This is a genomic window from Saprospiraceae bacterium, assembly GCA_016715965.1.
Lineage (GTDB): Bacteria > Bacteroidota > Bacteroidia > Chitinophagales > Saprospiraceae > Vicinibacter.
Map to the genome: position 1 here is coordinate 403,701 of JADJXG010000001.1, position 57,671 is coordinate 461,371.

The following is a 57,671-nucleotide window of genomic DNA, read 5'->3' on the forward strand; positions in this document are numbered from 1 at the left end:
TCCTGGGATGTAAGCGATCCTTTTGACATTCGGAAGCTGGATCAATACAGGGTATTTAATCCAAACGATCCTTACCACATACCCCACAATGTTTTTCACAAAGACAGTTTACTCTATGTAAGCTGGTACACTGAAGGAATGAGGGTGTTGGATACCCGGAAAGCAGACAATCTGGTCGAAGTAGCTTATTTTGATACCCATCCGGACAAGCGCACTGGTTTCAATGGATGCTGGAGTATATATCCTTATTATCGCAGTGGCGTTGTCGTAGCTTCCGATATTCAATATGGAATGTATGTATTACAATTTGAAGGCAATGGTGCTGCCTGGTTAGAAGGTCAGATCAAGGATTCTATCACCGGACAAAACTTGTCAAAGGTCCAAATCCAGTTGACCAATTTGTCAAGTGGAAAAACAAGTGTGTTAGAATCCAATCCATTGGGACAGTACAAAGCGGGAAGTGGTGAAAATGGCAAATTTGAAATAAAGCTAAGTATCGAAGCATACTTGACCAAAACTATTGCAATCGACTTGTATCAGGACAGTGTTCTAGAATTGAATATTGAAATGGTACCAAGAGCAAAAGCCGATGCAAGGTTTGAAATAGTAGAAAAAGAATTCGGGCTGGCACTCGAAAATGCTCAGGTCCTTTTGTTGAATCCGCTGGTACGGTTTGAGGGAATTTCGAATCATCAGGCTGGAATAAATTGTACGATCCCAAATGTATATATTGACCAATACGATGCTCTTTGTTCCAAATGGGGATATACCTACCAGCTTAATCAAAATATAGATTTTACAGGCAATGATACTTACCGCTTCGAAATGGAGGCTGGCTATGAAGACCATATGATGAGTAAACTCGGTTGGGAATTTGTCACAGAAGACAGTATGGTCCAATGGATTTATGGTGATTTCAGCGAATTGGATCCACCTCCTTCCAATTATCCCTCCAAAGATGTACCGGAGGATTATGGAAATCTGGCTTTGTACACTGACAATTTCGAAAAAATTGAAGAAGAGTATAGATTGCACGGACATCTTTCTCTGGTATCTCCGGTTATGAACTTACATCCATTTGACAAAATACGATTGAGCTACCATGCCTGGGCTTATGGTGGCTGGGACAATTCAGTGAAAGAAACAATGATTAGTTTTGGAACCGATACCATCAAATTAGAAGACATCCCTTTGAATCTTGGTGGCTCATTCAATCCAAGAACAGAAATTGATTTGGACATCAAAGATCGCGACAGAGATTCGGTACGATTTATTTTTCATTTGTGGAATGATCCTGACTCTGCAGAATTTGCCATAGCCATGAGAGCGGCTTTTGATTATTTCAAATTGGAGGGACTTGTATTGAATCCTGTGGTGGACAATGAATTTGACAAAGAAATTAAAATTTGGCCAAACCCTGCTAAGGATCGATTGAATTTGAAAAATTCATTTGAGACCGAAATCCGAATCCATGTTTTAGATCTTAGCGGCAAATCTCAACTGACCCAATTTGTGCCAGCTGCTACCACAACAGATTTAGATCTAAGCGATTTTCCGGTGGGTGTGCATATTCTTCAATACCATAATGAGGATGGGAGTTTGCACGGATGCAGAAAATTGGTTAAGTTCTGATTTTGAAAAGCCATATTGTGCAATCATAGATTTTTAAGCTTGAAGCACTTGGATTTTGACCTTATCATTATAGGCGCGGGTGCCTCCGGAGTTTTTGCTGCCATTCATTTGGGCGAATTAAATCCAAGAAAGAAAATTTGCATTCTGGAAGCGGGAACTGTACCTCTTGGCAAGGTGAAAATCTCAGGAGGAGGAAGGTGCAATGTCACCACCGGAGTCATAGATCCTAAAACACTGGTTGAATATTATCCCCGAGGACGAAAAGAATTGCTTGGTGCTTTTTATAAATTTGGTCCCGAGCAGATGAAAGAATGGTTGGAAGAAAAAGGAATAAAGCTAAAGATGGAAGCCGATGGCAGGATGTTTCCAGTTTCCAACCGATCACAAACGATCATCGATTGTTTTTTGCAAGAAATAAAAAATCACCATATTCAATTAAGAACAGGATCCCGGGCAATTTCCATTCAATGGATTGAGGCTTCGGAAACATGGAAAATAGAAACCGACAAGGATGTTTTTTATGGTCGTCAACTTTTAATCTCCAGCGGTTCCGATGCCAGAATATGGAAGCTATTGGAAAGCATTGGACACAAAATTGTTCTGCCTGTTCCCTCTTTATTTTCATTCAATATTTCTGATCAAAATTTACGCACCCTGACTGGATTGAGTGTCCCAATTGCAAAGGTCCAAATTAAAGCGTTCAATCTACAAACTGACGGACCAATTCTGATCACCCATTGGGGATTGAGTGGACCGGCCATTCTCAAACTCTCTTCCTGGGCAGCTCGCGAATTGTATGAAAAAGACTACCGTTTTTCCATCCATATCAACTGGATCAATACAAGCAAAGAAGATGCATTGATTCAACTCAAGAAATACAAGCGAAGCTATCCGGATCGATTGGCTAGCCATTATGGGCTTTTCGAATTGCCCTCCCGATTGTGGCAATATCTGATTGCAAAGAGTGGAATACCGGTTGATACAAAATGGGGAGAAATCAAAGATACCGTTTTGGAAAAAACGAGTGTAATTCTATGCGACCAGGAGTTGATGGTGGAAGGAAAAACAAGATATAAAGAAGAATTTGTAACATCCGGAGGAGTGGAACTTTCCGAAATAGATTTTAAATATTTCCGAAGTAAGGTTCATCCAAAATTGTATCTGACAGGTGAGGTACTCAATATTGATGCTTTGACCGGAGGATTTAATTTTCAGGCAGCCTGGACAGGAGCCTGGCTCGCTGCGGAAGCATTGGCAGGAGATTCAGCAGATGGATGATGGAATAAAATACAGAGCAATATTTTTTTATAGGAACTAAACCTGTTGGATGAAAGTCGGTTATCTGATGGTGAGATTCTATCTGGTATTTCTGATTCTTATTGAGCTCCTTCCAAAGGCTGGTTCCCAAGATTTGGTGAGGAAGGCGGCTGAATTGTATCAAAAAGGACAATATTCTGAAAGTGAAAAAATCTGGACGGAATTAATCCAAGAAGGCTACCGGAATGCGGAGATTTATTTCAACCTGGCCAACTGTCAATTTCAACAAAGAAAACTGGCTGAATCGATCTTGCATTATCAGAAAGCGATTGCACAAAAGCCTTCTTTGGAGATGGCTAAAGTTTATTTATTAAAAGCCCAGAGGATGGCTGATGTCGAACCCGTGATAGATAAAAAGTGGAAATTGCTTGATTGGTTCGATGATCTGTGCCTCTCTTTATCTAGCATGGTTTGGCTGTTTTTGACTGTATTTGTATTTGGCTTATTTCTGTTTTCAAGCTGGATTTCGCCAAATCGTATCCTAAGGATTGCTTCAATCTTTTTGACAATCCTTTGGCTATCCTTTCTGTTTAGACAGGAATGGATCAAATCAGATTATAGAAAGAGATGTGTTGTAATGGAATCCGTGCCGGCCAGACTTTCAGCCGATGAGAATAGCAAAAGCGAAGGACAGGTCAGTGCCGGTGAAACGGTGTATTGCACTGAAACGATTGGGGACTGGGTGAAAATCCAAAATGGCTTGTTTGGAAACTTTTGGGTAAAGAAGCAAGTGCTTCACTGTATTTCAGCAAGGCAAGATTAGACTAAAAACAAAAACTATTCTTCTTCCGAAGAAGCAGGAGGGGTGGCGACAACCGGAGCCTGCGTTGCAACAACTGCGCCAGGTACAATGTGCACCAGGGTTCTATCTTTACGGGTCTTGGTAAATTTGACCTCACCATCCGTCAATGCAAAAAGCGTCCAGTCTTTGCCAATGCCTACATTTTTGCCTGCATGGTATCTGGAACCTCTTTGTTTGACGATGATGTTTCCTGCAATGGCTTTCTGACCACCAAACAACTTAATGCCGAGACGTTTACTATTACTGTCCCGACCGTTACTGGTACTACCTTCACCTTTCTTATGAGCCATGACTTATGTGATTTAGGATGGATTACGAATGAATGGATTGAATTTCGATCTGGCTGAAAGACTGGCGGTGGCCGTTCTTCTTTTCCAAACCTTTTCTTCTTTTCTTTTTATACACAATGACCTTGTCGCCCTTGGCGTGTGAAAGTACTTTCGCTTTAACAGAGGCACCGGATAATGTAGGAGACCCAATGCTGGTACTGTCCCCTGAAGTCAGCATGAGCACCTGATCAAAACTAAGTTCGTCACCGGCTTCTGCGTCGAGCCTGTGGACAAATAGTTTTTGGCCTTCCTTTACTTTAAACTGCTGACCCTGAATATTTAATACGGCAATCATTGTCGTTGGATTTTTAAATTGGAGTGCAAATGTACGGCTTTTAGTGATTTGACTTCGTGTTTTTAGATAAAAAATAATGTGGAAATTATAAATCAGATGTTAAGACTATTTATTATTTAATAACAAAATATCATGTGATTGTATTTAAAGGCTTTATGTATTAAATATAATCATATGTAAAATAGTAATGGTAAAAAAAATCATTCTCGGAATCGAATAATGAATCGTCTCACTGTATTTAATTGTTAATTTCTTTTGCGTGATCAAAATACGATTGAAGGATCTGCAAAGCAATTTTGAACAACAGTATATCAAGTGAAGGAACGCCTACCAACTTTGTTGGGATCAAAACCATGAGCGAAAACCAAAGAAAAATCGCTGGCAGGGATTCTCTCTGACCCATCCTGAATTCTGCCGTTGTATTAAAAAAAATCAAATCCACCACACTCAAATAGATGTTAGCACGGTTGCGACATTCTGTGGGTAGTGAATGTACGATTTATGCCAAGGGTGTAGTGAAGAATGACGGTGCTTCAAGTGAATGAACCTTAATGGGAGCTGCAAGGTCTTTGGTCGAAACTTTAAATTATTTGAGTCGCAGGATTAGAAGAGTTTTTGAATTCTATGTAAAACAAGAAGAACCACTCATTGAATTTGTTCACTAAATTATTGGGTTGAATGAATTCCCCGATTTTGGTCCACAGAAAATGAAAACTAACTTTTATTAGAATAAATTGAATTTAATCAGCTTGATAGAATTTGCTTTTTTTAATTTTGCAAAGTAGATTCCCTTGGGAAGAAAACTTAAATCCAGATTCCAATAATGCATCGATTTATCCAGTTTCCTTTGATAAACAGTCTGACCATTGGAATTTAAAACCAGAATTTCTTCAAGTTCCCTTGCATTGAACAAATTGATAAATCCCTCTGAAGGATTGGGATAAATATATTCTAACTTATTGTTTTCTTCTGTTTCTCCAACCGATGTTTGTAATTTGTTTGATTTCTTTAATACAAAGCAACCGAACTGAGGAAACTGAGAAACTGGCAGTTTGGCAGAAGCATGAGCCAACTGTGCGGAATGTCCAATCATTGGAATTGGAATCATCCCATCTACACCGACTTTAGCTTCAATTATGTCATTATGATAATCCATTGCATTGATCAGTTCGTACGTTTCACCCACTTTTAAATTTGCAGAATTTGAATGGATATAAACAGTGTCCAAATTTGCCCAATTGTAAATGGCAAGATGGTTTCGATCCGGATCGAATTTGTTTGGAAAAATAAAAAAATCTATACCAGATGTTGGTAATTGAGGAATATATTCGTTGTCCGGAAAATCGGTTTGTAAAAAACCCCATAAATAATAGCCATAAATCGCCGGAATGCCTGCCAACACTTTATTCCCTTTAAAACTGGCTTCAAATACCGGGGTATTGTTAAATCCCAATCTGGTCTGACAGGTGAGGAAATTACTATCTATGGTCACATTTTTCAATCCGGCGTTGAGTCCAAAAGCATTGACCGGAGGACGTGGGGTATTCGTTCCGGCAAATGTACAATTGTGCTTAACAAGGGTGTTGCGAAGAGGGTTGCCTGCACCATTTGAAACCAAAAAAAAATTGTGTGTTCTTGCATTGTTTCCGACTCCTCCATTGTTGTCAGAAGCTGCGCCACCATTAAATACAATGTTCTTCTGAATGTCAAAGTTACCCAGTGCGGCTGTTGTCGTGGTTTGCCAAACTCTTATCCCAAATCCATAGGTACTAAACACAATGTTGTTGTGAATCCATCTGGTTCCGAAGGTATCGTTTTGCAGGTACATCCCATGACCATGTCCTTCGAGATTACCATTGTTGTTGAGATTGTTTCCGATGTGATAGATGACACAGCCGTAGATTTCGTTGTCCCTGGCTGTTTTCCAAACATCCAATCCATGACCCGTGTCATGAATAATCATATTGATAAATTTCATGTTTTCAGCAGTGCAGGTAACTCCGCCAAAAATGTTCTGGTTTCGATCGGTTGAAAATGTATTTGTGACTTCTATCCCCCAAAACCAGGTGTGACTACAGACACCCAATGAAAGATACAGGGTGTAAGTTTTGTTTCCATCCAGGATCACTCTTTCATTGTTGTAGTTTCTAAAAATGATGGGAGCATTTTGTGTACCATTGGTTTTGCAGACAAAGGAAGTTTGCGGATCGTAATCATTCAGATAAGTACCAGCTCTAATCCACACGGTGTCGCCTGGTCTGAGTGAGGTGGGGTGATTTAATGCAGTTTGCAAGGTCCATGGCCTTGAGGCAGTTCCATCTCCTGCTGGCGTGGCATCCGTACTTACAAAAAAATGAGCAGCGGAAGCAGGAATTGAATGGATTAAACAAACAGAAAAGCAGAAGATCCAAAATTTCACTGATCCAATTTTGTGCTAAATATACTTCATTTTATCCGATTCCCAGGAAATATCCAAAAAAACAAAATAGAAATCCCCCGGCATTGTTTCCAATTGCCAGAGGATTGTTCTATCACTAAATCAGGGCTAAACTTTAGCGGGTCTATTGACGCGGACAACTTCTGCGACCACCACTTCTGTTCCATAGTGTGTTTTTCCATCCCTGGATAACCAGGTTTTCGCTTTAAGTTTTCCTGTGACCATAATTCGTTCGCCTTTGTTGAGGTATTTCTCAATGTATCCGGCCATGTTGTCAAAAGCCACCAAATTAAACCAGGCAGGTTTGGACGGGGACTCCTTGGAAGTAGTTGAATTTACAGCGAGAGAAAATTTGGCCAATTTTTTTCCATCTCCGTATGAGATGATCTCAGGGTTTGAGCCGAGGTTTCCTGTGAGTGTTACTGAATTGCGTAATGTGTTCATGATTCGAAATTTTTAAATAATTGATAAAAAGTGAAAATTTAAATGTTATTAAAGTGCGGTAACGGGTTCGTCTTTCTGCATTTTTAAAACTTCGCTGACGATGACTTCGGTGATATATTTTTTTACACCGTCCTTGTCATCGTAACTGCGGGAGGACAAACGCCCTTTAATGAGCACTTGTGTACCCTTGCTCAAGTTGCGCTCCATGTAGCTGGCGGTGTTGTCCCAGGCCACCAGATTGATCCAGTTGGTTTGTTCAACTTTCTCGCCTGATGCGGATTTGTAGGATTCGTTGACCGCAATGGATACGCGGGCCAATTTTTTTCCTTTTTCTAGATTGGTAATTTCAGGATTCTTTCCCAGGTGTCCTACCAATTGGACGGAATTGCGTAATGTGTTCATGATTCGAAAAATTTTTTAAATAATTGATAAAAAGTGAAAATTTAAATGTTATTAAAGTGCGGTAACGGGTTCGTCTTTCTGCATTCTTAAAACTTCGCTGACGATGACTTCGGTGATATATTTTTTTACACCATCCTTGTCATCGTAACTGCGGGAGGACAAACGCCCCTTAATGAGCACTTGTGTACCCTTGGTCAAGTTGCGCTCCATGTAGCTGGCGGTGTTGTCCCAGGCCACCAGATTGATCCAGTTGGTTTGTTCAACTTTCTCGCCTGATGCGGATTTGTAGGATTCGTTGACCGCAATGGATACGCGGGCCAATTTTTTTCCTTTTTCTAGATTGGTAATTTCAGGATTCTTTCCCAGGTGTCCTACCAATTGGACGGAATTGCGTAATGTGTTCATGATTCGAAAAATTTTTGTGTTAAAACGTGAAACAATAAAATGATTGACGATGCAAAGTTGCGGCGACCCGAAATAGTGACTCGTAAGTCAAACGTTTATATCCGAATTTATCCGTAAATAAACGTTTATTATCGGTTTTAGCTATTGTTTAAAGGTACTTTACATTTTCTTAAAAATACGTATTTTTTGTAAATATTGACAGGATTGACCACGCCTCCAGGTTGTAAAAATCAAATTTTTTATGGTTAAATGATCACAGTTGTTGGGTCAGAAATCGGGTCATTCATCGTCTATTGGTTCTCAATAGGAGAATTCCATGGGTGCCCATTGAACCATTTAATTTCGATTTGCTTAACTAATTATGTCAAATTTCAAATCCTTTGAAACAGAACGGCTGTGGTTGAAACCCATCGGAATCGAAGATGCTGACTTCATTCTGAAATTGGTCAATACCCCAAAATGGATTGAGTTTATCGGTGACCGAAATGTTAAAAAGTTGGAAGACGCGGTCCTTTATATCCAAGAAAAAATGTTGCCACATCAGGAAAAACGGGGATTTGGAAATTTTACCGTCATCCGAAAGTCGGACTTGTCCAAAATGGGAACTTGTGGATTGTACCAAAGAGAGGAGGTGGATGGGGTGGATATCGGATTTGCCTTTCTTCCTGAATTCGAATCACAGGGATTTGCTTTTGAAGCTGCACAAAAAATCAAAACAGCAGCGTTCGAAGTATTTGGCCTCAAAGAACTGTTGGCTTATACGATTCCTGAAAACCAATCTTCAAGAAAACTACTTGAAAAACTTGGAATGGTATTGGCAGGAACTACCCAATTGCCCAACGATCCAGTGGAATTGTTGCAATACAGACTCTCCCTATAAAAATTATTTTATCAAAAGACTTTAGAAAACCACGGCTTGTATGAATCTTACCATTGACAATATCCTTCTGATTGGATCGGTGCTGTTGCTTATGAGCATTTTTGCCGGAAAGACTTCGTATAAGTTTGGGGTCCCTACCCTCTTGTTGTTCCTGATGATTGGGATGCTTGCCGGTTCTGATGGCATCGGAGGTATCCAGTTTGACGATCCCTCAGTGGCCCAGTTTATTGGCATTGTTTCACTCAATTTCATTCTTTTCTCCGGAGGCCTTGATACCAATTGGCCTTCCGTACAACCCATTCTCAAGCAAGGTCTGGTCCTTTCCACCCTAGGGGTGTTATTCACCGCCAGTTGCATTGGCATCTTCAGCTGGTATATCACTGATTTTAGTTTTTACGAAAGCATGCTCCTCGGCTCCATTGTTTCATCCACCGATGCCGCTGCCGTATTTTCTATTTTGCGTTCCAAGAGTCTTGCACTCAAACCCAATCTTAGACCAACGCTTGAGTTAGAAAGTGGTAGCAACGATCCCATGGCTTATGTTCTGACCATTTCATTTTTAAGTCTGGTGGTGAATGAACATCAGGGAATCGGTTCTGTCTTTCCAATATTTCTTCAACAGATGCTGTTGGGAGCAATTGGAGGAATTATTTTTGGCAAACTAAGCAAGTATATCATCAACCACATCCAACTTGACTTTGAAGGACTTTATCCGGTGTTGGTCATTGCGCTGATGTTTCTCAACTTTTCCACGATCAACTTCATCGGAGGAAACGGATTTTTATCCATCTATATCACAGCCGTATTTTTAGGAAACCAGGAACTGATCCATAAGAAAACCATTTTAAAAATGTATGATGGTGTGGCCTGGTTGATGCAAATTATTTTATTTCTTACCCTTGGATTGCTGGTATTCCCATCGCAGATCATTCCCTATTTTGAAATCGGTATATTGATCTCTCTCTTCTTAATTTTTGTTGCAAGACCAATCAGTGTTTTTGTTAGTCTGCATTTTTTCAAGTTAAAACTCAATAAAAAGCTTTACATCTCATGGGTAGGACTCAGAGGTGCTGTGCCCATTGTCTTTGCCACTTATCCATTGCTGGCCGGCATTGACAAGGCAGGGATGATCTTCAATATTGTATTTTTTATTTCTGTGACTTCTGTTTTGATCCAGGGGACAACCCTTGGGCTTGTTGCAAAATGGCTTAAGGTATCCTTGCCAGAAAAAGTGAAACCACTGTCCGAAACCGATAAATTAATCACAGATACCGACAAACCCTTAATGAAAGAAATTATAATACCAGCAGACAGCAAAGTAGTGCATAAGAAAATTGTCGAGTTAAACTTTCCAAAAAATTCCATCATAGCTCTGATCAAAAGAAAAGACAAATATTTAACTCCCAATGGTTCTACTGTGATTGAAGCAAATGATTTACTGGTTTTGCTTTCTGACAATCAGAATGGCTTGGACAAGGTCGAAAATATACTGGGTGTTTGAAGAATTGATTCTGACCATAGATCCATGACAGACCGCAACAAAGAAATCCCAATAGTTAAAATAATTCCTGACATTTGCTCCATTAATATTTACTCTTCCATAATTTATAAGACTTTAAAATGAATATAAAATCGATTTACATCAATCTTCCTGTAAAGGATCTGTCCAAAACAAGAGATTTTTGGACGCAGTTGGGCTTTGCTTTCAACGAACAATTCAGCGACGAAAAAGCGCTTTGTCTGATTTTGAAGGAAGGGAGTATTTATTCTATGCTGATCACCCACGAATTTTTTGCGGGATTTACCAATCGACCTGTTTCAGACAGCAGTTCTACAGAGGTCTTGATTGCCATTGAAGTAGATTCCAAAGAAAAGGTCGATGCGATGGTCCATACCGCATTGTCCAATGGAGCTACGAGATACCGCGAATCTGCCGATCATGAATGGATGTATTACGACAGTTTTGCAGATCCCGACGGTCATCAATGGGAAGTTCTGTACACCGATCCTTCCAAAATGAAAGTCTGAAAACGATGAATCACAAGATATATCCCTGTCTTTGGTTTGATCAAAATGCCTCAGAAGCAGCAAACTATTATTGCCGGATTTTTCCAGAATCTTCTGTACTGCACAGGAATGAATGGGCCTATACTTTACAGCTGAATGGAACCCAATTTATGCTGTTGAACGGTGGGCCAAAATACAGAGTCAATTCTGCTGTATCGTATTTTATCCATTGTGGCAGTGAAGCAGAGATTTTGAGATATTACGATGAATTTTCAAGCCAGGGGCAAATTCTCATGCCCCTTGATCAATACAGTTGGTCTCCTAAATATGCCTGGGTAATGGACCGTTTTGGCGTCCATTGGCAGCTCGATATAGAGGACATTCGTTCTTCCCAAAAGCTTGTGCCATGCTTATTATTCACCCATGAAAAAATGAATGAAGTGAAAAATGCCGTTCATTTTTACACCAGCATTTTTGGTCAATCAAAAGTACTTATGCAGGCACCCTGGCCACCGGAAGCCAATATGCCCACTGACAGTTTGGTATTTGCACAATTCAAAATTGGGGACATCATCATGAATGCAATGAGTTCCAATTTAAACCACGATTTTGATTTTACTCCGGGAAATTCTATGGTGGTAGAATGCAAGGATCAAATGGAAATTGACCATTATTGGGATCAGTTGGGTGATGGAGGCAGATATGATATGTGCGGGTGGTTGACAGATCGCTATGGTCTATCCTGGCAAATTGTTCCTGCTATCCTGCCAGAGCTAATGTCTGATCCAATGAAGGGGCCGCGGGTGGTGGAGCGCTTTTTAAAAATGCAAAAATTCGATCTTCAGGCCTTGTTGGATGCTTAAGGGTCGTCAAAAAAAGTAGTTTGGTACATTTTGGTCCAGAAAGCAAATATTAATTGGAAGCATCTGCGTAAATTTACCCCATCAAATTTGTTGTTTTGAATCGCCAGTTCAATGCATTGTTCCTTTTACTTTGTCTGACTGCCCCTTTGGCAATAAGCCATCTATGGCTGAGGCATCAAAAATACCAGGTCCGGAAGGAAATTAAAAAAAGAATGACGGAGGGACTTTCATCAGACCAACTCGTGCTGATCAAACTAAGTCAAGCAGATTCTAAAACACAGTTGGACTGGAAACACAGCAAGGAATTCGAATACCAGGGACAGATGTACGATGTTGTGAGGTCTGAGGTAAAGAATGACTGCATTTATTATTGGTGTTGGTGGGATCACAAGGAAACATCACTGAACAAAACATTGAATGCACTCAGCACAAAAGCGGCGGAGAAGGATCCGCTTCAACAAGAGAATAGATATCTGCTCAAACAATTTTTCAAGATGTTGTACTTTGAGGAATGCCAAACCTTGGTTTTGAGAGATATAAAAGGCACGCCAAAAGTCCATTTTGAATTTTGTCATAACTACAAATATGAATTTCATTTTATACCGAGCCATCCTCCGGAATTAAATCCATCTATTTTGCAGGTAGTGTGAACTCAGTAGAGCTATCAACTACCATGGATCAAAATTGATCTGAATAATAATTTATATGATTTAATGTGACTTCTATGTCAAATAGGAGATCCAAAAAACAATGCTCAAATGAAATTGATCTATACCTTTTATTTTATATTGGGGCTATTCAGCTTTCTATCCGGCCAAACCATTACTTTTTTGCATCCTGAAACAAAAGAACCGCTCGAATACGTCATGCTCAGCAGCAAGAATCCAAAGTTGGTCTTGTACAGCAATGCAAGTGGTCAGGCAGAGATATCCGGTTTGTCAGGATCTGAACGAATCGAAATCAATGCTCCGGGATGCAAAATGGTAATAAAATCCTATCGCGAATTGCAAGAGATGAATTTTGCAATTCCATTGGAAGCATCGACCATTGAAATCGGGGAAATCGTCGTATCCGCTTCGAGATGGGGACAATTCTCCGGTAATATTCCTTCCAAAGTCAGCAAAATTTCTTCTAAAGAAATGGCGCTGCAAAATCCGCAAACCGCTGCCGATCTTCTGGGAACATCGGGTGAGGTATTTATTCAGAAAAGTCAACAGGGTGGAGGAAGTCCAATGATACGGGGCTTTTCTGCCAACCGCTTGCTCTATACCGTCGATGGTGTGCGCATGAATACCGCCATTTTCCGTGCCGGCAATCTTCAGAATGTCATTTCACTTGATCCCCTCTCCATCGAAAACACAGAAGTGTTCTTTGGTCCGGGATCCATCATGTATGGGAGCGATGCCATTGGAGGGGTCATGGGCTTTCAAACCCTGACACCCAAAATTAGTCTGGATGAAAAAGTCAAGGTGAATGGAAAGGCATTTGGACGCTATTCTTCTGTCAACAGAGAAAATACTTTTCACTTTGATGCGAACGTAGGCTGGAAAAAATTCTCGATGCTAAGCAGTATTACGCACAGTGAATTTGGTGATCTGAGAATGGGCAGTAAAGGCCCTGCAGAATACCTGAGACCATTTTATGTCATCCGAATGGACAGTGCAGACCTAATCGTCAGCAATCCCGATCCAAGCGTTCAAAAACCTACGGGATATTCACAAATCAACCTGATGCAAAAATTTCGTTTTCGACTCAATGAATTTTGGGATTTTCAATATGGTTTTCATTATTCCCGCACCACAGAATATTCCAGATACGACCGGTTGATTGAGACGGCTGCCAATGGATTGCCAAGATCGGCTGTATGGAATTACGGACCGCAAATCTGGAGCATGCATCATTTTCAAATCCAACAAAATGCAAACTATGCTATGTACGACAGGATGACCCTTCGTCTGGCGCAACAAGGATTTGAAGAAAGCCGAATCGATCGAAATTTTTCAGGAGGACAACGGTACCGCTTAAGAACAAACCTTGAGACCGTGGACGCATCTTCTGTCAATCTGGATTTTGAAAAACACTGGAGCCGGCATCAGTTTTACTATGGTGCAGAATACATTTTAAACAAAGTCAATTCAAATGGATCGGCGGTGGACATACGCAATGCACAAGCCATTTCGGTCGCAGATCGATATCCAAAATCGGATTGGCAAAGTGTGGCGGCATACCTCAGCTATCAATACAAGTTGTCCAAATCGATCCTGTTGCAAGCCGGACTCCGGCAAAACATGTTTGACATACATTCTGACTTTAGCAGGCATCTCCGTTTTTTTCCATTTGATTTTACCAAATCCAATTTGCGCAATTCATCCACCAACGGAAGTCTTGGTTGGGTATATCGTCCGGAGGAAAGTTTGAAAATCAGCATGAATGTCAGCACCGGATTCAGGGCTCCCAATGTGGATGACATTGGAAAAATATTTGATTTTACCGCAGGCGATGTGGTAGTACCCAATGCCTCTTTAAAAGCGGAACATGCTTACAATGCGGAAATCAATCTTTCCAAAGTATTAGGAGAATGGATTAAGTTGGATCTCACCGGATTCTATACTTATTTAGACCAAGCCATGGTCAGAAGGACTTTTCAGGTCAACGGACAAGACAGCATACTTTACGATGGAGTGATGAGCCGGGTGTACGCCATTCAAAATGCGGCGTATGCAAGGATATACGGTATCAACCTGGGCATTGAAATTCATTTCAACAAGCACTTTGCTTTCATTTCAAAGTACAATTATCAATACGGCCTGGAAGAAATGGACAGCGGCATGACGAGCCGATCCAGACATGCAGCTCCTGCTTTTGGTATCAGCAAACTAAAGTATAAGCAGGACAAGATTCAGTTGGAATGGAATGTCCAGTATTCTGCTTCGGTGAAAAATGAGGATCTGAATGAAGAAGAAAAACAAAAGCCCTTCATCTATGCCAAAGATGTGAATGGAAATCCCTACTCACCGGGCTGGTACACCCTCAACTTTAAAGCCATGTACCAATGGAACGAAGCAATGTCAGTCAGTGCGGGATTGGATAATATCACGGACCAGAGGTATCGCCCTTATAGTTCGGGTATCGTGGCAGGTGGAAGGAATTTGGTTGTATCGGTGCTTGCAAAATTCTAATCATCGCGAAACTAAAATCCTCGCCTAGTGCTATCCGGGAATTGACCGAGCTCTGATTCATTCAACAAGGAGTTTGTAAGACGGCAAGCAGGTACTGGAAACTTGCTTGCCGCTTCCTGTTAAAAGCAGTTCACTTATCGTTCAGATTGAATTTTAAATCGTTTGTTTTTTGATGGTCAGGTTATAGATAGATCTCAGAACCGGGTCAGGCATAGACGCTGCACCGCCAAAGAGCCAAACCTTTTACCAGTTGGCGTTCCTGTCCATCGTGTCTGTAAACCTTTATCTATGTTAGGTTTTACTTTCAATGTCGTGTTGGTCTGCGCGGTAGCTAATTTTTTATTTGCAGAAAGGTGGAAGGAATTTTTTATTCCATTTTGTCTGGGTGGGAAAGGTGGAAGCTCTTTCGTCCCGCCTAAGCGATATGCTTGGGCTTCCCGAAGGGTCGGGACAAGTTGCGGGGCTTGCAAATAACGTGGGTTAATACTGTCCATATATACTCATTCCTCCACCAAAATACTGATGTTTTAAATGTTCATATACTAAGTTCGTTTTTAAGTCAATGTCATCTGTCTGATAGGTCGGGTAAGGCAATGTTTCAAATAAAGTCTTACTAACTGTATTAAAAACTGCTGCTGCTGTTACTGATTTGTCAGACCACTGCTCAACTTTTAATTTGTCCTTTTTAAGTTCGTCAAGAAGTTCAATCGATATTTTCTTGATTTCGTTTTTCTCTATTTCTTCCAACTTTTTACCGTGTCTAAGAATGTCGAAGATTGCTTTTTGCTCGTCTGTTAGTCCTTCTCGTTTGGTATCCGCTTCTTCTTCAGAATACGAGTTTACGAGTTCAATCAATTTTCTAAAGGTTTCTTTGATTACAACTTCGTCTTTTCCTCTGTTGTATTCTTCAATAATTTCCTGATAGCGTTTGTAATAGTCAACTGTCAAAGGATTGCGTTCTACCATCCGTTTTAGTTGCTTTTCAACTTTGTCTTTGAGTGATTGAACGGCTGCATTTTTATTTTTTGTCTTTAAGAAATATTGCTCCAACAAGTCAAAATCCAGTCCACTCAGGTCAATGATTTTTTCTTCGTTGTGTCCTGGTTCAGCAGCCATATTTTCTATGGATTCATCTACCACATTTTGAATTTTACGCATAATGTCTGCCACATCTGCACTTTCAATATTGTCTTCAATGGCGGTGTAGATTACATCAATGGCGTTCTTTCTCGGTGCGTATTGATTTAATACTTTGTCGGGTTGCAGGGCTTTGTATTTTTTAAAAACCTCTCTTGCCAAAACCTGAAATTTTCGTTTGGTTTCGTCATTGGTATAAACGGCATTCACGGCTTTTTCCATTGCAGCCAATTTGTGCAAACCATCAGCGCTGATGAGTTCCTGCAAATCAAAATTCACTTCGTCTTTCAAAAAGGTTTCTGTCGCTTCTAATGCTTCTTCTAATTGTTTGATGAGTTCTTCTTTTGGCTTTACGGGTGGTTCGGGTTTTTCGCCTCCACCGCCCTCGCCATCCTCACCGCCAGAACCATAAATTGCCAGAGCATCCAGTAAGGCTGTGTATGTTTCAATGTAGTCCACAATCAAACCGTTGTTTTTGCCTTCGCTGATTCGGTTGGCTCTTGCAATGGCTTGCATCAACGTATGAGATTTCAATGGCTTGTCTAAATACAAAGTGGAAAGGGTAGGAACATCAAAGCCTGTAATCCACATCGCACAGACAATTACAAAACGGAAAGGGTCATCTTCATCCTTAAACCTTGTTTCAAGGTCTTGGGTGTTCATTTTTCCTCGGTGTGGCTCAATGTCTAAATCCCATTTCTGAAACTTCTGAATTTCGTTCTGCTCGGAACTCACCACCACACAAATTTCTGTTTCCTTTATCCATTGCAATTCGCGACTTTTCTCCAAAAGTTCCTGGTCGCCATATTTTCCTTTGGCAACTTCTTTTTCCAATTGCTCAACAGTCAGTTTCCAATGATGCGTAATTAAATCATACATTCTTACAGCTGTGAGTTTATCCAATGCGATAAACATTCCTTTACCTTTGTAGCCACGATTGCAGAAATGCCAAACGACATCCTTGGCTATATCATTCAACCTTTTCTTCGCAGTTAGAATTGGATATTCTCTGGCAATAAGTTTTTCAACCTTACTTCGCTCATCACTTTCTAATTCTTCGTTTTCTAAAAGAGTTCTAATACTCTCATTGATAGTGGGATTGTCCAACTTTAAGTATTCACCCCTGTTTTCGTAATATAGCGGAACGGTTGCACCATCATCCACACTTCGTTTGAAATCGTAACGGGAAACATAATCACCGAAAATTCGCTTGGTAATTTCATCGTCTTTAAAAAGCGGTGTTCCTGTAAAACCGATAAATGAAGCGTTTGGCAAAGCATTCCGCAAGTTCATGGCTAAATTTCCGCCTTGTGTTCGGTGTGCTTCATCTGAAATAACAATGATATTATCCCGCTTGGTTATTTCTTCTTCAAAATTGAATTTGTGAATGAGTGTAAATAAATACCGATGCTCCGAACTGAGCAATTCTCTCAAATGCTTTCCGCTGTTGGCTTTCAATGAATCTTTAGCACCTGCTTTTACTTGTGGCACAGCACCTACACCGCTGAATGTGCCGTAAATCTGGGTATCTAATTCGTTTCGGTCGGTTGCAATTAAAAAAGTGTAACTGCCTGTAAATTTGTGGTGGATTTTTTGACAAAAGAAAACCATTGAGTAAGATTTTCCGCTTCCCTGGGTATGCCAAAACACACCGAGTTTCTGTTTTCCTCAAAACTGATTTTTCCCTGTTTGTATAGTTCCTCTTTGTGCTGGATATTTTCAATGGCTTTGTTTACACCAATAAACTGATGGTTTCGGGCAATAAGTTTCACCACTTTGCCCAATGAATTATCAAACAGGATGAAGTTCTCGAACAAATCTAAAAAGCGTTTCTTTTCGCAAACGCCTACAATAATTCTATCCAAGGCAACAATGCCTTCGTCTTCTTCTGTCATGCGTTTCCATTCGTGGAAATGCTGATACTTTCCTGTAACGCTTCCAATGCGGCTTTCTATTCCATTACTCAACATTACAAAAGCATTGTAATAGAAGAGTTTTGGAATTACGTCTTTGTAATCGGTAAAATTATCGTTGTAGGCGTTTTCTAATTTTCGATGAGCCGCTTTCAGTTCTATGAACAGAAGCGGAATTCCATTTACAAATCCGATGATATCAGGTCTGCGTTCACGATTGCTCTTGCCCTGAATCCAGAGTTGACGAACTGCTAAAAAGTTGTTGTTGTCGGCATTGCCAAAATCAAAAACCTTTAGCGTTTTGTTTTTTACCTGTTCGCCTTTTTCATTGATAAAGTCAACGGGAATACCGTTGCGGAGCAATTGATGTTTTTCGTAATTGATTTCAGCCAATGACTTGGTAATGCTTTCTTCAATCAGTTTTTCGTAGGCTTGGTTGTATGCTTGTTCAGGTAAGTTGGGATTGAACTGTTTCAGCTTTTCAAAGAATATCTTCTTGAGCACGACTTCTTTTTTGTTCAGTCTGCCCAAGGTGCTGCCTTCGCCAAAGCTTTCTTTGTTGTAAGCCAATAGCGTATCCCAACCCAACTGATTGAAAAATAAATCAATTGCTGTTTGTTCTATTAAATTATCTTCTGAGTATTCCCAAGTCATCCATTTTTCTTATTGTGAAGCAGATTGTTCGGATTGATTATGGGCAACACAAAGTTTTGCAATGCCGTGCCTTGTAAACGAGTTAAAAGAATGCCTCTTGATGTAGAATAGGATACAGATGAAAGTGCATTTGCTAATCCGGGATGTAGATTCAAACGCTTGTTTCTTTTGCGTGTGGCAAGCTCTTCTAAATTTTCAATTCGGTAAATAAATATCAAATGATAATTTCCCGTTGCTTCGACTTCGTTTTTGCCTTTGCTGTCGGTTTTCACACTAACTGTGAAATCAGCCTTTGCCAATTTATCGTCAAGGTTAAAGCTCAATTGTAAGGAGTTGTCCAATTTGTGGCCGACAACTTTGCTGAAGTCAAAATTTTCAGGTGTGTCCACCTGTCCTTTAATCATTTTGAAATCAATCAAAGCAATTTTTTCCGGGTCGAAAATATTTTTATCCTGCATTGCTCAATTCATTATAGGGTTCTGTTTCTTCGGCAAGTTGCCAAACCTTACCACTGGTTTTTGTGTCAAGCTTTGTGTAAATCACAAAGGTGTGCACCCTGCACATAAAGCCATCCTCTACAAATTCTGTCTGTGCTTTTTTCTTAGGGACTTCCAACAAAGGCTCACCCAATTCAGCCGATAATTTTGCCAGTGAACGAAGAGTGAAATTATGCTCACCGCTCAGCCATTTGGAAATTTCAGATGGTTTCTTGTCCATCTTCTCTGCGAGTTCCTTTTTGCTGATGTCGTTTTCACGCAATAGCTGATTGATGCGAACCACCAGGTCGGCATACCAATCCACGAATATGTCAACATCCTTAGGGGTGTTGTCTAATATTCTTTGAAAAACCTTGCTTCTCATTTTGTTTGTCTTTTAAATTATTATGTCATCGCTGCCATCGTAATAACGAAATGCTCTTTGGTCAGCGGTAATGTAAATGTCTTTTTCTCTCAATGCATCCAATATGCGTTTGGCAAAAATGTTGGCCTGCTGAAATGCCATACTTGTTTTTCCTCCTTGTGCTGTATCGGCTGTTTTCTCGCCTCCGTTAAACAACACCACCAAAGTCTCAAAAATTCGCAAACAATATAAACGAAGGGGGAAATTGCCGAAATTGATGTAAAGGTCTTCCACTTTGTAAGTGCCCGAAGGGGGAAGTGCTTGAGCGGCATTTTCAAATCTGAAAAAATCTTCCAACGCACCCATTTCATCTCCAATCTTGTTGGAAAGAAATTTTGCCAATTCTTGAAGTGGCCTTTGAAGTGTGCTGTCGTTTTCATATTTCACGAAAAACTTATCGGTTTCCGAAAGCTCGGCATCTTCCCACCTTACGGTGTAAAAAGTGCAAACCTGCCCTTGGTCGTCAAATATTTCGAGTGCAAATGTATTCACTTATAACTGAATTTTGCAAGTTTTTTTTTCACTTTTAAGTTAATTCTTGTATATGAAACGGTTATTTCCCTCTCTATCAAGCATTTACACTTCTATTTGTCCGTTCATCCATTGTCTGAACTATGATTTATTTGATTTTTGTGATTCCGATGATTTGAATTTCTTGTTGGTGAGCCGTTTGAAATTTAAACTGGTTTCGCCAAAATTGATAAGCAAACCAATTTCCAGATTATAGGCTTCCAAATAGTTAATAGCTTGGGCAAAGTGAACATCTTCTAATTTGGTTATTGATTTTAGCTCCACCGATAATACTCCTTCCACCAAAAAATCGACTCTCCTCGTGCCAATTTGCTCTTCTCGGTAAAAGATGGGCATTTCAAATTCTCTGCTAAATTCTAAGCCTATCAAACTCATTTCTATTGCCAAGGCACGCTGATAGATAACTTCCTGAAAACCATTGCCCAATGTTTTATGAACAGTCATTGCACAACCAATTATTTTGGATGTTAGCTCAGAATATTTGTATTGCTCGTTAATCATAATAATCATTTAATCACAAAAATCATAGTTCAGACTTCTATTTGGCCATTCATCAGTCTCCGTAATAAAATATCCCGTGCCTCTCTCAATTTGCTGTTTTGCTCTCCAAGCGTGCTGATTAAGGTAAAAATGGGTTTCACCTTTTCAGTAAATGCTTTCAGTTCGCTTTCTTTCGGTATGGTAATTTTTTGCTCACTGATAAATTCCTCAAAGCCATAATTGACAATATTGCTTGCACTGTGTTTTTCGTATTGGGCAATTACTCCGTTTTCGTGGCTTGCCAATAAATACAAGTAGAAAAACTCAGGTGTTACGTTTTCGTTTGGTCGCAAAAGTTTACAAAAGCTGGCACACATTACAGGTTTTCCAAATTGCTGCAACATTTTTTCCGTTATCAAAATGCTTCTTCCTACAGGCTGACCTTTGCTGCCACCTGAAACTTCAAATACAACATCACCTACTTGCATACTGCGTGATGCTAAATTTGATTCTTTATGATAGCGGAACGGAACGCCTTTCACTTCTCCTTTTTTTGCATCAGGAATATCTGTTCCTCGAATTACATATGCAGGTTCGGTAAAACCTTCTTTGTAATCTTCTTCGCCCCAACCGCCACCAATGTAAAAGGCAAGGCAGTCTTTGATGTATTCTTCCCGTTTGGTTTTGGAATAGCTCATTTCCTGCATCAATTCTTTGTAATGCAGCTGCGCCTTCTCCTCCAGCAACTTTATCCGCTTCAAATTATTCTCTATCAAATCATCATAAGCCGATAAAATGGATGCGATTTTGCGTTGGGTGGGGATGTGAGAAATGTAATTAACATCAACCTTGTGGAGCACATTTCTATCCAAACCTGGCACAGCTGAGGCACCATTAAATTTTTCTAAATTCAATGTCTTTAGAAGATAGTAAATAAACCTTGGCACATTTCCCCTGAAGTCTTGAACATATAGTGTAGTATTCAATGGCCAATAATCTCCATTGATATAAAAAAGTAGTCCCAATGTTCCGTATCGTCCAGTTACTACCCCTTCTCCTGTTTTGGCTGGTTCAGAATGGAAATCAGTAATACCTGATGAGGAAATAATTGGAACAAAACCTTGTTTTCTTTTTTGGCTTGGCAAATCGTAACCTCTTTTTAGGTTAATTATTTCTCCTAAAGGCTTCTTCTCCCACTTCATATTGCCAACTCTTTAATTGTCTGAACACGATTTATTTTGATTACCGGATAGACAGGATTATTTGAGAAAAATAAATCCTGATTATCAAGAAATCGCTTAATCGTGTTCTGATATTTTTTCATTTGCTTTCAATATTTTAGGTTATCTTTTGATATCAGCTTTTTGTTGTAGACCCTTTTAAAGTCCAGACTGGTGTTTCCGAAGTTTATTAAAAGTCCATCAGCAATGTTGTATGCTTCCAGGTAGTTTATGGCTTGTGCTTTATGAACACCTTCCAGTTTCTCGATGGCTTTTAATTCCACCATCACTTTTTCTTCCACAAAAAAATCAACCCTGCGTGTTCCAATTTGCTCCTCACGGTAAAATATGGGCATTTCTAACTCCCGCTGAAAGGAAATATTTTCATAAGCCAATTCGATTGCCAATGCTCTTTGATAAATTACTTCCTGAAATCCATTCCCAAGTGTCGAATGGACTTTCATAGCACAACCGATAATCTTGTGCGTCAGTTTATCAATTTCACTTTCATTAATCCTGTCCATCAAATAATCTCTTTAATGGTGTTCTGAATTTGGTTTGCTAAGTTGATGGCTTCTTCGTTCAATCCTTCCAACTCAATATGTATTTCGTTCAGGCGTTCTTCGTAGTCAAAGTCCTCATCGGTGCTGGTATCCACACCTACATACCGGCCCGGGCTCAGGCTCCAGTCTTTGGCTTCTATTTCTTTTTGGGTTACCACTTTGCAAAGTCCTTCCACATCGGTATAAACACCTTCGGGGAAACGGCTTGTAAGCCAATGGGCTTGTTTGTAGAAATATTCGGTTTCGTGCAATAAGCCGGGTTCTTCTTCATCGGGGTTGCCGCTGAGTTGCTGTTGCAGGGTTTTCAGTTGGTCGAGTTGTTCTTTCAGGCCAAATTCTTTCCAGTCTTTGTTTTTGCTCAGTTGGTATTCTTTGGCGGCTGTGCTTATGGCATCCAATAATTGCTTAATGAGTTTGTCTTGTGGTTTGCGGAGTGCCTTTGTCTGGAACACGATTTTCTCGATTATGGGATTGGCAGGATTATCAAGTAAAGCAATGTCAGAAATCAACTTGTTTTGTAAGGCGAAAATGACATTGGCTTCATTTAGTAAATCATTCCATTCTGGAATAATCCTGTCTATCTTCAAATCCTGCGAATCCTGTTCAAGACTGAATGTGCTTACGTTTTTCAACACTTTCTGCAATTGCTTTTGCAGTTCGGTGCTTGCTTCGGCTGTTTCTTTGGCTAATTCGGCAGACGTTTGCAAATAGCTATTTACCGTGCTTTCAAACTTATTAGTATTGCCTCTATACAGGTTTACAATGCAAATCAGGTTTTGCAATTGCTCGGGGCTAAAGTCGTTTACCTTGCTTGTTACCTTGCGGTAAATTTTTCGGGCATCGAGCATCAGGACTTTATCACTTTTCTTTTTGTCGTTCTCTTTCCCACGGTCAAAAAACCACAGGGTGCAAGGCAATGAACGGGTATAGAAAAAGTTGTTGCCAATCGCCATCATCACATCTACAGAGCCTGTTTTTACCAACTTCTCCCGTATGTCTTTTTCGCTGTGTCCGGCATCACTGGCAGATGAAGCCATTACAAAACCTGCTCTGCCTGTTGGTTTCAGGTAATTGTAGAAATACTGAATCCACAAATAATTGGCGTTATCGTTTTTCGGCAGATTTACTTTGCCGTCTAAAATCAAACGTGGGTCTTTCTTTACGGCATCTTTGGCTTTGTCCACACCATCCACATTAAACGGTGGGTTTGCCATTACAAAATCAGCACCGCTCACAAGGTCGTGTTTGTCTTCGTAAAAAGTATTGCCTTCCTGTATGTTGCCTTCCAGTCCGTGCACTGCCAGGTTCATCTTGGCGAGTTTGGTATTGAGTTCGGCTTTTTCCTGTCCGTAAAAAGTAACTTTCTCAGCAGGTTTCAGTCCTTCGCTTTCTATGAAATAGCCCGTTTGCACAAACATACCCGCACTGCCGCAGGCAGGGTCGAACACAATGCCGTGGTCGGGTTCTATGACGTTCACAATAGTTTGCACCAAACTCATAGGCGTAAAAAATTCTCCGCCTTCCTGTGCACCGGTCATTGCAAATTTGTTGAGGAAGTATTCGTAAATCTTTCCGAACAAATCGCCTTCGGCTTTCTGCAAAACTTCTTTATTGAAAATGCGGAGCAGTTCCAGCAACAGGTCTTTACTGAAAATGGAAAAGTTTTTGGGCAATACGCCTTTGAGGTTGTCGTATTCGTCCTCAATCAGTTTCATAGCGTTGTCTATCGCTTCGCCTATGTCGGCACTTTCGGGCAATGAAACCAAATAGTCAAACTGTGCCTTGTCGGGCAGGAACATGGCGTTGCGTTCTTCAAAGTCTTTTTTGGTTACGGGTCGTCTGCCACGCTGCGGATGCACAGGCAAATCCTTTTCTACTTCTACTTTTACTTTTTGAAAGCGGTTGTAGGCGTGTCGTAAAAATATCAGTCCCAATACAGGCATTGAGTATTCTGAAGCAGTCAGTTTACTGTTTGCTCTTAACTGGTCGGCTGCTCTCCACAGTTCAGCTTCTAATTTTCTAAGTTGTTTTCCTTGCATTTATTCTTTTCAGTGTCTTGTTAATATGTCAAATTTATCATTCTTATTGGTAAGTAGGCAAAAAATACCTTCTTGAAAAATCGGGACAGGCTTTCTTGGTTTTGCGAAGGGTTGGCTTCCCGCTGGAGCGGGACAAGTCGTGCGGTGGGGAAAATAAAAAATACAGAAGGGTCGGTCCCGATAGCAATCGGGATCTGCTTACTCGTTGTCCGTTTGGAATATGGCCAGTATGTTGGTCACCTGTCAAAATGGTTTAATTTTTCTGTTTTTGTCGTTCATTTTATTGTTGTCGTGTCGTTTTACACTTGCAGGTAACTGTTAGGTACTCGCGACGTGCCGCATTTTCCTAAAGACCAAGAGTAAAAAATACATTCCATTGTTTGTCAAGAGTGAAATATGAATCTTTTAAGCGGCATGATCGCAAGTACAATGTTGCATGCGGTTACTTTATATGTTTACCATTTACCCACATTCTAAATTTATTTTTGCTTGCAAATAATTCGTTAGAGTTTTTAAATGCAACTTTACTAGATTTTCCGTCTAACTGAAGTGGTCCAAGAAAATGGTACACAAATCTAACTTAAATTTGTGTTATGGATCAATCAAAGACAAACAATCGGAGGAGGAGGTACGATACCGAGTTTAAGCTTAATGCCATTCATTTGCTCGAATCCGGGAGGAACGCTAGCGAATTAGCTGATTCTCTTGGCGTTAGTAAGCAAATGCTTTACAATTGGCGTAGTCAAATCAGGATTACCAGGAATGCTTCCGTCCAGCCAGGAACAAATAATCCTTATACTGAACTTGAACAGCTCCGTAAGAAATTAAGGGATGTTGAAATGGAAAGGGATATTTTAAAAAAAGCCTTGAACATTTTCAGCCGGCAGACATGAAACCAAAAGCTGAATTTATCCAGAGTCTAAGCGGTGTGTATCCTACTAACAAGCTTTGCAAGATGATGAATATTCCAAGGAATACTTTGTATCATTTTATCCACAGGAGGGATTCTCCCACTAAACATTTGGGATTAAGAGACCGAATAAAATCCGTATTTGACTCTCATATGAATAGGTATGGAAGTCGTAGAATTAAAATGGAATTAGCCGTAAAATATTCAAAAAATGTTAGCCGCCATTTGATTCGCAAATGTATGAAGGAACAAAATTTGAAAGCAATCCAGCCAAAGAGTTTTGTTCCAAAAACAACTGATTCCACCGGGACCAAATTTCCTGCACCCAATTTACTTCTTGATTTTGGAAAGGCGCAAAAACCAAATGAAGTATGGGTTGGTGACATTACCTACATTCCTTTAAAGAATGGCCAATGGGCCTATCTTTCAACTTGGATTGATACTTATTTGCATAAAGTAGTGGGCTGGGATGTTCAGACTCATATGAGAAGCGAACTGGTTATTTCAGCCTTCAATAAAGCAAAACTGAAATGCATCCAAAATAAATTAAGTGTGATTGTCCATTCTGACCGAGGAACGCAGTACTCTAGTAAAGATTTCAAAAATGCCATTAAAGGAAATAGACAAAGTATGACTCGCAAAAACGAAGTTTATGACAACGCAATTGCCGAATCATTTTTCTCAAGGCTCAAATGCGAATGCATTAGAGGTACTGTATTTGATGATTTGGATCAATTAAGATTCACTCTGTTTGAATACATAGATGGCTATTACAACACAATCAGAAGGCATTCATCCATTCAATACTATACACCCTTAGAATTTGAAAATATTTATTATTCGAAAAATCAATTCACTCATTGCAACTAATATGGAAACAAAACATGACTTTGCATTTTTACCCTTAGACGAGGACCAAGCTTATTGCGGACAAAATGTCAAGAGTTCCGCCGACCTCTTTATTCTGTATTCTTCCGGCGGAACTCGACTTGCTCTTGACATTTTGGGAGCAATGCTTATCTTTGTCGCAGGGGTAAAATGTGTACTAATTTTATTTTTTAACTAAATTAGATCAGTGTCCCATTTATTGGTACCATGTCAAACAAATGTTTAATCAAATAGGTTTGAACAAATTGAGAGGCTTCAGCTCCATGTATACTTTGAAACGGAGCAATAAAGTCAATACATTTGTTTGATTGAGAAATATTATGTCCAAAGTTTTTGTATCCAGTTTTACAACACAAGGAAATAATATGCTTTGGAGGGCAACTACTCTTATCAAAAGTATCTCTAAGCTCTGTTGCTTCAATTTCATCACTTACCGCAAATGTTATTCCGTTTTGCGAACCATGCCCGATTAATATTAAATACGAATAGCTACAAGAATAGTAATCCCATAATTTTTCAAATTCTTCAAATGATCTACAAAATAATGATAATATGCAATCATCTGGCAAAAGCAATCTAGAAAATTGCAATACTGATTTTCGCAAAGGTTCCAATAATGTGCTTTCGGAAGCAATGTCTCCAATAGTAATAATTATGATACCAGTATTAGTATGTGCACAAGAACTCCCAAAGTATTCAGATTCTTCTCCATATGGTAAACTTACTTTAATAGATTTTTTTCTTGTATGAGTTACATTTGTACGGTATAATGAATATGGCCAGTCTTTTAATTTATCTATTTTGGAAGCTGGCACAAAGACTTCATCATTTTTCCTGAATTTATTTGACATACTGTGTATTTAATCGCTGGTAACGTTTTGCAGCTACCCGAAGGTGGCGATTTTCGCACCAACTTTCATTCGGAGAACTACCGTTCAAATATACACAAAACTGTCCTACGAAGCACGTCACAGCCACTTTTGGGTAGGTGCTGTTATAGCCAGTGGTTCTGTCCTTCGAGTTATTGTCCACCTTGACTTTCAGCGATTTTAAAAGTCCGTTTACTTGTCCCTAAAAACGATTTATTGTCTGTCGGCTATGAGCGGTCGGGAAAGATTTAATTTTTGCGAAGCGAGTGAATTTTACTGTCTTACCGTGCGGTTGATTTTGGCATAGCTTTTTGTTTGCAGGTCGGATTTAGCTCTTTGCCGCCCGCAGGAACGAGGACGGCAATGTGCTAAAAGTGTGTAGGCACAAAAAGTATGACAAAAAGAAGCGTTGGCTTTATTTGTTCTATTTTACTCTTTGAAATTCATTAATCTCAAACTTGTCAAAATTACGATTAGCGTTACCCCAACGTCTGCTGCTATTGCGAAAACTAAGTTGCTGTAACCAATAAACGCAAGAGTTATAAAAATCAGTTTGACTGCTATTGCTCCAATAGTGTTGAATTTTATTCTTTGTAGCGTTTTTTTGCTTAAACGAATAAGAAATGGAATAAGTGAAAGTTTATCGTTCATCAATGCAATGTTTGCTGTTTCTATGGCGGTGTCGCTTCCTGCTGCTCCCATTGCTATCCCTACGGTGGATTGTGCTAATGCTGGTGCATCGTTTATTCCGTCACCTACCATTGCCACTTTTCCGTATTGCTGCAAAAGTTCTTTGATTTTTTCAGCTTTGTTTTCGGGCAACATATTTCCGAATATTTTTTTAATACCTACTTGCTCTGCTACATAGAGTGCTGCCTTTTCGTTGTCGCCTGTAAGCATAATGGGCTCAATGTTCAGAATTTCCAATACTTTTAATGCTGCTGAACTGTCGGGTTTTATTTCGTCCATTAATCCTATAATTCCTGCTACTCCGTTACCGAAACTTACCACCACACTCGTTTTTCCTTGTGCTGAAAGCTCCGCAACAATTTTTTCTGCTTCACTGTCTGTGTGTTGATGTTCTTTAATGAAATCCAACTTGCCTACATAAATTGTTTCGTCCTCACATACCAAACATTTTGCGGTTGCTCCTTTTCCCATCACACTTTGGAACGCCTCTGTTTTGTGTGGTTCAAAACCTTCTTTGCGGCTTGTGTCAACTATAGCTTGTGCCAACGGATGCTCAGAAAATATTTCTGCTCCTGCGGTGCAAGCCAGCAATTCTTCACGACTTGTTCCGTTTAATGGAATTACATCACTGACAATTGGATTGCCGTAAGTGATGGTTCGTGTTTTGTCTAATGCGATGGCTTTAATGTTTGCCAATACTTCCAAATATTTTCCTCCTTTAACCAAAGCTCCTTTAGCTGATGCGTTACCGATAGCAGCATAAATGGCAACAGGTGTTGAGATGACCAATGCACACGGACAAGCAATGACTAAAAGTGTTATTGCCTGTTGCAGCCAATGACTAAGGTCTAAGTGCAGAATAAAAACAGGAATGATAAACAAAAAAACAGCAAGTGCAAGCATTACAGGTGTATAATACTTTGCAAATTGCTGAATGAATTTTTGTGTTTCACTTTTATTGGCAGCCGCTTCAAAAGTGAGGCGAACGATTTTTGAGAAGGTGGTGTCCATAGAAAGTTTGGTTGTTTCCATTTCTATGAAACCATTTTTATTGAGAGTTCCCGCAAAAAGATTGTCGCCTGTGTGTTTGTCTTTTGGGATGGGTTCGCCTGTGATGGCAGCTTCGTCAACACTGGTTTCTCCCGAAATAATCTTACCGTCAAGCGGAATCATTTCACCGGGTTTTACCTGAATGATGGTTCCTACTGCAATTTTATCAATAGGAATTGTGGAGTTCTGTGATTTTACAAAAGCGGTCTTGGGTGCTTTGCTCACTAATTCATCTAAGGCAGATTTTGAATTTTCTATTCCAATATCTTCTAATCTTTCTCCCAATACATATAACACAACCAAAACGGCTGCTTCGGGAAATTCTTTTAGATAGAATGCACCGATTACTGCTATCAGCATAAGCAAATTGATATTGCTGAACTGTAACTTGAAGATGGCCTTTACTCCATTCCATAAAACTTTATAGCCAATACCTAAAATAAAGGCTGCAAAAATAAATGGAGCATAAGGCATAGGTATGTTAATGCCTATGATGGATAAAACTTCTAATGCAACCACAATGGCGATTGCGAAAAGAAGAAAAAGAAATTTTTTATCGTTGAATGGTAATTTCATTGTTTTTGAGTTTTAATATGGTGGGCGAGAGGTCTTGATAATGAAAATCCTCTGTGATGTGAAGAAAAAGAAATCAAGCCTCCGCCCATATATGTTTTAGTTAATGTTCATGCCCTTCGCCTTGATTGGTCATTTTAGCCATAATGAAAAATGCTCCGTTTACCACCACTTTACTATTGGCAGGTATTTCTTTAAGTAACGTTATTTCGCTGTAACCAACGTCCGTTGTTCCCTTGCGAATAGGAATTTTTTCAAAAGTTATTCCTTCTTCCTGATGTTCATGCTCCGCTTGTTCTTCTTCGTGTTTGTGTCCGTGCTCATCATGTTTATGTTCTTCTAAGGCTTCCCCATGTTCGTGATGTTCTTCTTCGGTATGAGCATCTGTAACAATAAAAATATAGTCTTGCCCTTCGTGGTTTACAATGGCATTGGTCGGAACGGCATCAACTGTAGCATTTTCCAAACTTACGAGAGCGGTAATGCTCATTCCGTCAATTAAGCCCTGCTTATCGCCTTTTACATTGGCATGAACGGCAACTGTTTTGGTATTGGGTTCAAAGGTGTTGCTAACAGCATAGACTTCCGCATCATATTCCTTACCGGGATTGTTGGTAAGTGTGAAATGAATAATTTGTCCGACTTTTAACTTCGGCAAATCTTTTTCATACACATATAAGTCAAGATGAAGCTGACTGTTGTCCACAATGTCGGCAATGGGTTTGTTGGCATCTACATAACTTCCAAGATTTACATAAATGTTGCTGATAATTCCATTAATAGGGCTTTTAACACTGATAACGGATTGGATATTTTCACTTGTAAGAGTAGCAGAGTTAATTCCGAGCAATTCCAACTGTTTTTTAAGGCTTGCTCTTTGGGCTTTCAAGGCATTTAATTCACTCTCCGCTTCCTGTAGTTTCTTTACGGATGTTGCATTACCTTGTTGGAGTTCCTTTTGTCGGTTGTACTCAATCTCTGCCAATATCAACTTGGAAGAAATCGTTAAAAACTCTTCCTGCATGGTAATGAAATTGGTATTGGAAAGGGTTGCCAATACCTGCCCTTTGATTACAGTATTTCCCTGCTGAATAGGAAGTATGCTAACTACTCCACCGAATAGCGAGGTTACACTTGCCTGATTGTTATTCGGAACACGTAAAAGTCCGTTCAATTTCAATGTGGCTGTAAGCTGCTTTTTTTCAATACTTCCGTATTCAATACCGATGGATTTTATTTGTTCTTCGGTAAGGGTTGCTGTACTGGAATTTTCGTGTTCGTCATGGTGTTCGGTTTCTTCTCCATGATTTTCTGTTTTATTTCCTGTGCAGGATGCCAACATGATGGATGTGGCTAATGCTGCGATATATAATATGTGTTTCATTGTTCTAAATTTTATTTACTGATTAAGAAATTAATGTTTACGACTGCCTGATTAAGTTGATTTACGGTTTGCAAATAAGTCAATTGTATGTCGGTGGCAGTTTGTAAAGCCGATAAATACTCAATGTACCCAATATCGCCACTATTAAAGCCGAGTGTTGCCGTGCTGATAATCGTTTCAACATTGGGCAAAGCAATCGTTATAAAGTAATTGTACTGCGACAGGTATTGATTGTATTGCTGAAAGGCATTTTGCAGATGGGTTTGTAGGTTCAACTTTTCGCTTTCTGCTTCTTTTTGCAATGCCTGGTATTTGTAATCCATTGATTTTATTTTTGAAGCATTACTGAAAAATGTCAGCGGAATGGAAACACCTACGCTGAACCCGTCAAAACGGTCATTTGCTCCAAAAAATACATCCGTTCCGTTCACCGTTTGTGTTCCGATTAAGGATTGGTTGAAATATCCCACCGTAAAGTCTGGCAAAGAGGAAGCCGTTTCTACTTTTTTAAGTTGTTCGGCTATAACGGCTTGTTGATACAACAATTTCAAAGAAGGATTATTGGCGATTAATGAGGTGTCTAATGACAAACTCAATGTAATGGGCTGATAATTTAACTCCCCTTTTATAGTGAATTGTTCATTGGTATTCATCAACGTTTGCAGTGATACATAGGCAGTATTTATTTCCCTTTCTGTTTGTTGTAACAAAAGTGAAATCTGTCCTCTTTTGGTCTCTGCCGTTGTTTTTTCAAGTAAACCCGTTTCGCCTGTCTTGTATCGCAATTCGGCTGCACTTACAAAATCACTGTACAAACTATCTAAAGCCAATAACTTTCTCTTAACCTGCTCCAAATATTGCAACTGGTAATACCAGTATTGTACCTGTGCTTTTATTTCATTTTCCGTTACCTGTTGCTGTAATTGACTTCCCTGCAATTCTGCCTTGTACAAATTGGATTTAGCGGAAAAATAAGTCGGAAACGGAATGGTCTGAGAGAGCTGAAATGCCCTGTCATTCTGAATACTGTTGTACTGCCCGAATTGAAAATTCACATCCGTTTTTGGCAATTCGAATACCGACTTTTTCAAAGTGGTGGAAGATTGAACATTCAGTTGTTGCGATTGAATTTCCAGGTTGTTCTGTAAAGCCGTAGCAATGGCTTCATCAAGTTCTATCGTTTTTGTGGTATCGGTTTGGGCTTTAGCCGTAGCAAATGAGCACAAGGCAAAAACCAAAATACTTGCTGTTTTTATGTTTCTTTTAACTCTAATCTTGGTTGAAAACAACAGGTACAGCAAGGGCAAAACAAATAAGGTGAGGAAGGTAGCCGTTACCAAACCACCAATCACTACCGTTGCTAAAGGTCTCTGTACTTCGGCTCCTGCACTTTGAGAAAGGGCCATTGGTAAAAATCCCAATGAGGCTACCGTAGCGGTCATTAACACGGGTCGCAAACGGATTTTAGTTCCTTCTTTTATTCTTTGAAGAATATCCGTCATTCCTTCTTTTTGCAGGTTATTGAAAGTTCCGATAAGTACAATTCCATTCAGAACCGCCACACCAAACAATGCTATAAAACCAACTCCTGCCGAAATACTGAAAGGCATATCCCGAATAAGCAAGGCAAATACACCGCCAATAGCCGCCATAGGTATAGCCGTAAAAATGAGTGTTGCCTGTTTGAATGAAGAAAAAGTAAAATAGAGCAACAGAAAAATCAATGCCAACGCTACCGGAACGGCAATCATCAAACGTGCAGATGCCGCTCTAAGGTTTTCAAATGTACCACCGTAGGTATAATAATAACCTTCGGGCAGTTTTACATTTTTGACAAGTTGTCTTTCAATATCTTCTACCACACTTTCAACGTCTCTGCCTTGTACATTAAATCCGATGACTATCCTACGTTTTCCATCTTCACGGCTTATTTGTGCCGGACCCAGTTCCATTTTTATTTCGGCTACCTGCGATAAAGGAATTTGGGTTCCGTTGGAAGCAGGGACATATAAATGGCTCACGTCTTCAATGTTGTTGCGATGCGTACTATCCAAACGAACCACCAAATCGAATCTGCGTTCGTTTTCATATACCACACCTGCACTTCCACCTGCAAAGGCAGTGCTGATAACATGATTAATATCTTCGATGGAAACGCCATTGGTGGCAATTTGTGTTCGATTGTATCTGATTACAATCTGTGGAAGTCCCGCCACCCTTTCCACCATTGGTTCTGTGGCTCCTTCAACCGTTTGAATGATTTGAGAAACTTTGTTGGCATAAGTCAAGAGTGTATCCATGTTTTCACCAAAAATTTTCACAGCAACATCCTGCCGAATACCTGTCATTAGTTCGTTGAAACGCATTTGTATAGGTTGATTTTTTTCAAAGAATACTCCCGGAATTATATTCAACTCTTCTTCCATTTCCTCCGCCAGTTGCTCATAGGTAATGTCTCTTTTCCATTCAGAGGGCTGTTTTAGAATAATCATCAGGTCAGTAGCTTCCGGAGGCATGGGGTCAGTTGGTACTTCTGCCGCTCCGGTTTTGCCCACCACCATTTTTACTTCATCAAACTCTTTTAGAATCCGTGAAGCTTGCATGGAGGTTTCCAAACTTTGCGACAAGGAAGAACCTTGAGGAAGAATACAATGAAATGCAAAATCACCTTCCTGAAGGGTAGGAATAAACTCACCGCCCATTCGGGAAAAGAGGAAAATGGAAACTGCAAAAATTGCTAGTGTTGCGGCAATAACACCTGTTTTAAAACGAATGGCTTTATCCAGTAACGGAGCATAGATTTTCTGTAAGCGCTTCATCATTCGGTCACTGATGTTTAATTTGTGTGATTCCTTTTTAGAAAGAAATTGTGCACACATCATAGGAATGTATGTGAAAGACAAAATCAACGCTCCCAAAATGGCAAACGAAACCGTTTGAGCCATAGGGGTAAACATTTTACCTTCAATACCTACAAGGGTCAGGATAGGAATGTAAACAATGAGAATAATGATTTCTCCAAAAGCAGCACTTTTACGGATTTTAGTTGCCGATTCAAGCACTTCTTTATCCATTTCCTGTTGAGTTAGTTTGCCAAACCCTTTACGCAAGCCCAAATGGTGCATAGTGGCTTCAACGATAATGACAGCTCCGTCCACAATCAAACCAAAATCAATGGCTCCCAAACTCATCAGGTTGGCACTAACGCCAAAAACGTTCATCATGCCCAAAGCAAACAGCATGGATAACGGAATGGCAGAAGCCACTATTAACCCGGCACGGAAGTTTCCAAGAAACAACACTAAGACAAAAATCACAATCAACGCTCCTTCTATCAGGTTTTTTTCAACGGTTGATATGGCACGGTTTACCAAATCGGTTCTATCCAAATACGGTTCAATAACTACGTCATCAGGAAGCGATTTTTGAATGATTTTCATTTTTTCTTTGACACGGCTTACCACTTCTGCACTGTTTTCTCCTTTCAGCATCATTACCACACCACCCACTGCGTCCACTTCTCCGTTGTATGTCATGGCTCCGTAGCGAACAGCATTGCCAAAGCGAACCTCTGCCACATCTTTAATCAAAATAGGAATACCCCTTGCGTTAGTTTTTACTACAATGTTGTTGATGTCGTCAAAGGAGCTTACCAAGCCAATTCCCCTAATAAAATAGGCATTGGGTTTTTTGTCAATGTATGCACCACCTGTGTTTTCGTTATTCTTTTCGAGAGCATTAAAAATTTCGGTAATGGTTACTCCCATGGAGAAAAGTCGGTCAGGATTTACAGCGACTTCATATTGTTTGAGCAGACCACCAAAGCTGTTTACCTCTGCAACACCGGGAGTACCATATAGTTGTCGGGCTACAATCCAGTCTTGCATGGTTCGCAAGTCCATAGCATTGTATTTATGCTCGCTTCCCTTTTTGGGGTGGATGATGTACTGATACACTTCACCCAAACCGGTACTGACCGGAGCCAGTTCTGGTGTGCCAATACCTTTTGGAATTTTGCTTTCGGCTTCTTTCAGTCGCTCGTTTATTAACTGTCGGGCAAAGTAGATGTCCACCTTTTCGTCAAAAACAACTGTAATTACCGATAGTCCAAAACGTGAAATACTCCGCAACTCTTCAAGGTCGGGAAGGTTGGCTATACTTTGCTCGATTGGAAAAGTTACCAGTTGTTCCACCTCCTGACCTGCAAGGGTAGGGCAAACGGTAATAATTTGTACCTGATTGTTGGTAATGTCAGGCAAGGCATCTATTGGCAGTTTTCCGGCACTCCAAATGCCCCAAATAATGAGTGCCAGGGTCATCAGTGCTATGACCAGCTTATTTTTTATGCTGTACGCAATTATTTTATCTATCATGTGAATCAGTTTAATGAATAATACAAAAGCAGACGTGAGTTTCAATAACTCAGTCCGTTGTTTGTTCCGTTGTGGAAACGGAGCATCAAAAATTCATTAACTGATTTTGGGCGGTTGCCAGATTTTAGAGAAAGCTCCTGAAACGAAAGAGGCTTTATAAATGGAAAGGTTTTTAGACGGATATTGTACGTGTGAGGGAAGCGATACAAAAAAATCAGGCGCAGTTACCGAATGTCCGCAACAGGCACAAATGCAAAAAGGAGAGCAATTTTCAGTATCTCTATCATGATCCGATTGGTCGGTATTTGCGAAAGTAGATTGGTCTGAACCCTGATATTTACAGTCATCTTTGTCGCTGCATGGCATAACTGCCAGAGCGAAGAAATAAAAACTGAATATGAGTGCAAAAACTTTCACGGGGGCAAATATAGGAATTTTAGGTTAAAAAGCCGAAACAATGTCTAAAAATAGCAGATTGTTGCTTTCGGGGTGAATTGAGCGATGGCAGAATTTTTTGGCACGTGTTTTTGCTCTGTGGGTTGGGTTTAGCTCTTTTGCAGGTGGTGCGAAGCAAGTTTTTAAAATGCGTAATTTTTCTACGCATTTTAAAAACTAACCTGCAAATGTGCTAAACGAAGCGTTTGGCAAAAACCGTGACAAAAAATTGCGGGTAGGATTGTTTCTTTTTTCCTCTTTTTAGGTGCGGTGGGGCAAAAATTAAATCTTTCTTGGGTCGGGGTCGGTCTGCGTGTCGCCAGTTTTTCTGTCTACCATAACGGTATTTGGTCTGTCCTGTTAAAAATTGCACAGTCATTTTCAATGTTGCACGGTCGTCCTACCATTGGCTATAACTTACTTATATCCGCAACAAAAATATATTTTAATTGGACATTTATCTCAACCAGGGAGGGTATTCTCCTCCAATTGGAAAAATCCATTGGTCTGAGTCTTATCAAATGGAAATGAAGAAATACCATCCAGACCAATAGATATCTAGAGCCAATAGGAATAGCAATTGTATTATATAACTGTTTTAATGTATTTTATACATTATAATAATAAATATGTATTCATCAAAGCAACAAAATATGAACACTGTTCATTATCTTTGCGGTGTTAATTTAGATCATGGGAATTTCGGAAAGAAAGGAAAGGGAGAAACTGGAGCTCAGGGAGCTGATCCTCCTCAAAGCCAAGGAGATGTTTCTAAAACATGGATATGACAAGCTCAGCATCCGCAAGATCGCCTCTGCCGTCGAATACAGCCCTGCCACCATCTATCTCTATTTCCAGGACAAAGACGAGATCATGCATGAGCTGATGAACATGGGCTTTGGTCTGATGGGAAAAGAACTCGCTGAGGCCACCCACGAAACTGATCCCGTCAAACGCATTCATCTGATTGGACGGGGCTATGTACAGTTTGGCATCAAAAATCCGGACTGGTATGAATTGATGTTTCACTCAGAAAAACCGATCAAGCATTTAGAACGCTGTGATCAGGACTGGGGACATGGACTCAGCTTGTTTGATTTTTTAATTTCCTGTTGCAATGAAGCCATCCTTGACAAAAGAAGCAAGGCCAAGGATCCCGAGTTGCTGGCCCTTCAGTTGTGGAGTCTGGTGCACGGTATGGTGTCCCTTTCCCTTGCTCAGAGGCTCCAGATTGTCTGCAGCAGTGAGGATGATCTGATTTTCAAAGTGCTGGATACCAGCATTGATACTTTGTTTGAATAGTTTTTTTTATGCAATTAATAAACGGTGTTAATTTAATAATCATGCGTCATATTTTAATCTTATTGCTGTGGTTTGTTTATACAGAACCTCTTCCATTGTCTGCACAGAGCCTGGACGAATTGATTCAAATTTCCTGGAAGCACAGTTCCTTGCTCCGCGAAAAAGAATTCAAACTTGCCAGACTCGAATCCCAATTAAAAGAGGCCAAAGCCCTGTACATGCCGAGTGCTTCCATTGGTAGTCAGTACACCCTTGCGGCAGGTGGTAGATCGATCGATTTGCCCATCGGAGATCTGATCAATCCCATCCACCAAAAACTCAATGAGATCATTGGAAACCCACAGTTTCCCAATCTGCAGAATGTAAAAACCAATTTTTTTCCCAACAATTTTTACGACGCCCATTTAAGAATACAGCAAGCCATCTACCAATCAGATATTGGTATCGCAGGGTCCATAAAAAAAGAAGAAATTAAAATTCAGGAATCAGACATACAGGCTTCCAAAAGAATTCTGGCCAAAGAAGTCACTGAGACCTGCATCCAATTGGCCAGTCTGGAAGAGCATTTAAAAATAATAGAACGCGCCCAACAATCCCTTTTGATGGCCAAAAGAAATACGGAGAGTCTCCAAAGAAATGGTTTAGTGACGGGCACGGCCACCCTTCGCATCGAAGCCGAAATCGCCAATCTGGAAACCAAGAAGACTGAAATTACAATGAATATGGATCAGTCCAGCCTTTATCTTCAATACTTAACCGGATTGCAGCGAGTTGATAAGATCCAATTCGAACATTTGCCGGACATCCAAAATCAAGCCATAAGCCCGCGCGAAGAAATTGTCCAACTTCAATCGGGCATTAAGATTCAGGAGCATGTCTATAAAAAAGAAAAACAATTCTACCAGCCAAAAATTGGCGTGCTGGCTGATTTTGGTTCACAAGATTTCAATTTCAAATGGAATCCTTATGTATTGATCGGGCTGAACCTAGAATGGAATTTTTATAATGGAGGTCGTCTGAAGCAAAGAAAATTGCAAAGTGAGCATGCCATCCATGCTTTAGAAAGTCAATTAAAAGCGGTACAAGATCAATTGGATTTACAAAATGAGCTGGCTAAAATTCAACTGAACAGTAAGATAGCGCAGGCCAAGAATTATGAGGTCAGGATTGCCTCTGCAGAAAAAATCAAAACAGAGGCCTTCAAAAAATACAACGAAGGTAGTCTCGGATATTTAGAACTGCTGGACGCTCAAAATCTATGGTTGAATATCCAATCAGATTACCAAATCGCAAGGTTTAATGCCTGGTTCAGTTGGGCAGATTACCAATACAAAAATGCATCCTACCCCATCCAATAAAATTCCAATCCTTTAAAAAATTACGAATCTTCAAATCTTATCCATGATGAAATACTATCCTTACCTGTTTATCATTCTACTGTTTGGCTCCCTTTGGGCCTGCACGCAAAAAACGGAAACAGCTGATGTTCCGAAATCAAACCCCAACATCACCAGGGTTAAAACTGCTCCGGTCATTCGAACAGACAGCTTAGGTTCGATTCAACTCCTGGGGATACTAAGTAGTGAGTCTGAGGTAAAACCATCCTTTAAAATAGGAGGTGTGGTGCAATCTGTCCAATTTAAAGAAGGGGATTTTGTAAAAAAAGGACAAGTTCTCGCCAGCCTTGATCAAACAGAAATTGATGCGCAACTGCAGCAAGCCAAGTTGGCTTATGAAAAAGCCGATCGGGATTTGAAACGCGTCAGCAATTTATTGGAAGACAGTGTAAGTACATTGGAGCAATATCAGAACTCGAAATCTGCGTTCGAATTTGCCCAACAAAACTTACAAATTGCCAAATTCAATCGAAAATATTCTGCCGTCTTTGCACCAATCAGTGGACAGATCGTCAAAAAATTGATCCATCCGGGTGAGCTCGTAGGTCCCGGTCAGATGGTCTGCATGCTATTGGGTACAGAACAAAACCAATGGCTGGTAAAAGGCGGTTTGGCCGAACGCGACTGGGCAAAAGTAGAAGCAGGAGATAAGGTCGAACTCAGAATAGAATCCTGGCCGGATCAAATCATTTTTGCAAATCTAGGATACAAAGCCTCCGCAAGCACCAATCCCAATGGCACTTTTGATATTTCCATCCCCCTCAACAAACTTCCATTTAAACCTGCTTCCGGAATGGTGGTCGAATGTCAAATTTTTCCAAAAAAGAAAGAAAATCGAATTCTGGTACCCATTGAATCACTTGTAAACATCAATGGACCCAGCGCATCCCTGTTCATAGCGGAAAATCAGCGCGCGAAAAAAATAAACATCCGTCTCTTGAGAATTATCAGTGACCAGGCAGAAATCTCTGGAATAGATACAAATATTACCCAAGTGATCACACTTGGTTCCAGTTATATGGAAGACGGCGATTTAATAGAGGTCATTCAATAATTTTCCACTCAGGAAATTCAAATTTAGCAAAATGTCATTCAACGAGTTTTTTGTAAAAAGACATCAATTCACCCTGGTTTTGTTTCTTGCCTTACTGTTGTTGGGCGTAAATTCTCTGATCAACATGCCACGTTCGGAGGATCCTCCCTTTGGAGCACCTATTTTTTCCATTGTATCGATCTATCCCGGCGCAAGTCCGAAGGACATGGAAGAATTGATCGCTGATCCCATCGAAGAAGAAATTTACAAACTGGGTGATATTAAAAAAATAAACACGAGCATTGGGGATGGTTTGATGATCTCTTTGGCTGAATTCAACTACGGTGTCGATGTGGATGCCAAGAACAATGACATCACCCGAGAGATGAATAAAATCAGACCTGATCTACCGGAAGGTCTGATCGAACTTTCTGTAAAAAGAGCTGCATCCAGCGATGTGTCGATCCTTCAGACCGCATTGATTTCTGAAGTGGCATCCTATCAGGAAATGGAGGAATACGCAGATCTCTTAAAGAGAGACATTGAGCGAATCAAAGAAATAAAATTTGTAGAAATACAAGCATTGCCAAAATCCGAAATTCAGGTTGAATTAAATTTGGAGAGAATGGCTCAGTTGAGTTTAGGACTCGATCAGGTATTGGGAATGATTGAAGCAAACAATGTGAATATTCCTGCAGGTTCGATTCATCTAGGAAATAAAAAATACAATGTAAAGGTCAATTCGCCGATCGAAAATATGGATGAGCTCAAAAAAACAATCATCCGAACCAATGCTCAGGCCAGACCTATTTATTTGGAAGATATTGCTCAGATTTCTGAAAAAGTAGAAACAAACAATCATCATGCAAGATTTAATGGCAAAAGAGCCATATGGGTAGTCACCGCGATGAAAGACAAACAAAACATCATTCAGGTTCGCAATAAACTAGAAAAGGTATTTACCAAATTTAAATCCAGTCTGCCAAATACCATCCAATTGGAACATGCATTTGATCAGGAGAAAGGAGTGCGGCACAGACTCGCAGGTTTGGGAATTGATTTTTTGATTGCGATACTTTTGGTCATGTTGACCTTATTGCCATTGGGAACCAGGGCCTCCATTGTGGTGATGATTTCTATACCGTTGTCACTGAGCATAGGTTTGTTTCTGCTGGATCTGATGGGATACACCCTCAATCAACTGAGTATTGTTGGAATGGTCATTGCGCTTGGACTTTTGGTGGATGACAGTATTGTGGTGGTCGAAAATATAGAGAGATACATGCGAAAAGGTCTCAAGCCAAAAGTTGCGGCCATCACAGCGACCAATCACATCATGGTTGCTGTCATCGGTTGCACCGCAGCTCTTTTGCTTGCATTTCTTCCCATCGCCAATTTACCGGAGGGATCCGGAGATTTCATTCGCTCTCTACCCATGGCAGTGATGATGACGGTTCTCGCTTCTCTGTTTGTAAGCCTTAGCATTATCCCATTTCTATCCAGTATTATTTTAAAATCAAACGGACATGGAGAATTGGAACAATCGAATTGGTTTTACCGCGCATTCAAAAATTATCTCAACAATCCCTATCAAAAACTCTTGCGTTGGTGCATGATGCATCCGGTCTGGACTTTATCTCTGGCAGGATTGTTGTTTGCTGCATCTTTCACATTGGTACCCAAATTGGGATTCAGTTTGTTTCCTGCTTCTGAAAAACCAATCCTGATCATTGATTTGGAAACAGAACACGACAGCAATTTAGAACACACGGATAAAATAGCCAGAAATATTGAGCAATATTTGTTGGCAAAAAAGGAGGTGGTGCGATTGGCGAGCAATGTGGGGAAGGGAAATCCAAGAATTTACTACAACGAATTTCAATCTCAACTCGATGATCAGCTTGCCCAGATGGTGGTATTTCTGGAAGATGAAACGGAAGTACCTGAAATCATAAGTATCGCAGAACAATTGCGTTCAGAGCTGAGTGCCATCGCCGGTGCAAAAATTAAGGTTCGTCGATTCGAACAGGGTCCGCCGATTACCGCTCCCATTGAAATGCGAATCATCGGAAAAAATCTTGATAGTTTGGAATATTTTGCGGCTGAAGTTGAAAAAATAATCCAGCAAACGGATGGTTGCATTTATGTGTCCAATGATTTAAAATTTAAAAAATCAGATCTCCGTTTGAAAATCAACAAACAAAAAGCAGGCTTATATGGTGTGCCTACTGCAGAGCTGGCAAAGACGATCCGACTTGCCATCGAAGGATTGGATGTTAGCACCATACAGGATAAAAATGATGACGAAATGAATATTCTGGTCACCATGAAAAAGTCCTCCTCAAACCCCATTCAACAATTGGAACAAGTTTATATTAGTTCGCTGAGCGGCGCCTTGGTTCCATTAAAATCCATTGTGGATATTGAAATGAAAACCAGTGCCACCGTGATCAATCATTACAACAAGGAACGATACAGTTCGGTCAGTTCATTTGTCGGTCAGGGATACAATACAGATCAACTCACTGATCAAATTATAGAAAGAATTCAAAATGAAATTAAACTACCGGAGGGTTACCATCTTTTGGCTGCCGGTGAGCGCATGTCCAGAGAAGAATCCTTTGGTGGCATAGGCACCATTATTATTCTTGCCGTTTTTGGTTTGCTGGCAATATTGATATTAGAATTCAGAACTTTTAAGTCCACAATGATTGTTTTGAGTGTAATACCAATGGGTGTGATTGGTGCATTCCTGGCTTTGTATTTTGGAAATGAGACTTTGTCATTTGTGGCTACGATTGGTATGATTGCGTTGGCTGGAATTGAAATAAAAAATTCCATTCTGATGGTAGACTACACCAATCAGCTAAGAGAAAAAGGGATTGGACTTTATGAAGCCGTGATGGATGGCGCTGAAACTCGATTTCTACCCATCTTTTTAACTTCACTAACAGCCATCGGCGGAATGATTCCATTGGTCATGGAAAAATCACCACTCATCAGTCCTCTGGCCCTGGTGTTAATTGGAGGTTTGATCAGCTCTACCCTTTTGAGTAGATTGGTCACTCCTGTCCTTTACTATTTAATTCCTCCAAAAATCGAAGTCCAGGACACTAGTAAATCCACTTTTTAAGTAAATCCTTTAGGGTACAAAACCAATGTTGGTTCCAACTGACTTCGAAATAGGCTTCTGTCGCGGGTCCAAATCCCTGGTAAAATTGTTTGACACCTTCCAAATCCGAACCTTCAAAATCAAAGACCCGATGTGAATTTTTAAATTGTTGGAGGACGGTATGAAGAATGCCGTACATGGCAATCTTCTTCTTCCCTTCTATACTGCTCAGTGACATTAAATTGACGATCCGATAACCATTGTCAGAAAGAAGACACAATGATATAATCTCGTTTTTTTGATTGCGGGCTGCCACGACAAAACCTTTCTGTCTTGAGAACAATTCTGTGGATAATTTTTGCAAAGCGTTTCGGTTGAGACCTTCAATGGCAGCATTTTGTTTTTGAAACTGATCAATCCAATTTAAGAATTCAGGTTTACTGACTGAAAAATCAATCGAAATATGATTGGACAAACTTTTTTTCACCCTCCTTTTGTGATGTGAACTATACATCTCTTCATTCTCCAATCTATAGTGTTCCAGATCAACCACCAGATTGGTTCTTCTCTGTGTATCAGGAATAAAATAATTGAGACAATACTTTCCGCAATTAAATTGGTCCGCGAGACTTGCCATGAACTTTTCAATCATGGCTTGGTCCGGGACTTCACTCCCTATAAAACGGTGTTGCTGCGTAAAAGGCGCCCGGCAGGCCGTTTTCATCGCCCAATTTTTTTTATAGCTGACCGGTATTCGAATGTCTTTTCCTGAAAGAAAAAATGCACCCCATTGATCAGAAACTACCTCAAGGTACCAGGACAAAGCTTCCAGACGGTAGTCCGGATTCAGAACGATTTTTTGATCCCATTCCTCCCAATCGATCTCATCAGAATTTTTCCAAATCCACATGAATTATTTCTTTATGGCCACAGAAATGCCATCTCTGATGGGGAGAATTACCACATCCCAATTTTCACTGTTTCTTAAATACTGATTGTATTGATCGATGATCAGGGTGTCTTTATCTTTGTTTTCCTGGACTACCTTTCCATACCACAAGACATTGTCAGAAATTAAAACAGATCCAGAAGGCATCATGGGCTCCAGTACTTTCAGATAATCCAGGTACTCTTTTTTAGATCCATCGACAAAAGCAAGATCCACTTTCCAATTTTTAGTTGGAAGCAGTTTCAGTGCACTGCCTTTGATAAAATCAATTTTATTGCAGAGTACCAGGTTTTCCTGAAGTCTTTTAATGATTTCATCATAGCTATCATCTACCTCAAAAGTATACAGCCGACCCATAGGGCTCAGTCCTTCTGCAAGACACATTGCACTATATCCCGTGAAAGTTCCGATCTCCACAATGGTATCCGGTTTTTTCAAACGAGAAAGCAGACTTAAAAATCGTCCCTGAACTGCTCCGCTGAGCATTTGTGGAAGCATGGTTTGTAAATGGGTTTTGCGTTCAAGTTCCGTAAGATAATCAGGTACTGAAGAAAGATGTGTATCACAATAGCGCAATATATCCAATGACAAACCTTCTAACATATTCTGTATTTTAAAATGGAGATCAAATCTCAGCGAATGAGCGAAATCTCTCCAAAAAATGTACGGATCTCTTCCCCAACCAACACTTCCACCATGTACACATATACTCCCGGCATCAGATCCTGACCTTGAAATCTTCCATCCCATCCAGATACCGGTACATTCACCGGAAAATTTTTATTCTCGAAAACCTTTGCACCCCATCGGTCATAAACGGCCATTTGTCGAACCATCATCTGATCAGACTCTGATACCGGGTAAAAGTATTCGTGGATATTGTCCCCATTTGGAGAAAATGCATTGGGAAAAAATACTTCAGAATCCCTGATTATTTTTACGAGAATTTGAAGAATTTCCACACAACCATTTTCATCCGTCACCTGAACGGAAATAAGCTGTTCCTCGGTAGCAGTTAAAACAGGATTGAGGCAATCGGAACAGCTCAATTGGTTGGAGGGGCTCCACAAAATGGATTGGATGGCTCCTCCGCTTTTGATCATAAGTTGTAAGGTCGAACTTTCCCCTTCCAGCAAGGTAATCTCTGGAATTAAATCCAATTGCAAACCTATACTGGAATCAATTTGCACCTGAGAGCTGTACTCACATCCATTTCTATCCCTTATCCTGACCGGATAAATTCCTTTTGGCAGGTTGCTAAAAATATTTTGCGTACTATAATTCATTCCGTCATCGATGGAATATTCAAATCCCGGGCTTCCGCCGGTAATTTGACCAATCACAATGGAGCCTGTCGTAAAAATGCATCCTATGTCTGTTTTATTGATCACAGCATTGCGGATTCTGGAAGTATCCTCCACGATTTCGATGGAACGTGTGACGCTGCATCTGTTTCTTGAGAAAGTCAGAGTAGCCGTGTATAAGCCGGGAATGGTCGTGCTAAATTGGGGTAAACCATAGGTAAAACCATTGGGTCCTGTCCATTGGATTCTGAATCCCTGAGAATTGGTTACTGCGATGACCGGGGCAGAATTTCTCTTACAATTGATTGTGTCGGCCAATAATAACAAATCCGGCTCGGAAGTATCGGCTACAATTCGAATCGTTCTGATGAGCTGACAATTGGCCCTGTTGGTAACTGTCACAGTATAATCTCCAGGAATGTTTGTATCCGGATTCTTTTCTAAGCTGGAAAATCCATTTGGTCCAGACCAGCTAAAATCTAAATCCGTCTCCAGGGTCAACAGAGGAAGTTTTAAATTTCTTCTTTCACAATTCATCGTATCGTCCATGATCATCACATCCGGAAGACTCCGCAAATCTTTTATAAAAATTGAGTCTGTGAACGAACAGCCAAACTGATTGGTGATGGTAAACACATAAAATCCTTCTGCAAGTACGGTGGCAGTATCCTGTTGGATAGATATTCCTGCTGGACCACTGAATTGCAAAACGTCGGTTGAAGAAATTCCGCCTATTTTAATTTTTGCATTGTTTCGGGCGCAGGTAAGTGAATCAATTTGAAACAAGGAAATCATAGGTGGACTTCCAAATTGATAAATTCGCAAACTACGCATCGCTTCACATCCATTGGGATCAATTATTTTTAAGGTGTAAACTCCGGAATCTGAAACCATGGGATTGGGATTGGTGGAGCTGAATCCACCGGGCCCTGTCCACTCATACCGCACGCCCTGCGTATTTGAACCTCCCTGCAATATCAAAGATGTTTTATCACAAGTCAAAGTGTCATCTTTTGTAAAGATGTCGGGCAATACATCTTTCTGAAAAACAAAGATGGAGTCCGTCTTGATGCATCCATTCTGGCCAATCATTTGGAGATAATACCACCCACCCACTGTAACAGAGGTTCTTAACTGGTCCGAACTAAATCCGCCTGGACCAAACCAATTGAAATCAACACCGGGATCAATCGAGTTTATTCTGATTTCAGCATTCGAAGTACAGCTAATGGTATCTGCTTCAAGGGTGGCGGAAGGAAGTGTTTTGTCTTCTGAAATTAAAACCGCTTCAGTGGCTTCGCAACCATTGGACTTCGTGATGCGCAATATATAAAGCCCGGGAATGAAAATAGGTGGATCGATTACATTGGACATGAATCCACCAGGACCTGTCCAGTTGAAATCAATGATGTCAAGATCAGTTTGAACAAAAGGAAAGATCATATTTTTTTTGCAGGTGAGCGTATCGTTTCTCAATTCGAGTTGTGGAACTGCTTTATTTTCATAAATCAACACTGATCCTGAGCGCGGACATCCGTTTTTACCAATGACTACAACTGTGTATTCGCCCGGCAAATTAACTTCGGGATTTGCCAGGGTGGAACTAAATCCCGCTGGCCCTCTCCAATCATAATTCAGAGTGGTATCCGGATTCACCTGCAGGATTATTTTATCCAATAAACAAGTAAGTGTGTCTGAAAATACATTTACCTGAGGTGTGTCAATGTCCTGAAAAACTTGAATGATTTCTGCATTCAAACAACCATTCGGCAATTTTACAATCAATGTATAATCTCCGGGAGAACTTACCTGAATGTTGGAATTGTTGCCCAAAGGACCCGAAGGACCCGTCCATTCAAACACAGCATCTGCACTGCTGCTTGACCCCTGGAGGGAAATAAAGGGTCGGTTGCAATCCAATGTATCGGCAGGCCCAATCACGATGTCAGGTGTCGCAAAATCTGCGGCAATGTAAACGGAATCAAATCCCACACATCCATCCTTGGTCACCAATGAAATAAAATACCATCCGGAATCTTTTACCATCACCCGTTTGTCATTGGAAGAAAAACCATTGGGTCCATTCCATAGTACGGTACCGCTTGTGTCGGTCGTATATCGAATTAAAATTTCAGGATGATTGCAATTCAGGGTATCACTGGAAAAAGAAACCGGCACATTGGTTTTGAAGTTGAAAACAAAAAATGAATCCTCTGCAAAACATCCCAATGAATCTCTCACCAAAAGTTTGTACCATCCTGTATCTTTTGCAACAACGTCGGAAGTTCTTACTTTGGCACCGCTTGGTAAGGTCCATTCAAACTCTGGTCTGGCGCTGACAGAAGCTCCTTTCAGGAAGACAGAATCCTGACCGCAGCGTATGGTATCTCCGGCAATCGATAGATCCACATCTGTCCGATTGTCCTCTACAATTAGTTTGATCGTGGACTTACAACCGTAATCATCGGTTGCTGTCACCTCATATTCACCTGGCTCGCGAATGTTGCGGTCTACTGCTCTGGAACTCGTGTATCCATTGGGTCCTGTCCATTCAAAAGTCACGTTTGGGTTGGTGGACCTTGCTTCGATACTGCCTACAGGATTCTTACAATCTATGTTGCTCTTCAATGTGGACAAGTTGGGTGGAGTTACATTTCCAGTCACTGTCACGCTGACTTCTTTCTCACAGCCAAACTCTCCGATTACTTTAAGTTTATACGTGCCGGGTGCATCAATCACCGGATTTCGGGTTTTATCTCCGCTGATTATTCTTCCGTTGGTGGTGGTCCACTGATAGCTAATGTTTGGCCCAGAGGAAGATCCGGAAGCATCAAGTGTCATTGGCCTGTTGGAGCAGCCAATCTCATCAGGCATGCTGATGTCTGCTTCCAACTCGTAAACGGTGACCGTCACCTCGTCTTTTTCCTCACAGCACTCAATCACCACAATATCATCAATGGCACAAAGACTAAAACCTCCTGTTCCTCCTGTATTGTCAAAACAAAAATTGGCTGAACCTGAAGCACCAGAGTTCCATGTAAAATTGCCTTCAGCTTCCATACACAGACCACTCTCTGCGGGAACTGATCCTACGTCAGCACCGTTTATGCGAAGTCGGATTACCGGTGGACTTCCAAGAATATAAGGAATTCCAAATACTTTAAAGCTAATTTTGTAATCTGTATTTGGTGTGACGGCTAATGTTTGGCAAAGAATGTTTGTACCCGGTCCTGTAGGTGAAATAACCAGTGCAAAACTCCCAATATTGGGATTGCAACCAAAGGCAGTGGCTATTTGAGGCACACTCATGACCATATATCCGCCTGTACTCATTACAAGGGTATTGGGATTTGTGTGCAAGGTATAGGAAGAGGTGGAAGGGGCGATAGAACCTGATTCAAACCCACCATTGACAAACCGATTGGGTGACATTCCTCTTGCAGTTAGTGTATAAGTCGTGGTAGAGGAAGGATTGGCGATGGGATTTAAGACATCCGGATTGCTCAATCCGTCAGCAGGTTCCCAGGAATAACTGCTAAATCCTCCGTTGACCATACCGCTTAGGTTTTTGCCGATACCTGCACAAATGGTAATATCAGGACCAGCATTGACCGTTATGTTGCAACCGTTGGACATGCTTGATAAAAAAGTAAGACCAGGCAAAATTTTGGAAGGATGATTTATCTGGGCCTGCACCTCTGCAAAAAATAAAAATCCAATTACCCATAAAACCAATTCCCTTTTTTTCATCAAGATGTTTCCTTGCTCTTTTATCCATTGATTTTTACCAAACAATACCCTCATATTACTCCAATCGGTTTTGCAAATCATCATTTATTGTGTTTCTCCATTTATCGGATGAGGCTCAGATCGCCTTCCAGACTGAGCAATTTTCCATTGATGGTTTCTGCTTTGACAAAATAAACATACACCCCTGGAAGACATCGCTCTCCTTTATAAGTTCCATCCCAACCCTGATCCGGTTGATTGGGATAAAAATTTCGATTGTTAAAAACAAGATTTCCCCATCGGTCAAAAATGGAGAATTGATTGATTTTGATAACTTCATTCTCCGGACCATGCACCCACACGCGGTCATTGACGACATCATCATTTGGACTAAAAATGTTGGGAACGAAAATTTCCGGAGTTATAACAATGATTCTGATTCTACTTACAGAAACGCATCCATTTTCATCTGTTACGGTAACGATGTATTCTGTGGTTTCCAGAGGATTGGCCACAGGATTCTGACAATCGACACAACTCAAGCCCACCGTTGGAGCCCATACAATGGATTTTATTTTGGATGGATCCAGATTGATGGAAAGATTTAACTGTTCCTGTTCGCCCAGTTGCAATTCAACAACAGGTGTGAGATCTGTCTCGACTTCCGGTAATTTGATCATTTCAAAAGCTTTGACGAATTCACAACCCGAGGCATCTCTTACCAATAAATTGTATTTTCCAGGCAATAAAGATTTAAAATCAGGATTGGAGGAAAAGCTCAGACCTCCATCCAAAGAATAGCTATATCCACCATGTCCACCCACCAATCCCAATACAACCATTGATCCTTTTTCTTCGCCGCACATTGGTTGTAAAGTTTGCAGAAGAATGTCTTTTATCAAATTAGTGTCTGCATTGACAACAACTTCTCTTTTTGAAACACATCCATTTTCCGGATTGGTCACTTCTACAAAATACCTTCCTGCGGTACTTACCAATTGTCTGAAGCTATTGGAAATTATTTGACCTTGAGCGTCTCTCCAAACAATTTGGTCCAAAGGCCCGAATCCAAGCACTTTAATTTCAGCATCCGGATGTTTGCATTGGATGCTGTCTGCGGTGGCAAAGATTTGTGGGGAAAGTGTATCAGATAAAATATGGACGATTTGAGTGGATTCGCATCCATTGGTGGATGTCACTCTCAAAAGATAAATACCGGGAGTTTGCACCAGTGGATTTTGTTGATTGGAGCTAAATCCCGAAGGTCCGCTCCAACTGAACAGATCGGTTGTCCGCTGAGATTGGGCTTGTAGCCTTGTATTTACTTTGATGCAAGTCAAGGTATCGTTGGCTACAGATAGAACGGGTGTGAGTGTATCTATTCCAACATGGGTGCTAAGCGTGTTGGTGCAATGATTCTGGCCTGTAACCGTAACATGAAAAAGACCTGCCACGCTCGTAAAAATACTGGATTGATTTTGGGTACTTCCGTCCGGTCTGGTCCAAGTATAAATGGCATTGGATGCGTTACTTTGTGCAGTGAGTGTAACTTGTCTTCGAAGACAGGTAATGGTATCAGAAAGTATCCGGAGTGTTGGTGCCAGGGTATCCTGATGGATAAAAACGGAATCTTCCCGAAAACAAAAATTGTCATTCGTCAATCTCAAAACATACCAACCTCCATTGGTTACAAGAGGAGATCTTTGATTGGAAATAAAGCCTGCCGGACCTCTCCATTCGATCAGGTTCGGATTTTCTACACTATTAAAAACAAGATTGGCAGATTGATCACGGCAATTGAGACTGTCCGAGGTCAATAAAAAACGAGGGCGAACCGTATCCTGAAATATGTTTACATCCAGCTCGGTAAAACAATCGCTGCGGTTGGTGACCTTCACTCTATAATTTCCTCCCCTTTGGATACTGAGATCCTTTTGTGTGCCCAGGATGCCTGTTGGATCGGACCACTCATAGCGCAAAGAATCATGAGAGGACTGAGCTGAAAGAACAATGCTGGTTTTTTGACAATCCAGGGTGTCTGTCACTACAAAGAGATCTGGTTTCCCAAGGTCAGGGAAAATATCAATTCGTAAAGAATCAGTACACCCGTTGGGATTGGTGGCCACGATAAGATAACTGCCCGGCGTTTTTACATACGGATTCGGAATGGTAGCGAAAAATCCCCCAGGACCACTTAGCACAAGATCACCTGTCACATTGACTGCATTTGCATTTAATTGGATGGAGTCCATGGTACAGCGCAATGTATCATTGGTTCCAGTCAAAACAGGTGTCAATTTATCTTCGACGACATCAAGGAATAGGATGGTTTTACAGTAGTTTTTTCCGGTTGCTTCCAATTGATAGCGACCTGCAGCATTCAAAATGGGTGAGGCCTGTGAAGAAGTAAAACCGAAGGGACCATTCCATAGAAATGAAATACCATTGGTATCCTTGTTTTGTACAACATTGACCACAGGACGTATGCAATTGATGGTATCTACTCCTGCTTCAATCGTTGGACTCAGGGTGTCTGCAACAATGAATCTGGTGATGGTATCTTTGCAGGCATTGTTGCCTATGACGGCAAGCCTGTACAGTCCAGGGATTTGGGTCACCAAAACATTTTGATTGTAAACTGTTCCACCCGGATCTATCCAGGTGTAATTGGCAAGAGGGTCATTGCTTCTGCCAATCAAGGTTGCGGTTCTGTTCTGGCAATTGATGGAATCAATGCTGGCATCTAAAATTGGTTTGAGTGTATCCACCACAATTTCAAATGCAAAACTGTCTTCACAAAAATTTTCTGAAAGAATATGGAGTTTGTATAATCCTCCTGTTTTGAACAGCCAGCCCGAACTATCGAATCTGAATGGAGTGGATGGTCCAATGATTGCAAAACTATCTTTTGCATTGAAATTTACAAGCCTCAAAATGGCTGAATCTTTGACACAATTTAAACTATCGGTCCTAAACAAAGCATTGGGTTTGTATTGGTCTTTGCCAATGCGAACTGAATCAAAACGAATGCATCCGGATGGAGTGGTGGTTTTCAAAACAAACCATCCACTGTCTGCGCTGACCAGTGAATCTCCAAGTTGATAGAGCTGATTGGGTCCGTACCATTCAAACTTTGTATTCAAAATGGATGATTTTGCAGAAAGTCTTGCTGTATCAATTTTACAATTGATATGATTAAATTGAATGTCTATTTTTGGATTTTCCGGACTTTCAATAATTCGGATAGAATCAATACGAATGCAATTGTATTCATCAGTGACCGTCACAATATACCAACCTCCTTCTGGAACCAGCGGGTCTTTTTCATCAGAAATAAAACCATTGGGTCCGGACCAGGAATAGGTAAGGTTAAATTGATTGCTGCTGGTGCGAATCAGTGCCAAAGTTTTACCACAACCAATCGTATCTTTCGTTGACAATGCAACATTGGGTGGTATTTTGTTTCCGGTGACTTCCACCGTAACGATTTTGCAACAATTGGGCAGCGGACTGCAAACGGTGAGATTGTAGGTACCAGGACCATCAATGGTCGGGCGGAGCGACTTATCTCCACTTACAATTTTACCGGGAGAAGCGGTCCATTGATAGGTCCATCCAGGTCCTTGCGAAGAATTGCTGGCATCCAATTCAAAAATATATTTATCACAGGTCACTTCTTCAGGTGTCTCAATTTCTGCAACTATGTTTATCACATCTAATTCAACGGTGTCCCTCACCTCGCATATTTTTTTAAGCACAAGATCATCGATCGCAAAATCATTACCTCCAGTACTGGTATTCAAATTGACAATGCAAATTTCAATGGTGGTATTGGGGCCTGAATTAAAATCTGCACCAAACTGTTCCCAGTTGCAGGGCGCTCCACTGGAGTTAAAAATATTTCCCACCCCTGCTCCATCCACAGAAATTTGCAATACTGGTGGTGAGGCAGGATGAACGGCTGTACACCAGGCAGTAAATTTATAATCCATGTCTGGCATTACGGTAACCTGCTGACACCAGACGTTCTGTAAGTTGGCAGCCCCATTCAACACCATCATATTGCCGCTTCCGGTGGTATGGTCACCGCATGCAGACCAGGCAGAGTGGCCCAATTGAGGATTTGTGATAACATCATAAGTACCTTCACAATCCAGGTATCCCGCCGCATAACAGGACATGGTACCGACTGTATAGTCGGTATAGAATCCTGAATTGCCTGCACTAAAATCACCATTGACAATCAGGTTGGTATTGTCCAGTCCCCTGGCCACCAGATAATAGGTCATGGGTCCAAATACAGTTGCCCGGGGGGTAAGGATCCGTGAATTGCTGAGGCCTGTGGTTGGTTCCCAATAGAATTCGGTGGGATTGCCCGTAATCCGGCCGTCCAGGGTGACTGCATCACCGGGTTTACAAACCAGTTTGTCCGGACCTGCCATGACTTGAAAGTTGCATTGTGCGAAGACACTCTCCACCAAGACAATATACATGCAGATAAATAAAAGAAGGTTTTTTAAAGCCAATCCATTGTCATTTTGTCCTGCAAATTTAATCATTTACGATCAAAAACCTCAAAATGACCAGTAGGTATAAAAAATGGCTAGATTTTGACCAAGAATCCCCCGAATCTACTTCACAATTAAAACGGGGCATTTGGATTCGCGCAAAATATATTCAGCAACAGACCCCATCACCAATCTACGCAAGCCTTTTCGTCCATGCGAACCCATGACGATCAGGTCTGCATTTTTATCTTCCGCTGCAGACATGATGGCTTCTCCTATGTCACTTCCTTCCGTAAAAATGACCTCCACTTCCACGCCAGGAAACTGGGCTATTAATTTGTCTTTGACCGTGCCCATCTGCTGAATGGCTTCTTCTTTAATTTTTAACATCAAATCTGTTGCCATGACATTGGTGGACAGCAGATGGCTACCCCCGTCAAACAAAAAAGGGTTGACCAGCACATGGATTAAAAACAATTTGCCACCCTGGTCCATGCTCATTCGAGCTGCTTTGTCCAGGGCTCTTTCTGCGAATTCTGAATGGTCATAAGGGCAGACAATGTTGCGATACATATATTCAATCTTAAAAGGTAAAATAAAATTTATGCTTTATTGACCACGTACTTCAGCACATCAAATGGAGTCACCAAGCCTTTTAGTTCCGTCCCTTGCACGACCGGAAGACAGTGGAAATAATTTTTAAGGAATACATCAATCGCTACTTCAATGCGGTCGTCTGGTTCCAATTTACCCAAACGGGTTACCATTAGCTGTTTGACCAAAGTATATTCCAGCTTCTGATCATCCTGAACTTCGATGTTGTTACCTCTTCCCAGAGAATTGGCGTACAACAGAAAATCAGATTTACTGATCAAGCCCACTAAATCCCTGAACAAAACCACCGGGATGTGATGGATGTGGTATTCATCAAATATTTTTTTAACCTTCAATAGATTGTCTTCGGGTGTAACGATAATCAGATCTGTAGTCATAATGCTGCTGACAGGTGCTTTTAAATCAATCATAATTCGAATAATTTTTAATTTCGCCACAAAATAAGTCGATTTTGTGATGATTCGGCTGATATTTATCATAAAATCCATTGAGTTTAATTTTTACTGAAATCAAATATAGAAGTGCCATCCACCAGCAATCACCAAAACATCCTGGATTCTGTATTTGAATCTGCCATAGATGGAGTGATTGTAATTGATCACCAGGGTATTATACAAAGAATAAACAAGAGTGCCTGTCAGCTATTTGGATATATAAAAGAAGAACTTCTATTCAAAAATATTCATGTATTGGTTCCATCGCCTCACCACGAACATCACAATCAATACATCCAAAATTATCTCCAAACGGGTGTTAAAAAAATCATGGGTATCGGAAGAGACGTTTATGGCAAAAGAAAGGACGGAACCCAATTCCCAATCAGGCTATCCATCAGCGAATTTAAAATCGCAGAAGATATTTTTTTCACAGGAGTCATCCACGATCAAACCGAACAAAAATTAACCGAACAAAAATTACAAGATTTAGCCCGCAATCTGGAAACTATGGTACAAGCGCGAACCAGCCAATTGCAGGAAACCATTCATCAACTCATTGCCACCAATAAAAATCTTGAGGAAGAAATTGACTACAGAAAAGTGGTTGAGAGGAAACTCATCAACCGGGAGAAAGAACTCATCGATTCACTGGAAAAAGAAAGAGATCTCGGCATTCTTAAATCCAGATTTGTTTCTATCGCTTCTCATGAGTTTCGCACACCGCTGGCCAATATTCTGAGTTCCATTTCTCTTGTCCACAAATATGACAGTCCTGAGCTTTTGGAAAAAAGAAATATTCACATTGAAAAAATAAAGAAAAATATTCATTACCTGAACGGAATACTCAATGAATTTTTAACCATTGCCAGAATCGAAGAAGGAAAATTTGAATTGAGATTGAATCAATTTAATATCGCAGAACTCATCGAAGACATTGTGGAAGATTTTAGTCTCTGGAAGAAAAAAGGACAGAAAATTATTTTCCGCTATGATAAAGATGCAGATCAGCTCAACTATTCTGATCCATCCTGTCTGAAACATATCTTACACAATATTTTATCAAACGCCATTAAATATTCCAATGATGATACTACGATTCTCATCGTTCTTGAAAAAAAGTTGAACGAATTTGAAATTATCATTGAAGACGAAGGAATCGGAATTCCAACCAATGAAATGAAACATATTTTCGATATTTTTTTCAGAGGAACCAATGTGCTGAACATTCAAGGAACAGGTCTTGGATTAAATATCGTCAAAAAATATTTGGACTCAATTGGCGGCCGGATCCGATTTCAACATCGCCAACCCAACGGAACAAAAGTGATTTTAAATTTACCTGAATATGTCAAAACGATCTAAAATACTAATCATCGAAGACAATGATGAGATGCGGGAGAATATCTCCGAGATCTTGGAACTGGCTGGTTATGAAGTTTATTCTGCATCGGATGGTTTGGGCGGAGTACAACAAGCCAGAGAGCACATCCCTCATTTGATTTTATGTGATATTATGATGCCCAATCTGGATGGCTTTGGTGTGTTAAAAATAAAAAATCAGGATGCAAATCTTAAGGACATCCCATTGGTGTTTCTAACAGCAAAAGCAGAAAAAGAAGATTTCAGGAAAGGAATGAATCTTGGAGCGGAAGACTATTTGATGAAACCTTTTGAAGATGTTGACTTATTGCAAATCATTGAATCAAAATTGGACAAATATTCCCGCCTAACATCAGTGACCAAAGCCAAAAAACTTGCTGCATTGGTCAAATTCAATGAATTCAAAAATCTACCCAAAGTAAAGGAGTTAATTGGAGAAACCATTAGCAAGGATTTTGGGAAAAAAAGTATTCTGTGGAATAATGAAGAATCCATATCCTCTTACATGTGGCTGGAAAAAGGGCTGGTCAAAGAAACCCTGGATACCGTAGGATTTAAAGAAATAATCATCGACATTGTCAATGACGGAAATTTTATCGACAACAGTTATTTGTTTAAAACCAATTACCGTTCCAAATGCGAGACGATGGAAGTTTGTAAAATAAAATTTATTTCCAAACAAAAACTGGAAGATATCATCGTCCAAGAAAATATGATGCAGGCCCTGCTGGAGCATAGCCTGACTCAATACCACGATATCTCCAGGAGATTGGCGGTAAATTCTTTTGGAAACGTGCGAGAAAAGATCGCTTATCACTTGCTGATTTTACATGATACTTTTCGCCATGAGCCCATCCGAATGAGCAGGGAGGATCTCGGTGCATTTTGTGGTATGGCCAAAGAGACTTTAATCCGCACCCTGGCAGAATTCAAAGAAGATCAATTGATCGAAACCGATTCAAAGTCTATTATCATTCTCAACTTGCGGGCTCTGGAAAATATTATTGATTAAGTATATCATGCATTAGAGATTCTATTGCTTTCAAAAATGGCTTCAAATTGAATGCTTTTTAAATGATTTGATGGACCGTTTCGATTTCACAACCAACTCTAATCCATCATTCGGATTAAAATATTATTGAGTGGCTGTTTTGCTAATGGTATAACCCGCACCTTGTAAGAGGAATTCGTGCGAATTTGGCACATGCCCTTTGGAGATGTAATAAGTTCTGGAAGAGTCATTGGGCGCAAAACAGGTCCGAGAATATCGGTTGAAATATGCTTCAATGCTGTAATCATCGGATACTTCAGGATTCATACCTATCACATTTTTATCACCCTCCATCTTTTCAAAATCCTTCACAAGCTGAATCTTTTCCTGGTCGCGAGAAGGTATGTTTCGAATCAGGAACAATCCGGTCAGTTCCAACAAAAGAACGAACCATAAGGCATTTTGAACATACTTGAATTTTGGTTCAATCCTATTCATGATACCTCTCCAGACCTCCTGACAAAGTAAAGCAAGCCCCAAAGCAAAAAATATTAAACCTGGTGTGATGTAATGAGAATATTGCTTCATACTAATCATAATTGGCAAAATACCGCTCAATGCAACTGCCATTAAAACAGCATATCCCCGATCAGACGGTAAGTACTTCGAAAATTTGAACCGAACCAATATCCCAAAAACAATTGTAAGAATTACAGGAAGGATGGACTCCCTCAAAAACCAAATCACAATTTGAAATCTGTTTGAAACAGTTGTCTCATTGGCCAAACTGTCCAGCACCTGGATGGTCAGATACTTATTGAGAATACTATCTACTGCGTTTGGAAAAATAAAAGCAGTCAGAACAAATCCAAAAACGATACCAAAGACCAATGCCAATGATTCTGTCACCATGGCCCATAAATTCCGTGTATTGGAGAAAACAAAAAACCAAAATGGAATGCTCCACACAAAAAGTGAGACAAAACCCTTGCACATAAATCCTCCAAATATAGTGAATCCCACCAGCAAGATCCACCACCAATTTCTTTCCACCCTAAAGCGGAGATAAAAATAAAAAGAGGCGCACAGAAAAAAAGACATGGTGTTCTCAAGCATGTTGGCACAGACAGACCAAGCTACTTTGGGCATTAGCATTAAAAACAACACGGGCAACCAGGCCATTGAGGCATGCGGAGATAACATTTTCCAGATCTTAATCTGCCAAAAGGCTATTCCAAGAAAAACAAGTAGAGAAAATATTCTTTCGTTGTAAAAACAATTGTCGCAAAAGCTAAAAAAAATACTTTGCAAAC

The 57,671-nt window shown here is 40.4% G+C and carries 41 protein-coding genes and 1 pseudogene (2 of these 42 cut by a window edge); 17 read left to right on the forward strand and 25 right to left on the reverse strand.

Annotated elements, in window-relative coordinates; translation table 11 throughout:
- The 3 genes in view from IPM48_01460 to IPM48_01470 are tightly spaced (at most 49 nt apart) and all read left to right on the forward strand, a layout consistent with a single transcriptional unit that may run on beyond the window.
- Positions 1-1,632: the 3' portion of a choice-of-anchor B family protein gene (locus IPM48_01460; protein MBK9270239.1), read on the forward strand. 759 nt of this gene lie to the left of the window's left edge; only the last 1,632 of its 2,391 coding nucleotides appear in the window; its start codon lies off the left edge, out of view; the stop codon is at positions 1,630-1,632.
- Between the two features lie 48 nt (positions 1,633-1,680).
- Positions 1,681-2,910 (forward strand): aminoacetone oxidase family FAD-binding enzyme, encoded by a 1,230-nt coding sequence (locus IPM48_01465; GenBank protein ID MBK9270240.1) that lies wholly within the window; start codon positions 1,681-1,683, stop codon positions 2,908-2,910.
- Between the two features lie 49 nt (positions 2,911-2,959).
- Entirely contained in the window at positions 2,960-3,712 is a 753-nt protein-coding gene (locus tag IPM48_01470) for a tetratricopeptide repeat protein (GenBank protein ID MBK9270241.1), read from the forward strand.
- Between the two features lie 14 nt (positions 3,713-3,726).
- Here IPM48_01470 and rpmA read toward each other — a convergent pair whose 3' ends face one another.
- From rpmA to IPM48_01500, 6 genes are all read right to left on the reverse strand, one after another.
- A complete protein-coding gene (gene rpmA / locus IPM48_01475; protein MBK9270242.1) occupies positions 3,727-4,041 on the reverse strand; it encodes a 50S ribosomal protein L27 in 315 nt (104 codons plus the stop codon).
- A gap of 22 nt (positions 4,042-4,063) precedes the next feature.
- Positions 4,064-4,375, reverse strand: coding sequence for a 50S ribosomal protein L21 (gene rplU / locus IPM48_01480; protein ID MBK9270243.1), 312 nt, complete (start codon positions 4,373-4,375; stop codon positions 4,064-4,066).
- Between the two features lie 724 nt (positions 4,376-5,099).
- Positions 5,100-6,794: a T9SS type A sorting domain-containing protein gene (locus tag IPM48_01485; GenBank protein MBK9270244.1), complete on the reverse strand. Its 1,695-nt coding sequence runs from the start codon at positions 6,792-6,794 to the stop codon at positions 5,100-5,102.
- Positions 6,795-6,920: 126 nt separating this feature from the next.
- Positions 6,921-7,256: a single-stranded DNA-binding protein gene (locus IPM48_01490; protein ID MBK9270245.1), complete on the reverse strand. Its 336-nt coding sequence runs from the start codon at positions 7,254-7,256 to the stop codon at positions 6,921-6,923.
- A gap of 48 nt (positions 7,257-7,304) precedes the next feature.
- Positions 7,305-7,658: a single-stranded DNA-binding protein gene (locus IPM48_01495; protein MBK9270246.1), complete on the reverse strand. Its 354-nt coding sequence runs from the start codon at positions 7,656-7,658 to the stop codon at positions 7,305-7,307.
- A 51-nt stretch (positions 7,659-7,709) separates the two neighbouring features.
- Entirely contained in the window at positions 7,710-8,063 is a 354-nt protein-coding gene (locus tag IPM48_01500) for a single-stranded DNA-binding protein (protein ID MBK9270247.1), read from the reverse strand.
- A gap of 361 nt (positions 8,064-8,424) precedes the next feature.
- Between IPM48_01500 and IPM48_01505 the strand changes: the two genes are divergently transcribed.
- The 6 genes from IPM48_01505 (at position 8,425) to IPM48_01530 (ending at position 14,992) form a co-directional block, all read left to right on the forward strand.
- Positions 8,425-8,943 (forward strand): GNAT family N-acetyltransferase, encoded by a 519-nt coding sequence (locus IPM48_01505; GenBank protein MBK9270248.1) that lies wholly within the window; start codon positions 8,425-8,427, stop codon positions 8,941-8,943.
- A 40-nt stretch (positions 8,944-8,983) separates the two neighbouring features.
- Positions 8,984-10,444 (forward strand): potassium/proton antiporter, encoded by a 1,461-nt coding sequence (locus IPM48_01510; protein ID MBK9270249.1) that lies wholly within the window; start codon positions 8,984-8,986, stop codon positions 10,442-10,444.
- A 119-nt stretch (positions 10,445-10,563) separates the two neighbouring features.
- Positions 10,564-10,971, forward strand: coding sequence for a VOC family protein (locus IPM48_01515; protein ID MBK9270250.1), 408 nt, complete (start codon positions 10,564-10,566; stop codon positions 10,969-10,971).
- A 5-nt stretch (positions 10,972-10,976) separates the two neighbouring features.
- Positions 10,977-11,813, forward strand: a complete 837-nt coding sequence (locus IPM48_01520) for a VOC family protein (GenBank protein MBK9270251.1) — start codon at positions 10,977-10,979, stop codon at positions 11,811-11,813.
- Positions 11,814-11,908: 95 nt separating this feature from the next.
- A complete protein-coding gene (locus IPM48_01525) occupies positions 11,909-12,463 on the forward strand; it encodes a hypothetical protein (GenBank protein MBK9270252.1) in 555 nt (184 codons plus the stop codon).
- 108 nt (positions 12,464-12,571) lie between these two features.
- Positions 12,572-14,992: a TonB-dependent receptor gene (locus IPM48_01530; protein MBK9270253.1), complete on the forward strand. Its 2,421-nt coding sequence runs from the start codon at positions 12,572-12,574 to the stop codon at positions 14,990-14,992.
- A 480-nt stretch (positions 14,993-15,472) separates the two neighbouring features.
- Here IPM48_01530 and IPM48_01535 read toward each other — a convergent pair.
- The 8 genes and pseudogenes from IPM48_01535 to IPM48_01570 all read right to left on the reverse strand — a co-directional run bounded on the left by IPM48_01535 (position 15,473) and on the right by IPM48_01570 (position 24,429).
- A pseudogene (locus IPM48_01535) lies at positions 15,473-18,696 on the reverse strand (type I restriction endonuclease subunit R).
- Entirely contained in the window at positions 18,693-19,154 is a 462-nt protein-coding gene (locus IPM48_01540; GenBank protein ID MBK9270254.1) for a hypothetical protein, read from the reverse strand. Before IPM48_01540 ends, IPM48_01535 begins: the two are co-directional and overlap by 4 nt.
- On the reverse strand, positions 19,144-19,557 hold the full coding sequence (locus IPM48_01545; GenBank protein MBK9270255.1) for a helix-turn-helix transcriptional regulator: 414 nt from the start codon (positions 19,555-19,557) through the stop codon (positions 19,144-19,146). Before IPM48_01545 ends, IPM48_01540 begins: the two co-directional genes overlap by 11 nt.
- 12 nt (positions 19,558-19,569) lie before the next feature.
- Positions 19,570-20,088 (reverse strand): hypothetical protein, encoded by a 519-nt coding sequence (locus IPM48_01550; protein MBK9270256.1) that lies wholly within the window; start codon positions 20,086-20,088, stop codon positions 19,570-19,572.
- A gap of 120 nt (positions 20,089-20,208) precedes the next feature.
- Positions 20,209-20,628, reverse strand: a complete 420-nt coding sequence (locus tag IPM48_01555; protein ID MBK9270257.1) for a GxxExxY protein — start codon at positions 20,626-20,628, stop codon at positions 20,209-20,211.
- A 29-nt stretch (positions 20,629-20,657) separates the two neighbouring features.
- Complete coding sequence (locus IPM48_01560; GenBank protein MBK9270258.1) at positions 20,658-21,809, reverse strand: restriction endonuclease subunit S; 1,152 nt, start codon at positions 21,807-21,809, stop codon at positions 20,658-20,660.
- Positions 21,810-21,937: 128 nt separating this feature from the next.
- Positions 21,938-22,351, reverse strand: coding sequence for a GxxExxY protein (locus IPM48_01565; protein MBK9270259.1), 414 nt, complete (start codon positions 22,349-22,351; stop codon positions 21,938-21,940).
- A complete protein-coding gene (locus IPM48_01570; GenBank protein MBK9270260.1) occupies positions 22,351-24,429 on the reverse strand; it encodes an N-6 DNA methylase in 2,079 nt (692 codons plus the stop codon). The genes IPM48_01565 and IPM48_01570 overlap by 1 nt, the downstream gene beginning before the upstream one ends.
- A gap of 593 nt (positions 24,430-25,022) precedes the next feature.
- On the opposite strand from IPM48_01570, the gene IPM48_01575 reads away from it, so the two are divergent.
- Positions 25,023-25,322, forward strand: a complete 300-nt coding sequence (locus tag IPM48_01575; protein MBK9270261.1) for a transposase — start codon at positions 25,023-25,025, stop codon at positions 25,320-25,322.
- Positions 25,319-26,209 carry an IS3 family transposase gene (locus IPM48_01580; protein MBK9270262.1) on the forward strand — a complete coding sequence of 297 codons (891 nt, stop codon included), beginning with the start codon at positions 25,319-25,321 and terminating at the stop codon, positions 26,207-26,209. Before IPM48_01575 ends, IPM48_01580 begins: the two co-directional genes overlap by 4 nt.
- Positions 26,210-26,406: 197 nt before the next feature.
- Here the strand turns inward: IPM48_01580 and IPM48_01585 are convergent, their stop codons facing one another.
- The 4 genes from IPM48_01585 to IPM48_01600 form a co-directional block, all read right to left on the reverse strand.
- Complete coding sequence (locus tag IPM48_01585) at positions 26,407-27,078, reverse strand: hypothetical protein (GenBank protein ID MBK9270263.1); 672 nt, start codon at positions 27,076-27,078, stop codon at positions 26,407-26,409.
- 447 nt (positions 27,079-27,525) lie between these two features.
- Entirely contained in the window at positions 27,526-29,412 is a 1,887-nt protein-coding gene (locus IPM48_01590; protein MBK9270264.1) for a cation-translocating P-type ATPase, read from the reverse strand.
- A 100-nt stretch (positions 29,413-29,512) separates the two neighbouring features.
- On the reverse strand, positions 29,513-30,793 hold the full coding sequence (locus tag IPM48_01595; protein MBK9270265.1) for an efflux RND transporter periplasmic adaptor subunit: 1,281 nt from the start codon (positions 30,791-30,793) through the stop codon (positions 29,513-29,515).
- 11 nt (positions 30,794-30,804) lie between these two features.
- Positions 30,805-35,166, reverse strand: a complete 4,362-nt coding sequence (locus IPM48_01600; GenBank protein MBK9270266.1) for a CusA/CzcA family heavy metal efflux RND transporter — start codon at positions 35,164-35,166, stop codon at positions 30,805-30,807.
- A gap of 1,128 nt (positions 35,167-36,294) precedes the next feature.
- On the opposite strand from IPM48_01600, the gene IPM48_01605 reads away from it, so the two are divergent.
- From IPM48_01605 to IPM48_01620, 4 genes are read left to right on the forward strand one after another with little or no spacing between them, the layout of a single operon-like run.
- Positions 36,295-36,903 (forward strand): TetR/AcrR family transcriptional regulator, encoded by a 609-nt coding sequence (locus tag IPM48_01605; protein MBK9270267.1) that lies wholly within the window; start codon positions 36,295-36,297, stop codon positions 36,901-36,903.
- 41 nt (positions 36,904-36,944) lie between these two features.
- Complete coding sequence (locus IPM48_01610; protein MBK9270268.1) at positions 36,945-38,261, forward strand: TolC family protein; 1,317 nt, start codon at positions 36,945-36,947, stop codon at positions 38,259-38,261.
- A gap of 43 nt (positions 38,262-38,304) precedes the next feature.
- Positions 38,305-39,354, forward strand: a complete 1,050-nt coding sequence (locus IPM48_01615) for an efflux RND transporter periplasmic adaptor subunit (GenBank protein MBK9270269.1) — start codon at positions 38,305-38,307, stop codon at positions 39,352-39,354.
- Positions 39,355-39,385: 31 nt separating this feature from the next.
- A complete protein-coding gene (locus tag IPM48_01620; protein ID MBK9270270.1) occupies positions 39,386-42,466 on the forward strand; it encodes an efflux RND transporter permease subunit in 3,081 nt (1,026 codons plus the stop codon).
- On the opposite strand, the gene IPM48_01625 is transcribed toward IPM48_01620, so the two are convergent.
- From IPM48_01625 to IPM48_01650, 6 genes are all read right to left on the reverse strand, one after another.
- Positions 42,447-43,355 carry a hypothetical protein gene (locus IPM48_01625; GenBank protein MBK9270271.1) on the reverse strand — a complete coding sequence of 303 codons (909 nt, stop codon included), beginning with the start codon at positions 43,353-43,355 and terminating at the stop codon, positions 42,447-42,449. The two genes, IPM48_01620 and IPM48_01625, sit on opposite strands and share 20 nt — an antisense overlap.
- A 3-nt stretch (positions 43,356-43,358) precedes the next feature.
- Positions 43,359-43,997, reverse strand: a complete 639-nt coding sequence (locus IPM48_01630; GenBank protein MBK9270272.1) for an O-methyltransferase — start codon at positions 43,995-43,997, stop codon at positions 43,359-43,361.
- A gap of 29 nt (positions 43,998-44,026) precedes the next feature.
- Positions 44,027-48,532, reverse strand: coding sequence for a gliding motility-associated C-terminal domain-containing protein (locus tag IPM48_01635; GenBank protein ID MBK9270273.1), 4,506 nt, complete (start codon positions 48,530-48,532; stop codon positions 44,027-44,029).
- A gap of 17 nt (positions 48,533-48,549) precedes the next feature.
- Positions 48,550-52,986, reverse strand: a complete 4,437-nt coding sequence (locus IPM48_01640; protein MBK9270274.1) for a gliding motility-associated C-terminal domain-containing protein — start codon at positions 52,984-52,986, stop codon at positions 48,550-48,552.
- Positions 52,987-53,058: 72 nt separating this feature from the next.
- Complete coding sequence (locus IPM48_01645) at positions 53,059-53,508, reverse strand: universal stress protein (protein ID MBK9270275.1); 450 nt, start codon at positions 53,506-53,508, stop codon at positions 53,059-53,061.
- Between the two features lie 29 nt (positions 53,509-53,537).
- Positions 53,538-53,960 (reverse strand): CBS domain-containing protein, encoded by a 423-nt coding sequence (locus IPM48_01650; GenBank protein ID MBK9270276.1) that lies wholly within the window; start codon positions 53,958-53,960, stop codon positions 53,538-53,540.
- Between the two features lie 111 nt (positions 53,961-54,071).
- Here IPM48_01650 and IPM48_01655 point away from each other — a divergent pair, with 111 nt between their 5' ends.
- Both IPM48_01655 and IPM48_01660 read left to right on the forward strand, forming a co-directional pair.
- Positions 54,072-55,349, forward strand: coding sequence for a PAS domain-containing sensor histidine kinase (locus tag IPM48_01655; GenBank protein ID MBK9270277.1), 1,278 nt, complete (start codon positions 54,072-54,074; stop codon positions 55,347-55,349).
- Positions 55,333-56,379 carry a response regulator gene (locus IPM48_01660; protein MBK9270278.1) on the forward strand — a complete coding sequence of 349 codons (1,047 nt, stop codon included), beginning with the start codon at positions 55,333-55,335 and terminating at the stop codon, positions 56,377-56,379. The genes IPM48_01655 and IPM48_01660 overlap by 17 nt, the downstream gene beginning before the upstream one ends.
- Positions 56,380-56,502: 123 nt before the next feature.
- Here the strand turns inward: IPM48_01660 and IPM48_01665 are convergent, their stop codons facing one another.
- A protein-coding gene (locus IPM48_01665; GenBank protein MBK9270279.1) for a hypothetical protein crosses the window boundary here: on the reverse strand, positions 56,503-57,671 show its 3' portion. It continues 250 nt past the right edge of the window; the window shows 1,169 of its 1,419 coding nt (coding positions 251-1,419); its start codon lies beyond the right edge, outside the window; its stop codon occupies positions 56,503-56,505.

Bases quoted from the DNA above. Each gene is read 5' to 3' on its own strand.
- IPM48_01470 (MBK9270241.1), top strand. From the start codon at position 2,960: ATGAAAGTCGGTTATCTGATGGTGAGATTCTATCTGGTATTTCTGATT.
- rpmA (MBK9270242.1), bottom strand. From the start codon at position 4,041: ATGGCTCATAAGAAAGGTGAAGGTAGTACCAGTAACGGTCGGGACAGT.
- rplU (MBK9270243.1), bottom strand. From the start codon at position 4,375: ATGATTGCCGTATTAAATATTCAGGGTCAGCAGTTTAAAGTAAAGGAA.
- IPM48_01490 (MBK9270245.1), bottom strand. From the start codon at position 7,256: ATGAACACATTACGCAATTCAGTAACACTCACAGGAAACCTCGGCTCA.
- IPM48_01495 (MBK9270246.1), bottom strand. From the start codon at position 7,658: ATGAACACATTACGCAATTCCGTCCAATTGGTAGGACACCTGGGAAAG.
- IPM48_01500 (MBK9270247.1), bottom strand. From the start codon at position 8,063: ATGAACACATTACGCAATTCCGTCCAATTGGTAGGACACCTGGGAAAG.
- IPM48_01505 (MBK9270248.1), top strand. From the start codon at position 8,425: ATGTCAAATTTCAAATCCTTTGAAACAGAACGGCTGTGGTTGAAACCC.
- IPM48_01510 (MBK9270249.1), top strand. From the start codon at position 8,984: ATGAATCTTACCATTGACAATATCCTTCTGATTGGATCGGTGCTGTTG.
- IPM48_01515 (MBK9270250.1), top strand. From the start codon at position 10,564: ATGAATATAAAATCGATTTACATCAATCTTCCTGTAAAGGATCTGTCC.
- IPM48_01520 (MBK9270251.1), top strand. From the start codon at position 10,977: ATGAATCACAAGATATATCCCTGTCTTTGGTTTGATCAAAATGCCTCA.
- IPM48_01530 (MBK9270253.1), top strand. From the start codon at position 12,572: ATGAAATTGATCTATACCTTTTATTTTATATTGGGGCTATTCAGCTTT.
- IPM48_01540 (MBK9270254.1), bottom strand. From the start codon at position 19,154: ATGCAGGATAAAAATATTTTCGACCCGGAAAAAATTGCTTTGATTGAT.
- IPM48_01545 (MBK9270255.1), bottom strand. From the start codon at position 19,557: ATGAGAAGCAAGGTTTTTCAAAGAATATTAGACAACACCCCTAAGGAT.
- IPM48_01555 (MBK9270257.1), bottom strand. From the start codon at position 20,628: ATGATTAACGAGCAATACAAATATTCTGAGCTAACATCCAAAATAATT.
- IPM48_01560 (MBK9270258.1), bottom strand. From the start codon at position 21,809: ATGAAGTGGGAGAAGAAGCCTTTAGGAGAAATAATTAACCTAAAAAGA.
- IPM48_01565 (MBK9270259.1), bottom strand. From the start codon at position 22,351: ATGGACAGGATTAATGAAAGTGAAATTGATAAACTGACGCACAAGATT.
- IPM48_01570 (MBK9270260.1), bottom strand. From the start codon at position 24,429: ATGCAAGGAAAACAACTTAGAAAATTAGAAGCTGAACTGTGGAGAGCA.
- IPM48_01575 (MBK9270261.1), top strand. From the start codon at position 25,023: ATGGATCAATCAAAGACAAACAATCGGAGGAGGAGGTACGATACCGAG.
- IPM48_01580 (MBK9270262.1), top strand. From the start codon at position 25,319: ATGAAACCAAAAGCTGAATTTATCCAGAGTCTAAGCGGTGTGTATCCT.
- IPM48_01585 (MBK9270263.1), bottom strand. From the start codon at position 27,078: ATGTCAAATAAATTCAGGAAAAATGATGAAGTCTTTGTGCCAGCTTCC.
- IPM48_01590 (MBK9270264.1), bottom strand. From the start codon at position 29,412: ATGAAATTACCATTCAACGATAAAAAATTTCTTTTTCTTCTTTTCGCA.
- IPM48_01595 (MBK9270265.1), bottom strand. From the start codon at position 30,793: ATGAAACACATATTATATATCGCAGCATTAGCCACATCCATCATGTTG.
- IPM48_01600 (MBK9270266.1), bottom strand. From the start codon at position 35,166: ATGATAGATAAAATAATTGCGTACAGCATAAAAAATAAGCTGGTCATA.
- IPM48_01605 (MBK9270267.1), top strand. From the start codon at position 36,295: ATGGGAATTTCGGAAAGAAAGGAAAGGGAGAAACTGGAGCTCAGGGAG.
- IPM48_01610 (MBK9270268.1), top strand. From the start codon at position 36,945: ATGCGTCATATTTTAATCTTATTGCTGTGGTTTGTTTATACAGAACCT.
- IPM48_01615 (MBK9270269.1), top strand. From the start codon at position 38,305: ATGATGAAATACTATCCTTACCTGTTTATCATTCTACTGTTTGGCTCC.
- IPM48_01620 (MBK9270270.1), top strand. From the start codon at position 39,386: ATGTCATTCAACGAGTTTTTTGTAAAAAGACATCAATTCACCCTGGTT.
- IPM48_01625 (MBK9270271.1), bottom strand. From the start codon at position 43,355: ATGTGGATTTGGAAAAATTCTGATGAGATCGATTGGGAGGAATGGGAT.
- IPM48_01630 (MBK9270272.1), bottom strand. From the start codon at position 43,997: ATGTTAGAAGGTTTGTCATTGGATATATTGCGCTATTGTGATACACAT.
- IPM48_01635 (MBK9270273.1), bottom strand. From the start codon at position 48,532: ATGATGATTTGCAAAACCGATTGGAGTAATATGAGGGTATTGTTTGGT.
- IPM48_01640 (MBK9270274.1), bottom strand. From the start codon at position 52,986: ATGATTAAATTTGCAGGACAAAATGACAATGGATTGGCTTTAAAAAAC.
- IPM48_01645 (MBK9270275.1), bottom strand. From the start codon at position 53,508: ATGTATCGCAACATTGTCTGCCCTTATGACCATTCAGAATTCGCAGAA.
- IPM48_01650 (MBK9270276.1), bottom strand. From the start codon at position 53,960: ATGATTGATTTAAAAGCACCTGTCAGCAGCATTATGACTACAGATCTG.
- IPM48_01660 (MBK9270278.1), top strand. From the start codon at position 55,333: ATGTCAAAACGATCTAAAATACTAATCATCGAAGACAATGATGAGATG.